Genomic DNA, 55,462 nt, shown 5'->3' with positions numbered 1-55,462 from the left:
CGCCGCCATCGGCCTGACCTTGCGGCCATGCCATGCGCTGATCGACGGGCGTGACGTTCCGCCGGGACTTCCCTGCCCCGGCTCGGCCCTTGTCAAAGGCGATCAGCGTTCCATTTCGATCGCCGCCGCCTCCATTATCGCCAAGGTAACACGCGACCGCATGATGATCCGCGCCGGTGCCGCCCACCCGCCTTACGGGCTGGAAATCCATGCGGGCTATGCAACCCGGAAACATCGCGACGCCATTGAAACCGCCGGTCCGGTTCCGGGCATCCACCGCTACACCTTCGCGCCCATCAAGGGCCGTTTCAGCGTTTAGAGCGCGTTTCACTCCGACCGGATTGAGGAACAGGACCGGCTCATTCGACGGAAAGGGTGTCACGCCATCCGTTTGGAGCAGCGGCTTCCGTTTTGCTTCCAGCACTGGAAATGCTCTGACAGACGCACGGACAGATTCCATTTTACACTGCGAGAGAGGCCACCATGCCCGACATCGTCAAGGCCATTCTCAACGGTCCCAAAGGCATTCTTCTCGGACGTCGCAGCCCGGATCGCCGCGCCTAACATTACAGTTGCAAATTCGTCAGGCCGTGGCGAAAAGAGTGATTTTCGAGTACCGGAGCGGAGCGTACTTGAAGGTACGTGAGCACCGGAACACAGACAAATCGCTCTTTGCAGCCCGGCATCACGAAGAATGCAACTGTAATGCTAGCCAAACCGCTGGAGTTTTCTGGGCGGCCATGTAGAAGCAGGAGAGAGCTTTGATTGCGCGCTTGAACGGGAAATCCACGAGGAACTCGGATTGACGCTCCGCGCGTTTTCGTTCCTCGCCACGATAGAGATCGCAAATACGGCAGCGTCATTCCACCTTTATACCGTCACCGCGTGGGACGGCCATCCGATCATTCGTGACCGGGAACACACGGAGCTGCGCTGGTTCACGCCGCAGGAGGCTTGCGCATTGGAAGACCTCGCCCTGGAGGATTATCGGCCATTTTTCCGCAAGCTCGCACAATGAAAACCCGCCTTCGCATAGGCCAGCATTGACATCAGGACGGCAACCCAAAACAAAAACGCCGCCCTTTCGAGGCGGCGTTTTTAAAAACTTATATGAGCCGAAATCAGTTCAGGTTCGACTTGACCTGCGACAGGGCGTCCTTGAACAGGTTGCCTGCAACCTTCGCGTCAACCTTGTCGGCAACGATCTTGCCGGCGGCGGCGACTGCGAGATCGACTGCCGAAGCACGAACCGCATTGATGGCATCGACTTCAGCCGTTGCGATCTTCTGTTCGGCAAGCTTGTTGCGGCGTGCAACATATTCTTCCGTCGCGCGCTTGGCATCTTCCAGAAGCGCCTTGGCCTCGCGCTCGGCGGAGGCAACGATGTCGCTTGCTTCCTTTTCGGCTTCCTTGCGCTTGCGGTGATACTCGGCCAGAAGCTGCTGGGCCTCCTCACGAAGCGTGCGGGCCTCTTCCAGTTCGTTCTTGATGCGGTCGGCGCGCTCGTCGAGCGAACGACCCACCATGCCCGGAACCTTCAGGTAAGCCAGGATTGCCAGGAAGATGATGAGGCCAATCAGTGCCCAGAATGTAGCGTCCATTGTCCTCTCCTCAGGCGTTCGAAGCCTTGACGGCTGCTGTGACCGCAGCCTTGTCGGCCTTGGTGCCCAGAAGCTGTTCGACGATCTCTGCCGTGGTTTCCTCGGCAATGTTGCCGACGTCGTTCATGGCCTTGGCCTTGATCGCGGCAATGCGCTCTTCGGCTTCCTTCAGCTTGCCTTCCAGCTTGGCTTCAGCCGCTGCGCGTTCCGCGTCGGCTTCGCCCTTGCCCTTTTCGCGCGCGGCTTCGGCGATCGAAGCGGCCTTGCTGCGGGCCTGGGCCAGTTCCTGCTCATAGGCAGCGATGGCATTGTCGGCATCCTGCTTGAGGCGGGCTGCCTGCTCGAGATCCTGAGCGATGCGGTCGCGGCGGGTTTCGATCACGCCGCCGATGCGCGGCAGGACCACGCGCGACATGAACAGATAGAAAAGCCCGAACGTGATCGCGAGCCACAGGAGCTGCGACGCATAATGGGTGGAATCGAACGGCGGGAACACGCCGCTGCCGTGTCCGGCATCGTGAGCGACCCCGGTTTCGGTGTGCACAGCATCGGCTGCGCCGTGCTCGCCAGCAGCAGGTGCCGGTTGCGATTCGGTGGCGGTTTGGGCAAACGCCGTGGACACGAACATCCAGATTTCCCCTTTAATCCAGCACGATCAGATCCCGATGGAGAAGGATCATGCCTTACTCAGACGTCATATGCAAAGGCCAGCCGCGCTGCATTTGAAGATACAGATCGCGGCCAGCCCGTTCCTTGCAACCGTGGATTAGACGGCGAAGAGGAGCAGAAGCGCGATGAGCAGCGAGAAGATGCCCAGAGCTTCCGTAACGGCGAAACCGAACACCAGACGGCCGAACTGGCTGTCGGCAGCGGACGGGTTGCGCAGAGCGCCGGAGAGGTATTGGCCGAAGATATTGCCGAGGCCGAGAGCCGTACCGGCCATACCGAAACAGGCGAGACCGGCGCCGATGTACTTTGCTGCTTCCGCTTCCATGTTAAGCTCCTTCTGGATTGAAATAAGCGCGGATTTCAGTTCTGGCGGTCGCCCGCCGGTTTGAACTCAGTGTCCCGGATGTACTGCGTCGTTGATGTACATGCAGGTGAGAACGGTAAACACGTAGGCTTGCAGGAAGGCTACGAGGAATTCGAGTGCGGTGATCGCGACCGTCATGATGAGCGGCAGAACAGCACCGCCGACGCCGATCGGCCCAAGGGCTGCCAGCGAAACGACGAAGCCCGCAAAGACTTTCAGCGTGATGTGGCCGGCCAGCATGTTGGCGAAAAGACGAACCGAAAGGCTGATCGGACGCGACAGGAACGAGATGATTTCAATGGCGACGACCAGCGGCACGATGATGCCCGGAACGCCGCTCGGCACGAAGAGCTTGAGGAAGCCCAGGCCGTGCTTGAAGAAACCGTAGATGATGACCGTGGCGATGACCAGAACGGCAAGCGCGAAGGTCACGATGATCTGGCTCGTCACCGTATAGAAATACGGGAAAAGACCGAGGAAGTTCGCAACCAGCACGAACATGAAGAGCGAGAAGACGAAGGGGAAGAACTTCATGCCCTTCGACCCTGCTGAATCTCTCAGGCTGGTGGCCACGAACTCGTAAGCCATTTCCGAAACCGACTGCAGACGGGTCGGGATGAGACCGCGGCCCGAAGAAGTCAGATAGAGGAAGCCCGAAGCAAGCACGACGGTCGCGACCATGAAGGCCGAAACATTCGTGAAAGAGAGGTCCACACCGCCTACGTCGATGGGAATCCACCGGGAAACCTGGAACTGATGGATCGGATCGTTCGCCACCTTAACCTCGTCTGTCTTCCCTGCCCGAAGGCAAATTGGCCTGCCCGAAGGCTATTTCGTCTGCCCAAAGGCAACTTCGCTTGCCCGAAGGCGTTTCAGTCTCGGGCGCAAGGCCCAGCTGTTCACTTACACTTGAACGAACTTTACCGTGAAGCCCGTCAAGCCCTATTTCTTGTCGTTCTTTTCCGCGCTAGATTTCATATCGCCATGTTCGGCAACATATCCAGCAGAACGAAGCACGTTGAGGACGCCGGCGCCGAAGCCCAAAAGGAGAAATACGATCAATCCCCAGGGCGACGTACCAGCGACACGATCGATGAACCAGCCAATCAGCGCACCGACCAGAACCCCCGCGATGAACTCGCTGGAAATCTTCATGGCCTGCGCGACCGAGCTTGCAGTCGCCGATCGCTCGTCCTCGGAAGCCGGCTGCTTGAGCACACCCTTCCTGGCCAGTTCGGCCTCCAGGCGGTTCAAACGCTGATCCAGCTCCCCGGAACCGGGTTCATTCCTCGCATCCTTGACGGCACCGGATGGCTTTTCGGGTTCGCTCCCGCGCGCCATTGGCAGCTCCTTTTTTCAAGAAATACGAGGATTTCAATCCCATTTCCAAGTTGCGCGCAACATATTGACACGCCGCCCGCTAGTCAAGGCGGTGCAGGCATTGCTCCAAAAGGTTTTTTATCGTGCAATGTCAATTACTTAGATATTGGTGCGACTCATTTTCCGACCAAAGGACCAGATTGGCCACATAATTGGCTAAAAAAACGGAATCGATTTTTGACGGTCGCGCCATATCCGGATCAAGCCGATGCCCGATCTTATGCGCCGGTTCGACTTTTTAGTCCGCTAACAATAATGTGACCTGAAAGCGGGCTTATCTTGAAAGCCCGCCGGATGGGATGTGGTCAGCTCCACCCGCCGCCATAGGTGCGGTAGAAAATGTGGAGGCCGATTTTCGTCACCTTCTTCATGGTCGGGGCCCAGAACGGGCGCACATAGGTGGCGTGATAATGGGTGGCGGAGCCGACTTCCGGCAGCCAGATCTGACCGGCGGATACGGTCTTCGCCACCTGCTGCGCCAGGCGCCATTGCGGCATTTCGGTCACGCGGTGCCTCTGGCCGTCGCAGGCAAAGGAAAACTGGCAGGCATTGAGCCAGTCGCGGTTCTGGTAGACCACGCCGCAGATCGATCCCGGATAGGCGGGGTTGCGCACGCGGTTGAGGACGACCTGGGCGACGGCAACCTGCCCCTTCACGCTTTCGCCGCGCGCTTCATAATAGACGGCCTCGGCAAGGCATTTCTGCTCGCTCTTGCTGAAGGCGGAAGGCGGCAGGGGCGTTGCGGCCCATTCATGATCCTGCTCGCTGATCGGCGGCACGAAACGGCCTTCGTCCGGCCGGGGCCGCAAGATGCTCTCGAAAGGCGAGGTCTTGCCATAGTCCGGCGTCGCAGGCGCATAACCAAGGGCCAGCGCGTCCGGCTGGTCATTGGTAATAAGCTTGGCAAGCTGGGTCGGCATTTCGGAACGCGGCTTGGGCGGCTTGACCGCATGGAACGCCATGGTGATGGCGACTTCCTTGCCTTCGAGCTTGCTGGAAAAGGCCATCTTCGCGTCCGTCTTTTCGGGCGGACGCGTAATCATGCTGATCTTGTCGAACATGCTGCCGGCAGTGAAAGCCTTGGCGGGGGCCTTGGGCTTGACCGAGACGAGACGGCCGGTCTTGTCGGCGCGATTGATGCGGTTTTCATCCGGGTTCGGATCGTCGGGACCGAGCTTGGCCGTCTTGTGCCCACCGGAAAGCGCAACCCGGCCGATGCCCGGCACTTCGATACCGTTGGTGGCGATGCTGCCCGTGACGGTGGTGGCATCCACGAACGGCATTTCCGCCTGATGGACGGAGCCGACCGGCGCCTTGGCGATAAAGGCAGTCCAGCGAGGCCCGCCCAGATCGGCGGACGGCACCAGGCTTGCCATGTCCTGAAAGGCAATCGCATTGGAATTGAAGAGATAGGTCATGGCCGCCAGAGCCAGCGGCACCATGCGGTGCGGTTTATGAACTGTCTGACGCGGCCTTGCCCGCACGCCATAGTAACGGCCATCCTCCGGGCAATAGCCCGTGGCGGGATAATGCCACACCGGCTCGGCAAGGGCCTTCCTTCGACCAAACAGCGCTCGTAAAGATACAAGACGCACCGCACACTCCACTCACACTGACTGAACCATGCCGGTGATAACGGAGTATTAACCTTGTCCTGTGGGTTGGGGACACGCTTGCAGCTCTGGCGAATACAGTCATTATCAGCAGCGCGTTAACCATGAACGAATATGGTTAATGCGGAGTTTAAGCGAAATCTGCTTCACGAATACCTGATAACCGCGAAGAAGGAGGTGCACGATGGATAAGGTCACGGGCGGATGCCTGTGCGGCAATGTACGCTTCGAAGCGGCGGGACAGCCGTACCGGGTCGGCCTCTGCCATTGCCTCGACTGTCGCAAGCATCATGGCGCGCTGTTTCATGCCTCGGCGATATTTCCAGAGACTGCGGTGACGGTCGAGGGAGAAACCGGCGTCTATGCGGGACGGCATTTTTGCCCGCGCTGCGGGTCGTCCGTTTTCGGCCACAGCGGCGATGAGATCGAAATCAATCTCGGCTCGCTCGATGCGCCGGATCAGTTCAAGCCAAGCTATGAACTCTGGACCATCCGCCGCGAAAGCTGGCTGCCGCCTTTCCCGGACATGCATGGCTATGTGCGCGACCGCGATGCATCGAGCCGCTTTGAGGATTAGGGTCAGGACCTCTTTTCTTTCATGACAGCCGTTCTATTTGCGATAATCATATTGTTCTTCAAAGCTTCGGGGAGGGAACCTATGCGGGGATTGAAGATCGGAATTATCACAATGGTTTTCAGTTCTTTTGCGGCTATTGCCGCAGCGCAGGCCGATGACTGCCAGAACGCCAGTTCGCAGGCCGCGCTCAATGAATGTTACGGCAAGGCCTACAAGAAATCGGATACCGAGCTGAACAAGGTCTTCAAGACCTTGCAGCACCGCACCGACGATGCGGAACTGAAGAAAAAACTGACCCAATCCCAGCGGGCATGGATCGCCTTCCGCGATGCCGAATGCGACATGCAGACCTTCGGCGGCGGCAGCATCTCGGGCATGGCCTATTCGATCTGCCTGTCCGAGCTCACGACACAGCGCATCGACGATCTCAAGAAATACCTCAAATGCGACGAAGGCGACAGCAACTGCCCCTTCCCCGCCGCAGGCAACTGATCAGTTCCGCCCCTCATAGGCGGCATCAAAGAATGCCTTTTCCAGCTCGACCGCGCGCTGGAAAAAGCGCTGGCATTGTTCCACAGCCAAGGGGCCGACCCGGTCAAGTTCCGAACGCAGAAAGCTGACGAATTCCACGAAATATGGATTGTCATGCAGCACGATCCATTCCGCGAAAGTGAAATCGTCAGGCAGAGGTTTTGGTGCTTTTTGCGCCCAATCAAGATAAAGCCATTCGGCCACCGTCAAGACCGACAGGCAGGCCGCATAGGAGCCGGATTGCGCGGCCTCCAGCATCAGTTGCTTGAATGCGGCGGTGGGCGCTGCATCGGGCGTGTCAAAACGCTCGGCGTCCGTAACTTGGAGTTTTGCGAAAGCCCGTTCGAAATAGGAATTCTCGTCGCTGCTGATCATGCCTATGAAACGGCCCAGTGTCAGCTTGGCTTCCATCCTGTCGCAGTTGACGAGCGTTCCACCCAGAAGCGACAGAAAGCAGTCGATAAAGCGATGGTCCTGCACCAGATAGCGCGTCATGACAGCAGGCGCGACCGAGCCTGCAAAGATTTCGCCAACAAGGCGATGGCCAACGGCTTGCGACCAGAATGGCTCGGCGCTTTGCCGCAGGCGTTCCGAAAAGGCTTCGACAGTGCTGCCTGACACGATGATCTCCATTTCCTGAGGGCGTGGTTCGACTTGGCCAATACTTACAGTTTTACTGCCCAGCGGTCGATATCGCCGCTCTGGCCGATAAGCGCCAGACCATTGGCGATGGAATCGAACTGGTTGGAGCTTGTCACCACCGCATCGGGGAAGCGGCTTTCGAACACGGTGCGGATGACCGGCACGAAAGACGTGCCGCCGGTAAGGAACACACGGTCGATCGCAGATGTTTCGAGCGCGGCCTTTTCCACCGCCTGGCGAACCGACTGTTCGATCTGGCGCACATCGCCATCGATCCAGTTTTCGAAATCATTGCGGGTGATGTCGGAGCGGATTTCAAAATCATCCGCCTTGAAATGCAGTTCGGCGATGCGCTGCGAGGAAAGCCGCACTTTCAGCTCCGATACGGCGCGATAAATCTCATAGCCGTAATCGTTCTCGATAAGGTGGATGAAGGATTCGAGCGGCTTCGGATCGACGGCCTGTCGCGCCAGCTCGTCCAATTCGCGAATGGTGGCGGGCGAGTTCATCAGGAACAGCGTGTTCCAGCGCGCGAAATTCGCATAATAATGGTTCGGTATGGTCAGCCGCTTGCCGAAGGACTGGTATTGCGTGCCCTTGCCCAGAAGCGGCGAGACGGCATTGTCGATGATGCGATAATCGAACGTGTCGCCCGCAATGCCAAGCCCGGTCTGGCTGAGCGGCGTGAAGCGCAGGCCATCCTTTCCCACCTCAAAGCGCACAATGGAAAAGTCGCTCGTGCCGCCGCCAAAATCGGCCACCAGAACGTTCGAATCCGCTGTCAATTGCTGCGCATAGAAATAAGCCGCCGCGACCGGCTCATAGACATAATGAATATCGGTGAAGCCAAAGGCGCGGAACGCCTTTTCATAGCGCTGCATGGCCAGCGCCTCATCGGGCGAGCCGCCTGCGAAGATGACCGGCCTGCCGATGACCACGCGGTTGCCCTTCGGCGGCAGGCGGTCGCCCAACCGCGCCGCGATCGTTTCGAGAAAAGTCTGGAGAATATCCTCGAACTTGAAACGCTTGCCGAAAACCGGCGTGTCCTTGAAGGATTTCGAGGCCGCAAACGTCTTGAAGGATTGCAGCATACGGGTGGAATGCGGTGCGTTGACGAAAGCATCCATGGCCCAGGGCCCGCTTTCCGCCGTGCGCTCGCCGGTCTCGCGATCCTGCCAGAAACAGAGGATCGAGCGATAACCGGTAATCTCCACGCCATCCTTCGGAACACTGAGAACAGCCGTGGTTCCATCAGGTGCCGCCACGGACAGAACGGTGTTCGTCGTGCCGAAGTCGATGCCCAATGTCGCGCCGTCAAAACGGCTTGGGTCAGCCCCCTGATCAGAAGGTGTCATGGTTCTGCCTTTCCGGGAGAAATTTGGGGAGCGGGCGGATTAGCAGACCAAGACACGAGACTCAAGGTAGCCTTTGTGCCAAAGGCTGCTCGACATTGAAAAGACCTCTTAAGAGTGCTATTTAAAGGGCCAAAACAGATCGGAGAAAATCGATATGGCACATATTGTGCTGGCCGAAATGACAGCCAGCGTTTCGGAACTGAAAAGAAACCCGATGGGAACAGTGGCAGCCGGGGAAGGTGCGCCCGTCGCGATCCTCAACCGCAATGAACCGGCCTTTTACTGTGTCCCGGCGCGCGCCTACGAAGCCATGATGGAACGTCTGGACGATGCCGAACTGAATGCCCTCGCCGATGCAAGGCGCAATGATCCCGTCGTGAAAGTCACGCTGGATGATCTATGAACTCGGTTTCGTAGAAGCAGCACTCAAGGAATGGCGCAAACTCGACAGCAATACGCGGGAACTATTCAAGAAGAAACTCGCCGAGCGCTGCGCGAACCCGCACGTCCCCTCCGCAAAACTTTCGGGTGCGAAAGGTCGTTATAAAATCAAGTTGCGGAGTGTCGGCTACAGGCTCGTTTACGAAGTCCGCGACGAACAACTTATCATCATTGTCATTGCAGTCGGGAAGCGTGATCGCGGCGCGGTTTATAAAGAAGCCACAAAACGCGATGCATGATGATGCAGATGACAAAAAGCCCGGAGCGTTCCGGGCATTTTGTCACTTCTTCTTTTTGGCGCGGCCTGCGAACGGATTGTCCGAAGTGCGCAAGGAAAGCCTGATCGGCACACCCGGCATATCGAAAGTCTCGCGCAGGCCGTTGATGAGATAGCGCACATAGGATTGCGGCATGGCGTCCGGGCGCGAGCAGGAGACGACGAAGCCCGGCGGACGGGTCTTTACCTGCGTCATATATTTCACCTTCAGGCGACGGCCAGAGACCGCCGGCGGCGGCTGGTGCGCGATCACGCCAGCCAGCCAGCGATTGAGACGCCCGGTCGAAACGCGGCGGTTCCAGATTTCGTGGGTCTTGACGACATTCTCCATGAGCTTGTCGATACCCTGCCCGCGCTCGCCGGAAATCGGCACGGCGCGAAGTCCGCGCACCTGCGGCAGCAGGCGGGCCGTCTTCTCGTAAAGATCGGCCAGAACCATCTGGCGATCCTCGATCAGATCCCATTTGTTGAAGGCGATGATCGGCGCGCGGCCTTCCCGGATGATGAGATCGGCAATCTGCAAATCCTGCTTTTCAAACGGGATCGTCGCATCGAGCACGATGATGACGACTTCCGCAAAACGGATCGCACGCAGGCCGTCGGCAACGGAAAGCTTTTCGAGCTTTTCCCGCACGCGCGCCTTGCGGCGCATGCCTGCGGTGTCGAACAGCTTGATCTTGCGGCCACGCCATTCCCAATCCACCGAAATCGAGTCCCGCGTGATGCCCGCTTCCGGCCCGGTCAGCAGACGGTCTTCACCCAGCATCGTGTTGATGAGCGTCGACTTGCCAGCATTCGGCCGCCCGACAATGGCAATCCGCAGTGGCTTGGTGGCATCATAGGCCGGGATTTCTTCTTCATCCGGGTCTTCGATGTCGTCGCCGATCAGTTCGCCCACGGCCTTCGGCGTGAAAACCTCGTCTGCGGCTTCCTCTTCCTTCTCGTCGGCGAAGACACGCTCTTCGCCCAGAAGTTCGACAATGGCGTCGCGCAGGTCGGGCATGCCCTGGCCATGTTCGGCGGAGATCGGGCACGGTTCGCCAAGACCAAGCTGGAAGGCGTCATACATGCCGGATTGCGCGCCGCGCGCTTCCGCCTTGTTGGCCACCAGCACGACCGGCTTGCCGGAACGGCGCACCACTTCGGCAAAGGTGCTGTCGGTCGGCGTCAGGCCGCTCTTGGCATCGATGACGAACAGGATGACATCGGCTTCCTGAATGGCGGCCTCGGTCTGGGCGCGCATGCGCGCTTCCAGGCTGTCATTGGCCGCTTCTTCAAGACCTGCCGTGTCGATGACCTGAAACTTCAGATCGTAGAGCTTGGCATCGTGGATGCGCCGGTCGCGCGTGACGCCCGGCAGGTCATCGACCAGCGCCAGCTTGCGGCCGACAAGGCGATTGAACAGCGTGGACTTGCCGACATTGGGACGCCCGACGATGGCGACTGTGAAACCCATGGGAGAAGATGACTCCAGAAATTATGATTACGTATTCTGCGCGTCGGGCACCTTGACGCCTGCGCTGCGCATCAGATCGAGCATCGTATTGGCGCGCTGGCGGATATTGGCCGGGGCAAGACTGTCATTGGCGATCTGCTGGAACAGCTTGACCGCATCATCGAAACGCTCTGCCTTCCAGGCCGCCAGACCCAACGCTTCCCGCGCGCTGGAACGCATCGGATTGCCGTCGGCGGACAGCGTTTCGACACGCTTGGCGACATCGTCATAGGAACCGCTGTCGACCAGCAGATAACCGGCGCGCAGGCGTGCCACATCCCGAAGCGGCGCAGGCACGGCATTATCGGCGGCAATAGCGTCGAAAGCCTTCACGGCGCCGGCGGCATCGCCCTTGTCCGCGATGACCGATGCGGCGCGCAGACGCGCCAGCACCGGATAGGAGCCGTAGCCGGTCTTTTCCAAATCGTCGAGCGCGGCCAGCGCTTCGTCGTTCTTGCCCGCGGAGGCGAGGTCCAGCGCGGCCAGAAACTTGTCGCCGAAAGCGGAAGCCTTGCTGTCGACCCAGTGCTGATAACCGACCCAGCCGGCCGTGCCCAGAACAATGGCCACAGCGCCGCCGATCAGCAGCGGACCGAAGTTCTGCCAGACCTGCTTTGCCCGTTCCGAACGGATTTCCTCGTTTACCTCGCGAATGAAACTGTCGTCTGCCATGGACCTGCCGCTAAAGCCAGATTGATGTTCGTATTTGTTCGTTCTGGCGCTTTTAGTCGCATTTCGCGCCATATGTAAGACCCGTCGGCGAAATAAGCCGAAACACGTGTTACAAAGTGCATTTCGGTCCGACAATAGCCTTATTCAAGAACTAGTGGAACCGTTCCTCCCCCGTTTCGTTTCGTGATTCATGCGCTTTCTGTCCCCCCGCCCTTTTCTTCTGTCCGCCCTGGTTCTGGCCACCTGCGCTGCACAGGCAGAACCAATGTCCGCAAAGCCGCAATATGTGCTGATTTCCTTCGATGGCGCCCATGACAATGCGCTGTGGACCCGCTCGCGCGCGCTGGCAAGCAAGAACAACGCCCATTTCACCTATTTTCTGTCCTGCGTCTTCCTGATGACGAAGCAGGACCGGCGCGATTACAAACCGCCCCACAAGCGGGCAGGATCGTCCAATGTCGGCTTTGCGCTGAGCCGCGACGAAGTCGCCGCCCGCCTTGGCAATATCTGGCAGGCGCATCTGGAAGGCAACGAGATCGCCAGCCATGGCTGCGGCCATTTTGACGGCACCGACTGGTCGACCGCCGACTGGAACCAGGAGATCGGGGAATTCCGCCGCATTACCGCTGATGCCTATAAGAACAATGGCATCGATGGAGAACCGGAAGGCTGGCGCGATCTGGCGCTGAGGGGCATTGACGGCTTCCGTGCGCCCTATCTCGCCGCATCGAAGCCGGTGCAGGACGCGCTCAAGGCCAACGGTTTCCGCTATCAGGCATCGTCCGTCACGCGCGGCCCGGAAGAGCCGGCCTTTTCCGGTCCGTTTGCCTCATTCGGCCTGCCGCTTGTTCCGGAAGGCCCGTCGCAGCGCCCCATCGTGGCGATGGACTATAATCTCTATGTCCGCCACTCGAAGGGCAAGGAAGCGCCCCAGCAAGCGGCCGCTTTCGAGGAGCGGGCCTACAAGGCTTTTCGGGCGGCGTTCGACAGGCAATATGCGGGCGAGCGCATTCCGCTTCAATTGGGGTTCCATTTCGTGCTGATGAATGACGGCGCCTATTGGCGCGCCATGGAACGGCTGGTGTCGGAAGTCTGCACCAAGCCGGACGTCAAATGCACCACCTATAGCGATTATCTGGACAGCCTCGGCAAGGAGGCCATCCATACAGGCCAGAACAGGTCCTGAACCTCTCCCTATATTGACGGCGTTGTTTCCAGATTTGCCTGCTCCAGCGAAGGCAGCGGCTCGTTGTGAATGACCGCCTCGAAAGCCCTCAGACGTTTGTAGATCGACAGCAATTCGATGATCGTCGTCCATGAATTGACGAGATACTGGAACGATCCGCGCACCTGATCGAATACGTTGGAAATCTGGCTCATGAGGCCCAGCGTCAGTTTACCCGCGACAATAGACGGGATCAGGATGACGAGCGGAAAGATATTGTCCGCCTGGAGATAGAAAATGCGGGCCACATTGAAATAGACATAATGGAAATAGAGCCGGAAATAGTTGCGCCGGACATTGCCGAACAATTCGCGCATGGTAAGAGGCGCGGCGCGGTCGGCATGGTCCTCACCATAAACCAGTTCCTTGCGATAGGCGGCCTCCACCCGCTGGTTGTTGAATTCCAGTCCCGGCAGCTTGATGCCCACCAGCGCCAGAAAGCCGGTGCCGAACAGCGCCCAGAGAACCGCCGCCCAGACGAGCGCATGCGGAACAAGGCCGATGATCGGCAATTCGTTGACCTTTTCGGAAAAAGTGAACAGCACCGGCAAAAAGGCGATCAGGGTCATCACGGATTTGACGAGGCTGACGCCGAGCTGTTCCAGCGTTGTGGAAAAGCGCATCGTGTCTTCCTGCACGCGCTGCGCGGCGCCCTCAATATGGCGCAATTTGGGCCAGTGGCTCATGTAATAGTCGTTCATCGCCGTGCGCCAGCGGAAGATGTAATGGCTGACGAAGAAAAGGCTCAGCACGCCGACGGTGATGGCAAGAAAGGCGATGCCCGCAAAATCGACCAGCCCCCAATAGAAATCAGCCGCGGAAACCGCTCCGGGCGTGGTCAGCCCTTTTTGAACCAGATCGTAGAACGGGCCATACCAGGCATTGACCGCCACGCTGACCTGCACGCCGAAATAGGTGGTGAACAGGATCAGGGCCGATCCCAGGATCGACCAGCGCTGCCAGGGGTGCGGTGAAAACAATGCCCAGCACAGGTAGAAGGCGAATGTCGCCACCACGAAATAGATATAGAACCACAGAAACGGCGTCGACCAGAACAGGCTTGCACCGATAACCGGCGCGGTACCGGGCGCCAGAGGCGGCAGGCCGAACCATGCGCCAAGCGCCTCCCCTCCATTGTACCAGCCAAGTATTGCCAGCAGGCTCCAGACCAAAGCTGACCAGAAGAATAATTTGGGGCGGGGGAAAAATGACACAAACACTGAGTTTCAATCCGGCTTGGTGGGGATTCTTGTTATAAAACGCCGGAATTTATGTTTTTGCCAGTTAAATTCCCGTAAGTTTTGGGACCTATAATCTGTCAGGGCTTTTTGCGGCGCGTCCTGCCGCGATGCCGAGCACCGCGACAACCACCAGCGAAAGCGCTGCGGCCAGGCTGGCCGAGGTGAACGAACCCGACCGTTGCGCCATGAAGCCCGCGGCCAGCGGGCCGACGATCTGGCCGATACTGAAGCAGACCGTCATCCGCGCCAGAGCGCGTTTGGGAGAAGCCGGTGCAAGCATGCGGGCGATCTGCAATCCGAATGCGGTCAACGCCATGAAGGTGAGGCCCAGAAGCGCGCCGCCCACCAGGGGGCCGAGCGGCGGCGCCAGCACGACGCTTGCCGCAACGCCGACGGCTTCGAGTATGGCCGTCAGGGCAAAGGCGTTGAAAAGACCGCATTTCTTCGCAGCCGGGGCCCAAAGCCAGATCGAGGGCGCGGCGGTCAGGCCCGTCACCACCCACACAGCCGCTTCCATCAGCGGACCGCCATCGGTCGCGCGCACGATTGCGATGAGGAACGTGGCGGTGATCACATAGCCAAAGCCGAAAATGCCATAGGCCAGCGCCAGCGCGTTGAAGGCGGCGCTTTTGGGAAGCGGCGGCTCACGCATGCCGCCATTGCCGCCGACCGGCCCCTCCCGGACAAAAGCCGCAACCAGAACAGCCATCACGATGGTCAGAACGGCAGCACCAATCCAGTCGGCCCGCCAGCCCTGCCCGGCAAAACGGATCAGCGCCACCAGGACGGCGGAAAGCGCAATGCCGCTGCCCACACCGCCGAAATGCAGCGCGCCAAGCCCTGCCTTGTCCGCCGCCGTGACATTGCTTACATGGCTCAAATGGCTGAGCACGATTGCCGTGCAGAGAATCATCGTCACCGCGCTGGTGAAACCGGCAGCAAAACGAATGATCGAGAACAGCCAGACCCCATCAAAAAGCGCCATGGCGGCGCATAGCAATGCGCTGATTATCAGGCCCGCAATGACGCCTGCCCGCTCGATACCCGCAGACCATCCATAGCCGGCGACGATCGCCCCCAGCAGATAGCCGATGTAGTTCGCCGAGGCGATGAAGCCCGCATCGGCAGCGGTGAAGCCGATATCGGCCATCATGCCCGGCAGGATCGGCGTGTAGATGAAACGCCCGATCCCCATGGCGGCAGCCATGGCGAGGAACCCGCCGAAAGCATAACGGACGGCAGTGCGATGGTGTGAACGGGGGATGCGCTCAAGGGAGGTCTCGGTCATGGGCGGGAAAATAAACCTCCGCCATCCGGGGACAATTGAATTTTTCTGATCGGACCGATCACGCGGATTGAGGCTGAACATCGTTCCCCCTCAAGACCCAAACAACAGGGTTGCATTTGAACTCCGACAAAGCAGGCCTACAATAGATTGACGACACTTTCTTGATGGAGGATCGGGATGAATAGATCGGGATTATCCGTTTGTCTGTTGACCGCCGTTACGATTACTGCCGCAGGGGCCGCTCAGGCGCAGGAGCTGAAAACGATGAACGATGTCGGCAGCGCGCTGAACGCCTGCTGGTCCCCGCCTTCGGACAGCAGGAATTCCGCCGTTACCCTCAGTTTCAGCTTCAGGCGAGACGGAAGCCTGATAGGACCGCCGCGTGCCAGCGCGATCAACGTCGAGGGTGATGACAAGGCCAAAAAGGCATTTGTGAAGGCTGCAATCGAAGCGGTCGAAAAATGCACGCCGCTGAAACTTGCCCCCTCGCTGGCGGAGGGCATCGCCGGCAATGTCTTCACCATGCAGTTTCATTCATCTGACTGATCGAAGCGGCTTCCGCCAAATATCCTCTTGCGAATCACATAAGTGCGTGCTTATGTGATTCCATGTACGAGAACGATATATTCAACGATATATTCCGGGCGCTTGCCGATCCGACGCGGCGGATGATTTTCGAAAAGCTGGCATCGGGCAGCATGAATGCAAGCGCGCTGCGGGAAGGCATGAAGATCAGCCAGCCCGCAATGTCGCAGCATCTGGCGGTGCTGCGCGGCGCGGGACTGGTGCGTGAGGAACGCGCGGGGCGCTTCGTCAATTACGAGGTCGATCCGCACGGACTGATGCTCATCGCGAACTGGCTGGCGAAATACCGCGCCTATTGGCCGGAACGTATCGACGCTCTCAAAACCTTGCTGAAGGATATGGACCAATGACCGACCGGCAGGAAGAACCGCGTGGAAAAGGCATCGAGCTGGAATATGCACTGGATGCGGCGCCGCAGAAAGTGTGGCGCGCGATCAGCATTCCGGAGTTTCGCGAAAACTGGCTTCCATCCGGGGCCTTGGCCGAACCGGAGCCTCTATCCTGCAAACCCGGTGAGGAGATCAGCTACCGGATGCGGGAAAGCGAACCACCCTTTCTGGAAAGCACTGTCACGTTTCGCATTGTCCCGGACATTTCCGGCGGCACTTGTCTGCGCGTCATCCATGTGCTGAGCGACACGCGCCTGAAACGCGTCGCGGCGGTGGCCGCCAACAGCAACCGGGTGGCGACGATGCGAGCAGCCTAGAGCGGTTCCTGTTTTAACAGAATCGTCGGAACCGCTCTAACTATTTGTTTTGTCGCATTTGCCTCACGCAAAACCGTTTCACACTTTTGCTGGAAATGCTCTAAACCATCCACCTCCCCCCGAAGTTCTGGAAGAGAGGAGTTCGCCGATGCGCGAAACGATGCAACTCGTCCCTATGGTCGTCGAACAGTCGAGCCGTGGCGAACGGTCCTTCGATATCTATTCACGCCTGCTGCGCGAAAGGATCATCTTTCTCAATGGCGAGGTGAATGACAGCCTGTCCGCCCTGATCTGCGCGCAATTGCTGTTTCTGGAAGCGGAAAACGCAAGGCAGCCGATCAATCTCTATATCAACTCGCCGGGCGGCGTTGTCACCAGCGGCTTCGCAATCTATGACACGATGCGCTATGTCCGTGCGCCCGTGCATACGCTTTGCATGGGGACGGCCCGTTCGATGGGCTCCTTCCTGCTGATGGCCGGGGAGCCCGGCCATCGTGCCGCCCTTCCCAATGCAAACCTGCTTGTTCACCAGCCCTCCGGCGGCTTTCAGGGGCAGGCATCCGACATCTTCATCCATGCCGAGGAAGCCCAACGAACCAAGCGGCTGATGACGCGTCTTTATGCCGAACATTGCGGGCGCACCTATGAAGAAGCAGAACGCGCGCTTGACCGCGATAATTTCATGACCGCCGAACAGGGGCTCGAATGGGGGCTGATCGACCGCATAGTGGAACGGCGGGAACTCCCGGCGGCGTGACGCCGCAGGGAAGCCTCACGTCTCTGCCGATGCCTTCTTTTCCCCGGCCTTTCCCCTTGGAACGGAAACGCTGTCCGGCATGTTCGAATGCAGGAAATGCAGCAATGTGTCCTGAAGGCCTTCCAGGCGGTGAATGCATTCACGCCAGCCAAAGGGCACATCCTTCGGGATCGGCGGAAGGCGATGCGGATCTTCGCTCGCCTCCACCGAGCAATTGCCGATGACGATCTGCAAGGCATTCGCCAGCCATTCCGGCGGCTCCGTCTCCTTCTTTCGCAGCGCATTGCCCAGCGCCTCGCCGAAAAGAAGCGCCGCCGCATAAAGACGGATGCCGCGCCGCTCATAGCGGCTTGCCATGTCGGTGATTTCATGCGCCGCCAGACGCCCGCGAAGCGACCAGCGCGCATCGCTGCGCGCAAGCGCAAGCCCGTCGCCCAGCGCCACCACCGCGCGATGCGCCTCGATGAACTGGGTGATGGCGGTGTTGGCTTCTTCCGGATTGTCATCCTTGAGCACGATCGCGGACCGGCGCAATCCATCGGCAACCGGGTCCAGAAGGCCGCGCACCGCGCGGTCTATTACCTGCACCGGGTCGGGCGTCATCAATATCTGGCTGAACATCAGCCCGACACCCGCCCCGACCACCACATCGGTCAACCGTGTCAGGCCCGCCTCCTGCGGGCCCATCGCCAGCACCAGAATGGCCGAAACACCGGCCTGGATGGGAATGGCGGGCGCCGTGCCGAATGAGGTGGCAAGCACCATGGCCACAAATGCCACCACGCCCGTATGCAGAACCGATATCGTCTGCGGCAAAAACAGCGAAAGCTCCGCCACCACCACGCCCGTCGTGACGCCCAGCACCACGCGAATTGCCTGCTTGCCGTGGTTGGGCAAGTTGGGCGCAAGGCAGGCAACCCCCGTCACCATGGCGAAAATCGGCTTTGGCTGACCAAGCAGAACCTGACAGATCAGCCAGGCCAGACTGCCCGCCACGCAGGCCATCAGTGAATCGCGCCAGCTTGCCGACCAGTGCTGCACCGTCTTCGCAATGATTTGCTGCATGAGCATCCTCATCTTCTTCGGCCTTTCCTGCCGGAAAAGCCGCTACAAAAACGAAACGGCCCGCCAGACATTAAAGGCGAAACCGTTCCCGAACGATGAGACGCTATCTATGGCGGCAGTTAATATGCTCAAGTGCTAAAATACGTTTCATATTGATCCGGCTTGAAACCGACCGTCAGCTTTCCGTCGTGATCGAGCACCGGACGCTTGACCATGGAAGGCTGCGCCAGCATCAGTTCCCGCGCCTTGGCGGCATCGACGGTCCGGCGCTCTTCTTCCGGCAGTTTGCGAAATGTCGTCCCAGCCCGGTTGAGCAATTGTTCCCACGGAATAGATTTCAGGAAACGGTCCAGCGTTTCGCCGTCGAGCCCTTCCTTCTTGTAATCGTGAAAGGCGTAATCGATGCCGTGGTTTTCAAGCCAGCTGCGCGCCTTCTTCATGGTGTCGCAGTTCTTGATCCCGTAGATGGTCACGCTCATATCCGACTCCTTCGATCGCTTTGTCGCGATCAAAAGCCATCGAAACCCCGGTTTCAACCTCTATCTGGAATCGTGAAAGATTATGCCCAGCGTATGCCGCTTGCCCGACCTGATGCGGCTGACACCATGCCGCATCCTGACGCGATAATCGCCGCGCGTGCCCTGCATCGGGCGGTCATTGACCGCGAAAACCACGCCATCCCCCTGCCTGAGCGGCACGACTTCCGCCCGGCTTTGCATGCGCGGGCGCTGTTCGGTCAGGACGAATTCCCCGCCCGTGAAATCCCTCCCAGGCTCGGAAAGCAGAATTGCAACCTGCAATGGAAAAGCGATGTCGCCGTAAATATCCTGATGCAGGCAATTATAGTCACCCTCGACATAGTGCAGGATGAGCGGCGTCGGGCGGGTCTGTCCTGCTGCGTGGCATCGGTCCAGAAATTCGTCATGGGTCGGGGGAAAACGGACATCCGATCCCAGCCGTTCGCTCCACCGATTGGCGATGGGCGCCAGCTGAAAATAAAGCTTCCGGCGCAGATTCCAAATTAAGGCAGGAATGGGATTTGCGTAATATTTGTATTCTCCGCGCCCAAAACCGTGTTTTCGCATCGAAATAACGGTCCGAAATGCGGCCAGATTGTAGTAGCCGGCGGCTAAATCACGGCAATCCTGCGGCGAAATCATGTTTTCAAGGATTGTGGTGCCGAACGCATCCAGTTCGGCACCCGCTTTTTGCCAGTCATAGGCGGCGATCTTGTCCACCTGCGCGGGTTCATGTCCGTTCATGCCTGGCGCTCCCGCTTCAGGAGATCGCGCTTGCGTTCGATGCCCCAGCGATAGCCGGAGATGCCGCCATCGTTGCGCACCACCCGGTGGCACGGAACCGCGACGGCGATCTTGTTGGCCGCGCAGGCCTGTGCCACCGCCCGCACCGATTTCGGTGCGCCTATCCGTTCGGCAATTTCGGTGTAACTCACTGTTTTTCCGACCGGAATTTCGCGCAAAGCCTGCCAGACGCGCTGCTGGAAGGCCGTTCCTTGCAGATCGAGCGGCAGGCTGAGCCCAATGCGCGGCGCTTCGACGAAACCGACCACCTCGGCCACCATATCCTCGAAATCGCGGTCCGCGCCGATGAGATTGGCCTGCGGAAACCGCTTTTCCAGATCGCGGATCAGTTCTTCCGGGTCGTCACCCATCAAAATAGCACAGACGCCCTTGTCGCTTGCGGCCACCAGCACGGCGCCAAGCGCCGACTGGCCGATGGCGAAACGAATATCCGCATTCTTGCCGCCCTGCCTGTAAGCCTTTGGCGTCATTCCCAAAATCCCGTTCGAAGCCTCATAGAAACGGCTGCTGGAATTGTAACCGGCATCATAGATGGCATCGGTGACGCGGATTTCCGGCGCATCGAGTGCCGCCCGCATCCTTTTCGCGCGATGCGCATCGGCATAGGCTTTCGGGGTCAGCCCCGTGAATTCCTTGAATATACGATGGAAATGGGCCGGGCTTGCCTTTACGGATGCGGCTATTTCTTCAAGCGAGGGCACTTCTTCCGCCGTCTCGATGAAGCGGCAGGCGCTTGCGACCATGTCGGCATGGCGGGTGCCGTTCTGCGTCGCCAAGGTTGCGGAAAGATGCGGCTTGCAGCGCATGCAGGGCCGGAAACCGGCGCGTTCCGCATCCTCGCATCGATCGAAAAACTGCACATTTTCGCGCCTTCCGCGCCGCGACGGGCATGATGGGCGGCAATAGACGCCGGTGGTGCGCACCGCATAGACAAATGCACCGTCCGACGCCTTGTCGCGGTCCAGCACCTTCTGCCAGCGATTTTCGTCGGGATCGTTTGTGTTCATGGTCATAAGGTTCATGTCCGTATTCCTTCAATATGAGTATGAAGGAAGGCTAATGCCACCGCGCCGAAGCGACACTCCGCTGCTTGCTTTCAAATTCGAGACAGCGCCGTTGCACAGTCTGTTCACAAATAAGGCTCATGCAAGCTTCGATCTTTTATACCATGATGCGAAAAGCAGACAGGGAGAGGACCATGACGACAATCGGCTTCATCATCGATGGCAGGGAAACCGCATCCGCATCGGGCAAGACATTCGACCGCAAGGACCCGGTGACTGGAAAAATCGCCACCACCGCGCCTGCGGCCAGTCTCGCCGATGTCGATGCGGTTGCGAAAGCCGCCGCGAAAGCCTTTGAAAGCTGGTCTGAAACCGGGCCGAACGAACGCCGTTCGCTTCTGAACAAGGCGGCTGACCTGATGGAAAGCCGGGCCGGTGAATTCACCCGCCTCATGCTGGAGGAAACCGGCGCCACCGCCCCATGGTCGGGCTTCAATGTCCATCTTGGCGCCGGTGTGCTGCGCGAGGCCGCAGCGCTCACCACACAGATCACCGGCGAGATCATCCCGTCCGACAAGCCCGGCATTGTTTCCATGGCCGTGCGCCAGCCGGTCGGCGTGGTGCTCGGCATGGCGCCATGGAACGCGCCGATCATTCTGGGCGTGCGCGCGATTGCAGCAGCCCTTGCCTGCGGCAATACGGTTATCCTGCGGTCGTCGGAATCCTGCCCCGGCGTTCATCACCTGATCGTCAGGACGCTGAACGATGCAGGCTTTCCTGCCGGTGTGGTCAATGTCATTTCCAATGCGCCAGAAGATGCGCCGGAAATCGTCGCGGCCCTTGTCGCCCATCCGGCGATCCGCCGCATCAATTTCACCGGCTCCACCCATGTCGGCAAGATCATCGCCAGACAGGCCGCGGAACATCTGAAGCCGGTGCTTTTGGAACTGGGCGGCAAGGCGCCCTTCATCGTGCTGGAGGATGCCGATCTCGACCAGGCGGTCGATGCGGCTGCCTTCGGTGCCTTCATGAATCAGGGCCAGATCTGCATGTCCACGGAACGCTTCATCGTGCATGAGACAGTGGCGGATGCCTTTGCGGAAAAGCTTGCCGCCAAGGCCAGAAGCCTGCCCGCCGGCGATCCGCGCGGCCATGTCGTTCTCGGTTCGCTGGTCGATCTCAAATCGGCCGAGCGCATGGATGCCCTCATCAAGGATGCGGTGGCGAAAGGCGGCAAGGTTCTGGCGGGCGGCAAGCGCGAAGGTTCCATCGTCGAGGCGACGATCATCGATCACGTGACGCCGGATATGGATATCTATGCGCAGGAATCCTTCGGGCCGGTGAAACCCATCATCCGCGTCAAGGATGCCGAAGAGGCGATCCGCGTGGCCAACGACACCGAATACGGCCTCTCATCAGCGATCTTCAGCCAGGATGTGAAACGGGCGCTGGCGCTTTCGAAAAAGCTGGAAACCGGCATCTGCCACATCAACGGCCCGACGGTCGCCGACGAAGCGCAAATGCCTTTCGGCGGCGTGAAATCCTCCGGCTATGGCCGTTTCGGCGGAAAGGCCGTCATCAACGAGTTTACCGACCTGCGCTGGATCACCATCGAAGGCCCGCAGCATTATCCGTTTTGAAGCAGAAAGGGCGGAGTTTTACTCTGCCCTTTCGTCCACCATTTCCGGTCAGGACTTTCGCGCGTCCTTGATCGCCTCGATCAGTTCCTGCTCCTTCAGCACGCCGCCATAGAGCTTGGTGCCAATGACGAAGGACGGGGTGCCGCCGAAATTGAAGGCTTCACCCTGATCCATATTGCGTTTGAGAATGGCGTTGATGCGCTTGGAATCGGCCTTATAGGCCGCATTGAGCTTTGCCGGATCAAGCCCGCCCTTCTTCAGTGCCGCATCCACCTGTTCCGGCGTGAGACGGCCCGGCGTTGCCATCAAGGCTTCCATCGCCTTCACATAGTCGCCGGATTTTTCCGCAGCCAGAACGAGGCGCGCGGCATAGGCAGACGTGTCGCCGAAGATGATCCAGTCCTTCATGACAAGGCGGACATTGCCGTCATTCTTGACCACACGCATCAGCTCGCCATGTCCCTTCTTGCAGTAAGGGCATTGGTAGTCGAAATATTCCACGATGGTGACATTGCCGTTCGGGTTGCCCAGAACGGGAATTTCCTTGTCGTACAGCACTTCCGCGACCGTCGGCACGCGCTGCGCAAGGCTTTCACCGCCCGAAAGCGCAATCGTTGCCGCACCGGCTGCGGTGGCGGCCAGTATCTGACGGCGGTTCATCATGAGCTTGCTCCTTTGCCCGATTGGGCCTTGTCCAACACGACGACACGCGCACCGGCGGGGGCGCGCTTGTAAAGATCGAGGATGTCCTGATTATAGAGGCGGATGCAGCCGGACGACGCAGCCTTGCCGACCGACCAGGGCTCGTTGGTGCCGTGGATGCGGTAAAGCGTGTCCTTGCCATCGCGATAAAGATAAAGCGCGCGGGCACCAAGCGGATTGCGGATGCCGCCTTCCAGCCCTTTCGCGTATTTTGCGTAATGTTCCGGATTGCGCTTGATCATGTTGGCGGTCGGCGTCCAGCGTGGCCACTGCGACTTGTAGGCGACCCTGGCATCGCCCTTGAAAGCCAGACCGGCGCGACCGACGCCCACCGAATAACGGATCGCCTTGCCGCCCGGCTGCACGAGATAGAGATAGCGCGCATGAGGATCGACCACGATGGTCCCGGCCGGTTCCGTCGTCGCATAGTCGATTTCCCGGCGCAGATTGCGTTCCGCGATCTTGTTGAGGTCAAGCGCGGGAATGAGATTGCCGCGATCGTTCACCGCGCCATACATGGTCTCATATTCGCTCTTTGCCGTCTGCACTTCTGGTGCCGGTTCAACAGCAGCAGGCTCCGGTATGAAGGCCACCGGCTGCGGCATGGTGACGGCAATCGGTCGATCCGCGGATGCCGTCGTGCAGGCTGCGGCAACAAAAGGCAGGCAGGCCACAAGCGCGATCCGCATCAGGGATGCCCGCGCATCCCGCTTTTCATCCGATATAGTCAATTCCAAAGCCCCCAGGCCGTTTTCAACATATTGATCATTGTTTCCGGCCATCGCCCACAAGGCCGACCGAACGTTCGATAGAGGCGGTCGTGATATCGCCCACCAATCTGGTTCCCTCCGGCTCCTTGCTGATGCGGTCGAAGAAGATCATCGTCGGCGGTCCCGCCACGCCAAGCCTTGCCATCAGATCGGCATTGCCGCCGGTGAGCTGCGAAACATCCGCCTTGATGAGCTGATAGCCACCCAGCGCCTTCTTCACGTCAGCATCGGGCAAAACCCGGCGCTCCACGGTGGAACAGCTCACGCACCAGTCCGCCGTGAAATAGATCAGCGTCGGCTTGTCGCCGCGCGCCTTGCCAAGTTTCTCCTGAAGGGAAGAAACCGTCTCGACCGGCGCAAATTGCAGCGCGGCCGGAGTCTGGTTGCCGCCACGGTTAGCGAATGCGGCCAGCGGTTGCAACGGGTCTTTTCCACCCGAAGCCACGCCAAGCATCAAAATGACACCGTAGACGAAGGCCGCCGTGCCGATTGTGCGCGCCACAACGGAGCGTCCCGGAATTTTGAGAAAGGCAAAGCTTGCAGTCCCGAAAAGCAGGAGCGCCCACAGCACCATGTCCACGCCGGGCGGCAGAAGCGGCGCGGCCATGAAGATTGCGGTTGCCAGAAAACCGAAGCCGAAAATCTGCTTCACCGTTTCCATCCATGCGCCTGCGCGCGGAAGCGTGCCCGCACCCAGCGTGGCAAAAGCAATGAGCGGCAACCCCTTGCCGATGCCGAGCGCAAAAAGGGCGGCAGCGCCGAGCGCGACATTGGCCGTCTGCGCGATATAGAGCAGCGCGCCCGCAAGCGGCGCCGTCACGCAAGGGCCGACAATCAGCACCGACGAGAAGCCGAGAATGGCTGCCGAGCGTTTTGAACCCGTGCGCTGGCCGGTACGCGAAGAAATCGCGCTGACCCAGGAATTTGGAAGCTGGATCTGGAACAGGCCGAACATGGAGAGCGCCAGAAGCGTGAAGATTCCGGCCAGTGCAAGGGCAGTCCATTTCGATTGCAGCACCATCTGGAGGTTTTGCCCCGACCAGCCCGCAATTGCGCCCACCATGGCAAAGCCCAGGGCAAGGCTGACGACATAGACGGAAGACAGCACAAAGCCGCGTTTTGCCGTCAGCTTCTCCCCTTCCCGCGCCAGTGTTCCGGCGAGGATGGGATAGATGGGAAAAACGCACGGCGTGAAAGCAAGCAGAACGCCGAAAGCCAGAAATGCCGCGATCACCAGCCCGGTGCCGCCCCGATCGAGCAGCCCTTCGACCAGACCCTTTTCGGGCGCAAGGGTGAAGGCCGTATTCTGCGGCGTGGGTTGCGATGCAGCTGGCGCAAATGCCGATGCCTGCGCCAGCGCCTTTGCCTTTTGCCCTTTCTCGCTCGATATTGCGAGCGTGACAGGATCGATGGTTCTGGTTTCCGGGCGGTAGCAGATGCCGTCTTCCTGACAGCCCTGATAGGTCAGTTCCAGCGGCTTGCCATCCGTTTCGATGCTGGCTGCGGCATGGGTGTAATAGACTTCAAGCCGCCCGAAATTCGGATCGTCCTTGGGCTGGCCGGGTTGCGTGTCGACGGCAAGCGCATTTCCCTGCCCGTCCTTCGCTTCTATGTGGTCGCGATAAAGATAATAACCGTCCGCGATCTGCCAGTTGAATACCAGACGGCCATCCGCGTCCTTCGCGACATTGAGGCGGAAAGCCTGACCGACCGGCAGCGGGTTCGCGGCCAATGCCGGGCCAAGCGCGAGAAACAAACTGATGAACAAGCCGGCGAGGCTCGCAAGGAAACGCATTACGATTGTCCGCATAAATTCGATTCGGTCAAATTGATCCATATTGCAAAAGGCGAATGCTCCGGCCACCTTAAGGCAGCCTTAAGGTAGCGCAGGGAAAAGCCCCCATGCTTCTAGTTGTCAATCAAGGCGGAAACAGGAACTCATGCGCATACTCGTGGTGGAAGACGACACGATCCTTCTCGACGGACTGACCGTGGGGTTGGGGCTTGCCGGTTTCACCGTGGATGCCGTGTCGAATTGCGGCGATGCGCAAGCAGCCCTTGCCGCCCAGAATTACAACGCCGTGGTGCTCGACCTCATGCTGCCGGACGGCTCCGGCCTCGATATCCTCAAGACGATGCGGCGGGCGCGCGACGAGACGCCGGTTCTCCTGCTGACCGCCCGCGATCAGGTGCCAGAGCGCATTGCAGGGCTCGATGCGGGGGCTGATGATTATGTCGGCAAGCCCTTCGATCTGCATGAGCTTGCAGCCCGCGTGCGCGCCGTCGCCCGGCGCGGCGCCGGGCGCGCCAATGCCCTGCTTGAATGGCGCGGCGTCGAACTCGATCCGGCGGAAATGTCGGTGCGTTTCCACGGCGAACCCGTCCGGCTGACACGGCGCGAATTCTCGATCCTGCGCGCCTTGATGGAACGGCCGACCGCCACCTTCTCCAAATCCTCGCTGGAGGAAGCGCTTTACGGCTGGCAGGAAGAAGTGGAAAGCAATGCGGTGGAAGTCCATATCCACCATCTGCGCTCCAAGCTCGGTTCCGACTATATCGAAACCGTGCGCGGGGTCGGCTATCGTCTGGCGGGGGCAAGCATATGAATTCCATTCGCAGCCGCCTGACCGGCATCCTCATCGGCGTCACCTGTCTTGTCTGGCTTTTTGCCGTGGTGTGGATCAACAGCAGCACCCAGTCGCAGCTTGAAAAAGTGCTCGATGCGCGCCTCATGGAAGCCGCGCGCATGGTCAATTCGCTTTTGACCGAGCATCGCGTGGAGGTGGGACCGGAAGGGGACGGCGGGCAATTATCGCTGAAGCCGATGCCGGATTTTCCGCTCTATGACCGGCAGCTGTTCTGCCAGATATGGGCGCTCGACGGCAGTTTGGTGGGCCGCTCCGAAAGCGCGCCCGGCGTGCGGCTCACCAATGTCGCCAACGGCTTTTCCAATACGGAAGTCGCGGGCGAGCGCTGGCGCGTGTTCGCCGTTGAAAATACCCAGCTTGGCCTGCGCGTCATGGTGGGCGACAGCCTGAGCATTCGCGAAAGGCTGGTGCAGAATGTCGTGACCGGCCTTGTCCTGCCAGCGCTCCTGATGCTGCCCGTTCTGGCGCTCATGATCTGGCTGTGCGTGCGGCGCGGCCTCAGCCCGCTGAGCCGTCTTGCCTCCGTGCTGTCCAAACGGCGGGCCGAGGATTTGCGCCCGCTGCCCGAACAGAACCTGCCCAAGGAAATCGCACCTGCCGTCACGGCGCTGAACGGGCTTTTCCATCGTGTCGAAGAAGCGCGCGAGCGCGAGCGCAACTTTGCGATCTTTGCCGCGCATGAGTTGAAGACGCCGCTGGCCGGGCTGAAGACGCAGGCGCAGATTGCCGAGGGCGCGAAGGACGAGACAATGCGCGCCAATGCGGTGCGTCAGATCGCGGCGGGCGTCGACCGCACCAGCCGCCTCACCAACCAGCTTCTCGATCTCGCCGCGCTTGAGACCAGCGACGAACCGGAAACGCCGACATGCGAGGCCGCATGCCAGCTTCTGGCTGCGGTTTCCACCGACATGCGGATGCTTGCGGCCCAGCGCGGCGTTTCCATCGAACTGCCGCAAACCATGCCGCCGGTGCAGCTGCCCTTTCCGCATCTCTTCACGCTTGCAGCGCGCAATCTGATCGAAAATGCCGTCAACCATTCGCCGAAGGATGGCGTCGTGCGCTGCCGGGTCGAGGCGGAGGCGGGCAAGGTCAGGCTCATCGTGGAAGATGACGGGCCGGGCATTCCCGAAAGCGAAATGCCGCATGTGACGGAGCGTTTCTTCCGCGGCGCGCACCGCAATGAAACCGGCAGCGGTCTCGGCCTCGCCATCGTGAAAATGGCGGTTGAGCGGATGGGCGGCGCATTGCAGTTGCAAAACCGCCCGGAAGGCGGGCTGAGCGCATCGATCCTCGTGCCGGGCACGATTGCCGGATGACATAACACCCCATCCCGCATCATCGCCGTCGACGCATCCGCTGATTTCCATATCTTGCAATTGCGAACTATTTGCAATATGAAAGAAAGGTGACTTTTCTTTCGCGATGCAGGCAGGTCGAACGCCCTCTTCCCCGTGGCGGTCTTTCCTCTGCCGGAGAATGCAGCGGTTGCCGGTGGCAAGGCGCGGCTTAGAGCATTTCCAGCAAAAGCGCGAAGCGGTTTTGCGTGAGGAAAATGCGATAAAACAAAGAGTTAGAGCGGTTCTGGTGATTCTGTTAAAATAGGAACCGCTCCAGGAACGGGGTGTTTCGCCCGACAGGAACGGTGAGGCCGAACATGCTTTTCAAACCGAAATCCGAACGAAAAGACAAAAGCTCCGCGATGCGGACCGCCTCAAAAGTCAGGTCAATCCTGCGGCAGGCGGGCATTCGCCCGACGCGCCAGCGCGTGGCTCTCGGGCGATTGCTGTTTCTTGAGCAACACCGGCATGTAACGCCGGATGCGCTTTACGACGAATCGCGGGCGGCGGGCGAAAGGCTTTCGGTGGCGACCGTCTACAACACGCTGAACCAGTTTGCCGAGGCCGGCCTCATCCGCAAGATATCCCTCAATGGCGAACGCACCTGTTTCGACACCGATACCGGCGACCACACGCATTTCTACATTGCCGCGGAAGACCGTCTCATCGACATTCCTTCGGAATCGATAAGCGTCGGCCCGCTCCCCGCCCCGCCTGCCGGCTATACGATCGGGAATGTCGATATCATGATCCGGCTGGAGCGGAATCACGACGAGCCCTGAAGACGGCTCTTCTCCCTATTTTTCGGGCCTTCCGGCAGGTGTCTTTGATTTAGATCAATGACAGCCGCCCCTTGAGCGCCGATAGGAAACCTATCGCTATGGCTGTCTCATCCGAGACGGCTTTTGTCATGCGCTGCGAGGGGATTTCATGAACTACGCCGCTGGAACAGTCCTTTCCGGTCTGGGAGCGCTTTTTGCCGTGCTTCTGGCCGGATTTTCCCATGATGAGCTGTTCAGAACCCATATGTGGATTCTGTTCGCTACACTGGCCATCTTCACCATTCTTCTGATGCGAAATGCCGATTACGGCCTGACGCCAAAAAAGGTCGACCAGTCCACCTATATGGACGGCCCGATCCGTTATGGCGTCATCGCAACGGTTTTCTGGGGTGTCGCCGGTTTTCTGGTCGGCGTGCTCATCGCCGCACAGCTTGCTTTTCCCGATCTCAACCTGCAGCCCTATTTCAATTTCGGCCGCCTGCGTCCGCTGCACACCTCGGCGGTGATCTTCGCATTCGGCGGCAATGCGCTGATCTGCTCGTCATTCTATGTCGTGCAGCGCACCTGCCGCGCCCGCCTTTTCGGCGGCGACCTCGCATGGTTCGTGTTCTGGGGCTACCAGCTTTTCATCGTGATGGCCGCGACCGGCTATCTGCTCGGCATCACGCAGAGCCGCGAATATGCCGAACCCGAATGGTATGTCGACATCTGGCTCACCATCGTCTGGGTCGCTTATCTGGTCGTGTTCATGGGCACGATCCTGAAGCGCAAGGAGCCGCATATCTATGTGGCCAACTGGTTCTACCTGTCCTTCATCATCACCATCGCCATGCTGCACATCGTCAACAATCTGGCGATCCCGGTTTCCTTCCTCGGCGTGAAAAGCTATTCGGCCTTTGCCGGCGTGCAGGATGCGGTGACGCAATGGTGGTACGGGCATAATGCCGTTGCCTTCTTCCTCACCGTGCCGTTCCTGGCCATGATGTATTATTTCGTCCCGAAGCAGGCAGAGCGTCCGATCTATTCCTATCGCCTGTCGATCGTGCACTTCTGGTCGATCATCTTCCTCTATATCTGGGCCGGCCCGCACCATCTGCACTATACCGCCGTTCCCGACTGGGCGCAGACGCTGGGCATGGTCTTTTCCATCATGCTGTGGATGCCGTCCTGGGGCGGCATGATCAACGGCCTGATGACGCTTTCGGGCGCATGGGACAAGGTCCGCACCGATCCGATCATCCGCCTCATGGTTGCGGCCATCGCCTTCTACGGCATGGCGACCTTTGAAGGCCCGATGCTGTCGATCAAGGCCGTCAATTCGCTGTCGCACTATACCGACTGGACCATCGGTCACGTTCATGCGGGCGCGCTCGGCTGGAACGGCATGATCTCGTTTGCCGCCGTCTATTATCTGGCGCCGAAACTGTGGAACCGTCAGCGGCTCTATTCGATCCGCATGGTCAACTGGCACTTCTGGCTCGCCACGCTCGGCATCGTTCTCTATGCCGCCGCCATGTGGGTGGCCGGCATCCAGCAGGGCCTGATGTGGCGCGAATACGACGACCAGGGCTTCCTCGTCTATTCCTTCGCGGAAACCGTGCTCGCCATGTTCCCCTATTACGTCATCCGTACGCTTGGCGGCGTGTTCTACCTCGCCGGCGGACTGCTGATGGCCTGGAACGTCTATCAGACCATTCGCGGCAATCTGCGCAACGAAGCCCCGATGGGCGGCACCCGTCCTGTGGCCGGTGCGGCCATGCAGCCTGCCGAATAAGGAGCGTGTGATTTATGTCTATATTAAAGAACCACTCCAAGCTGGAGAAAAACGCAACGCTGCTGCTGATCGCATCGCTCGCCGTGGTCACGGTCGGCGGCATCGTTGAAATCGCACCGCTCTTCTATCTCGAAAACACCATCGAGAAGGTGGAGGGCATGCGCCCCTATTCCCCGCTGGAACTCGCGGGCCGCGACATCTATGTGCGTGAAGGCTGCTACCTTTGCCACAGCCAGATGATCCGCCCGTTCCGCGACGAGGTGGAGCGCTACGGCCATTACAGCCTTGCGGCGGAATCCATGTATGACCACTCCTTCCAGTGGGGCTCCAAGCGCACGGGGCCGGATCTTGCGCGCGTGGGCGGCCGTTATTCGAACGAGTGGCACGTGCAGCACCTCATCCGCCCGCGCGACGTGGTGCCGGAATCGGTCATGCCGAGCTATGCCTTCCTGAAGGACCGCCCGCTGGAAGCCGCCAACATTGCCGCCAATCTGAAGGCCAATGTGGCAGTCGGCGTGCCCTACAGTCAGGACATGATCGACAATGCGCTTGAGGACCTGAAGGCGCAGGCCTCGCCGGATGCCGATACATCCGGCGTGGAGGAGCGCTATCCCAAGGCCAGGGTTGGTGATTTCGACGGCAATCCGCAGATGATCTCGGAGATGGACGCGCTCATCGCCTATCTCCAGATGCTGGGCACGCTTGTCGATTTCTCGACCTACGACCAGTCCCCCAAGGCGCGATAAGGCGGAGATCTAGCGATGGATTACAACACCTTGCGTACTTTCGCCGACAGCTGGGGCCTGCTTGCCATGGCGCTCTTCTTTGTCTTTGTCGTTCTTTTTGCCTTCCGTCCGGGAAGCAAGAAGAAGGCCGACGAAGCAAAGGAAATTCCATTCAAGGACGACAAAAATGACTGACAAACAGATCGATGAAGTCAGCGGCGTATCGACGACCGGCCACGAATGGGATGGCATCAAGGAACTCGACAATCCCATGCCCCGCTGGTGGCTGTGGACCTGGTATGCGACGATTTTCTGGGCCATTGCCTATGTGATCGCCTATCCGGCCTGGCCGCTCATCTCCAGTTCCACCGGCGGCCTGCTTGGCTGGTCGAGCCGCGGCGCGCTGCAACAGGAAATGCAGCAGGTGGCCGCGGAAAAACAGGGCATCATCGACCAGATCAAGGCCAAGGACGTGCACGAGATCATGGCGAATGAGAACCTTCGCCAATATGCGATCGCCGGCGGCGCCGCTGCCTTCCGCGTCAACTGCGTGCAGTGCCACGGCTCCGGCGCGCAAGGGGCGCCCGGCTATCCGAACCTCAATGACGACGACTGGCTGTGGGGCGGTTCCATCGACGACATCCTGACGACCATCCGCCATGGCGTGCGCTCGAAGGACGATGACGATACCCGCCTTTCCGAAATGACGGCCTTTGCCGACGTTCTGGAACCGCAGCAGATCCGCGATGTCGCAGCCTATGTGGTGAGCCTTTCCGGCACGCCGCACAATCCCGACATGGTGCCGGAAGGGCAGAAGGTCTTTGCGGAAAACTGCGCCGTCTGCCACGGCGCGGACGCCAAGGGCCTGCGCGAGTTCGGCGCACCGAACCTCACGGATGCCATCTGGTTCTATGGTTCGGGCGAGGACGCCGTCATACGTCAGGTCTCGCATCCAAAGCACGGCGTCATGCCCGCATGGGAAGCACGCCTTGGCGATGCAACCGTCAAACAGCTTGCCATCTTCGTCCATTCGCTGGGCGGTGGTGAATAAAGTGAAGGGAGTAAGGCAGTAGGGGAATAGGGGAGTATGTTCTGGTTGTGAATATCAGAAACGACGCACCCATTTCTCATACTCCCTTACTCCCCTATTCCCCTACTCCCCTTGAGCCCCTGAGCTTGCCGAAGGCCCAGTGCGGCAGGAGCCAGAAAAATGTCAGACGATGTCGAACGCATTGACGTTCAGGCAGTCAACTCCCCCAAGACCCGCCAATCGCTCTATGCGGCGCGGGTGAAAGTGTTTCCGAAGCGCGTGCAGGGCACGTTCCGGCGCTTCAAGTGGCTCGTCATGCTCGTGACGCTGGGCATCTATTACCTGACGCCGTGGCTGCGCTGGGATCGCGGCCCCTATGCGCCCGATCAGGCCGTGCTGATCGACCTTGCCAATCGCCGCTTCTATTTCTTCTTCATCGAAATCTGGCCGCAGGAATTCTACTACGTCGCGGGTCTCCTCATCATGGCGGGCCTCGGCCTGTTTCTCGTCACTTCCGTCGCGGGCCGCGCCTGGTGCGGCTATACATGTCCGCAGACCGTCTGGGTCGATCTCTTCCTCGTTGTCGAGCGCGCCATAGAAGGCGACCGCAATGCCCGCATGAAGCTCGACAAGGCGCCATGGACCTTCGACAAGGCCTGGAAGCGCGTGACGAAACATTCCATCTGGATCGTCATCGGCGTGCTGACAGGCGGCGCATGGATTTTCTATTTTGCCGATGCGCCGCAGCTGCTGATCGATTTTGTGACCGGAAAGGCGGCGCCCGTCGCCTATTTTACCGTCGCGATCCTCACCGCCACCACCTATATTTTCGGCGGGCTGATGCGCGAGCAGGTCTGCACCTATATGTGCCCGTGGCCGCGCATCCAGGCCGCGATGCTGGACGAGAATTCGCTCACCGTCACCTATAATGACTGGCGCGGCGAACCGCGCTCGCGCCATTCCAAAAAGGCGATTGCCGCTGGCGAAACCGTGGGCGATTGCGTGGATTGCAATGCCTGTGTCGCCGCCTGCCCGATGGGTATCGATATTCGCGACGGCCAGCAGCTCGAATGCATTACCTGCGCGCTGTGCATCGATGCCTGCGATTCCGTCATGGACAAGGTGGGCAAGCCGCGCGGCCTCATTTCCTATGCGACGCTTGCCGATTACGATTTCAATATGGCGCTTGCGACCAATAATGGCACGGCTTCCGTCGATCCGGCCCGCGTCTATGAAGCGCCGCACAGGTTCTCGGACAAGGTGCAGAACCTGTCGTGGAAGAAGGTGCTGCGCCCGCGCAGCATGTTCTATTTCGCGGTCTGGGCGCTGATCGGCCTCACCCTCGTCATCTCGCTTTCGATGCGCCAGCGCATCGGCATCAATGTGCTCCACGACCGCACGCCGCAATATGTGCTTCTGTCGGACGGTTCGATCCGCAATGGCTATACGGTCAAGCTGCTCAACATGATCCCGACGCCGCGCACCTTCCGGCTTTCCATCGAGGGACTGCCGGGCGCAACGCTGACCGTTCAGGATGAAACCGCGGATGCGGACGGCAATTACGATGTGCCGGTGGAGCCGGACCGGCTGAAGACGTTGCGCGTCTTCGTCACCATGCCGCATGATGCGATTACCGATCCGCGCCACGACTATGAAATCGAAGTGCGCGACGCGGACGGCGCGGAACATGCGCGCTACAAGGCAGTTTTCATGGCACCGGAGGGCAGATAATGTCGACGCAGTCGAAAACATCAGGCGCATTTACCGGCTGGCACATGCTGGGCATCATGCTCGCCTTCTTCGGCGTCATCATCGCCGTCAATCTGATCATGGCCTATAACGCCATCCATAGCTGGAGCGGGCTTGTCGTCCAGAACACCTATGTCGCCAGCCAGGAGTTCAACGAAAAGGCCGAGACCGGCAAGGAACAGGCCGCGCTGAACTGGCAGTCGAAGCCAGCCTTTGCAAACGGCGTCTTTACCTGGCAGCTGGCCGACCGCGACGGCAAGGCTGTCGCCATGACCGGCGGCACGGTGGAGTTCAAGCGCCCGGTCGGCGACGTGAACGACACCAAGGTCACGCTCACGGTTCGCGAACCCGGCGTGCTGACCGCGCCGCTGCAACTTGGTGAAGGCGCATGGATCATGGAAGTCAATGCCGATGCGGGTCTTGAAGACCCCTATCGGCACATCATCCGCGTTCTGGTGAAGAACGGGAGAATCCTATGAGCTGCTGCGTCGAGAATGCGCGAGCTACGACCCTCGTTCAGGCCGTTTCGGCCGATGAAATGCAGATTGCAAGCCGCGCGCTCGGCGACGGCCTGCGCCAGCTCGACCTGTCGGTGCCCGGCGTTCATTGCGGGTTGTGCATCAAGACCATCGAGGAGGCGCTCGGCAAGATTTCGGGCGTTGCCTATGTTCGCGTCAACCTGACGGCGCGCCGCGTCACCCTGCGCTGGAAGGACGGCGAGACGCCGCCCGATGTAGTCGACCCGTTGCGCAGGCTGGGCTATGAAGCCCATATTTTCGACATGGCGCAGGACAAGGACCCGACCTTCACCCGGCTTCTGATCGCGCTTGGCGTCGCCGCCTTTGCTTCCAGCAATGTGATGCTGCTATCCGTTGCGGTCTGGTCGGGCGCGGATGCCGCGACACGCGACATGTTCCACTGGATTTCCGGGCTGATCGCCCTGCCGACGCTGATCTATTCGGGCCGCATCTTCTATGTTTCCGCGTGGAATGCGCTGCGCACGCGGCGCGTGAATATGGATGTGCCGATTGCGCTCGCCATCACGCTTGCCTTCGGCATGAGCGTCTATGAAACCCTGCATCATGGCCAGCACGCCTATTTCGATGCATCGGTGACGCTGCTGTTCTTCCTGCTGATCGGCCGCACGCTCGACTATATGATGCGCGCCCGCGCCCGGTCCGCCGTGCGCGGTCTGGCGCAGCTCGGCTCACGCGGCGCGGTGGTGATCGGCGAAAATGACGAACGCAATTACCTGCCGGTCAACGAAATCCGCCCCGGAATGCGCATCATCCTTGCGGCTGGCGAGCGCGTGCCCGTGGATGCCAAGGTGGAGGAAGGCCGTTCGGAACTCGATTGCGCCATTGCATCGGGTGAAAGCGATGCGGTGCCTGTCGGCCCCGGCTCGGATATCCGCGCCGGCACGCTCAATCTTTCCACACCGCTTGTCATTCGCGCGACGGCGGAAGCAAAGGACTCCTTCCTTGCCGAAATGGTGCGGCTGATGGATGTGGCCGAAGGCGGACGCGCCTATTATCGCCGTCTTGCTGACCGTGCTTCTGAGCTTTACGTGCCGATGGTGCACACGATTGCCTTCGCGGCCTTTGTCGGCTGGATGATCTATACCGGCGGCGACTGGTATCGCTCAATCTATATCGCGATCTGCACCCTCATCATCACCTGCCCCTGCGCGCTTGCCCTTGCAGTGCCGATCGTGCAGGTGGTCGCGGCGCGCCGCCTGTTCGAAAACGGCATCATGATCAAGGACGGCTCCGCCATGGAGCGGATGGCCGAGGTGGACACCGCCATTTTCGACAAGACCGGCACATTGACCCTCGGTCAGCCGCGGCTGATCAATGCCGATGCGATTGATCCCCATAATCTGGAGATCGCCGCGGAACTGTCGCTTTATTCTCGCCATCCATTGTCGCGGGCGCTGGCGTTGTTCTCGGGCGCAAAACCGATGATGGCCTTTACCCGTATCGAGGAAGTGCCGGGTGCCGGCATCGAAGCCGAACTGAACGGCGCCGTCTATCGGCTTGGCAAGCGCGACTGGGCGGACAAGAGCGCCGCCCTGCCCCATGCCGACGGCCCCGAGACTTGCCTTTCCATCGACGGCAAGCTGGTCCAGACCTTCCGCTTTGAGGATAGCCCGCGTGAGGACGCTGCCGGAGCCATTGCCACACTGAAGCGCAACGGGCTGAAGCTGCGCATCATTTCCGGCGACAAGCAGCCTGCCGTCGAGAGGCTTGCCGGTTATCTCGGCGTCGACAATTTCAAGGCCGAGGTCCTGCCTGCCGATAAGTCGGAACTGGTGCAGAAACTGTCAGCGGAAGGAAGCAAGGTGCTGATGGTGGGCGACGGCCTCAACGATGCGCCCGCGCTTGTCGCGGCCCACGTGTCCATGGCCCCTGCAACCGCAGCCGACATTGGCCGCAATGCCGCCGATTTCGTCTTCCTGCGCGAAAGCCTGTCTGCCGTGCCGCTCGCCTTTGCCGTATCGAAGGAAGCGGGCAAGCTCATCAGCCAGAATTTTGCACTTTCCATCGGCTATAATATCATTGCCGTGCCGATTGCCGTTTTCGGCTATGTCACCCCGCTGGTGGCCGCACTGTCCATGTCGCTGTCGTCCATCGTGGTCGTCAGCAACGCATTGCGGTTGCGGGCCGGAAAACAAAAGCAACAGACGCAGAAAGCCATCGCGCCTGCTGCCATCATCAAGGAAGCGCACAAATGAGCGGGCTTATCTTTCTCATTCCCATCGCGCTGTTTCTGGGCCTGCTCGGCCTCGTCGCCTTTCTCTGGTCGTTGAAAAACGGCCAGTATGACGATCTGGATGGAGCCGCGAACCGGATCCTGCTCGATGACGAAACTACTCCACTATCAAAATCGCGCGTAGATCATTGACATTGGTGCCGGTCGGACCCGGCACGAACAGATCGCCGATGGCGTCGAATGCCGTCCATGCATCATTGGCATTGAGCCGCGCCGCGCCGTCCTCGCCCGCTTTCTGCAAGCGCGAAACCGTGGAACCATCGGCGAAAGCGCCTGCATTATCTTCCGAACCGTCAATGCCGTCCGTATCGGCGGCGAGCGCATGGATATTGTCATAACCATCGATATCGAGGGCGAAAGACAGCAGGAACTCGCTGTTGCGTCCGCCCTTGCCGCCCTTGCCGCGAATGGTGACGGTGGTTTCGCCGCCTGACAGAATGACCACCGGCTTTTTGAACGGGCGGTCGCGGTCGGCCACCTCGCGGGCAATCGCCGCGTGGACATGCGCCACTTCCCGCGCCTCGCCTTCGATCGCGTCGGACAGGATCACCGCTTCCACACCATGGCGCGCGGCCTCCTTCACCGCCGCCTCCAGCGAAACGGCGGCGGAAGCAATGACGCGCACCTCGTTCCGGGCGAAAATCTCATCCCCCGGCTTCGGCGCATGGGCGGCTTCGCTCCTGATATGGGCAAGGACGGCTTCGGGCAAATCCAGCCGATAGCGCTCGATGATCTTCAAAGCTTCATCGCGATTTGTCTCATCCGGCACGGTCGGGCCGGAAGCCACGAAGGCCGGATTGTCGCCGGGAATATCCGAGACAACGAGCGAGAACACCTTTGCCGGATGAGCGGCGGCGGCAAGCCTGCCGCCCTTGATGGTGGACAGGTGCTTGCGAACAGCATTCATGGCCGAAATCGGCGCGCCGGAGGCAAGCAATGCCTTGTTGACGGTGATTTCGTCCTCCAGCGTCAGGCCTTCCGGCGGTGACGGCAACAGGGCAGACCCGCCACCGGAGATGAGCGCCACCACGAGGTCATCTTCCGTCAGGTTCGACACGGCATCGAACAGCCGCCCGGCGGCGGCAAGCCCCGCCTCATCGGGAACCGGATGCGCCGCCTCGATGATCTCGATGCGCTCGCAAGGCGCGCCATAGCCATAGCGCGTGACCACCACGCCTTCCAATGGAGCGTCATGCTTTTCGGCCCACGCCCGCTCGAAAGCCGCCGCCATCTGCGCCGAGCCCTTGCCCGCACCGATGACAATCGTGCGTCCCTTCGGCTTTGCCGGAAGATTGGCGCGGATCACCAGTTCGGGATCGGCCGCCGCAACGGCTGCATCGAACAGGCTGGTCAGAAATTTCTTCGGATCGGTGATGGCAGTCATGAGTTTCCCGATGCTGGCATGTTACGGCGGCACTATTCCCCGCCCGAGATCTAAAATCAATGGAGCCGGCCACCTCCTCCAGCAGCCAGCTCCACCCTCTCCCTCCAGAGAGTTCGCCTGGGACGTCAAGCTACGTTGTGGTTTGCCATTCTCTCCAGCGCGCGCACCAGACCCGAATGGTCGAGACCGTCATCCCCATGCGCCGCGCAGGAATTGAACAGTTCCTGTGCCGTGGCCGTGTTCGGCAGCGAAACACCGAGCGCCTTTGCGCCTTGCAGCGCAAGGTTCAAATCCTTCTGGTGCAGCGAAATGCGGAAACCGGGATCGAAAGTGCGCTTGATCATGCGTTCGCCGTGGACTTCCAAAATGCGCGACGATGCAAAGCCGCCCATCAGCGCCTCGCGCACCTTTGCCGGGTCCGCGCCTGCCTTGGAAGCGAAAACCAGCGCTTCGGCAACCGCCTCGATGTTGAGCGCGACGATGATCTGGTTTGCAACCTTGGTCGTCTGGCCATCGCCGCAATCGCCGACGAGCGTGATGTTCTTGCCCATCAGCTTCAGGAGCGGCAGGGCGCGGTCAAACGATTCCTGCGAGCCACCCGCCATGATGGAAAGGCTGGCGTTCTTCGCGCCGACCTCGCCGCCGGAAACCGGCGCATCGATATATTCCGCACCCGTTGCGCGGACTTTCTTTGCAAATTCCTTCGTCTCGATAGGCGAAATCGAGCTCATGTCGATGAGCAGCTTGCCCTGGCCGAGACCGCCAATCGCGCCGCCCTCGCCGAAGATGACCTCGGCCACCTGCGGGGTGTCGGGAAGCATGAGAATAATGGTGTCGCATTCTTCAGCAACGGCCTTCGGCGTTTCCACAATTTGCAGGCCGTTATCGATCAGCTCCTGGCGCGGCGGCACACTATGCTTCGACGTGAAAAGCGCGTGGCCCGCATCCTGCAAATGACGCGCCATCGGCGTGCCCATGATCCCCAGTCCGATGAAGCCTATCTTGGCCATGTCGTTTACTCCCTCGTCAAAATTATGCAGTCAGCCGTTCGGCTTCATACTGTTTGAACCAGACCAGACCTTCCTCGGTGGTGGTCTTCGGCTTGTATTCACAGCCGATCCAGCCCTTGTATCCGGCGTTTTTCAGCGCTTCGAACACGTTCGGATAATTGATCTCGCCGGTGCCCGGCTCGTTGCGGCCCGGATTGTCGGCAAGCTGGATATGGGCGATCAGCGGCTTGTAGCGTTCATACGTGGCGATGAGTTCGCCGCGCGTGCGCTGCTGATGATAGAGGTCGTACTGGATGAACAGGTTATTGCTGCCCACTTCATCGATGATCGAAACCGCCTGCTCCACCGTGTTGAGATAGAAGCCTGGAATGTCATAGTGGTTGATCGGCTCGATCAGCAGGCGAATGCCGTGCTTGCCCAGTTCCTTGGCCGCCAGACGCAGATTGCTGACGAAAGTGGCGCGCAGCACATCCGGGTCCACGCCCTGCGGCGCAATGCCGGAAAGGCAGTTGACCTGCGAACAATTGAGCGTGGTGGCGTAATCGATGGCATCGGCCACGCCGCGCCGGAAATCATCGACGCGATCCGGCAGAACCGCAATGCCGCGCTCGCCGCCCGCCCAATTGCCCGCAGGCAGATTGTGCAGGACCTGCGCCAGATTGTGTTTCGCAAGTGCTGCCTTCAGCTCATGCCGGTTGAACTCATAGGGGAACAGATATTCCACCCCGGTGAACCCGGCCTTTGCGGCCAGCGCAAAGCGGTCCATGAAAGGCACTTCGTTGAAAAGCATGGTGAGATTGGCTGCAAATCTCGGCATTTCTCGTCTCCTCTGAATTAGTCCAATAATGCCGCAATCGCAGTCGGCGCATCTTCGCCACGTTCGGCCAGTTCCTCGAATTCGACAACCTGATCGATGTCGACACCCATGGAAATATTGGTAACGCGTTCCAGAATGAATTCCAGAACAACCGGCACCTGATGCTCGGCCATCAGCGCTTTTGCCTGTTCAAAACTCTCGGCAAACTGGTTGGGGCTGCGCACCCGGATCGCCTTGCAGCCGAGCCCTTCGGCGACAGCCACATGATCGACGCCATAGCCCTTTTCCGCATCGCCATCGGCATTGATGTTGTCGAAGGCAAGGCTCACCTCGAAATCCATGTTGAAGCCGCGTTGCGCCTGCCGGATGAGGCCGAGATAGGAATTGTTCACGACCACATGGATGTAGGGCAGCTTGTGCTGTGCGCCGACCGCCAGTTCCTCGATCAGGAACTGGAAATCATAGTCGCCGGACAGTGCAACGATCGGGCGATCGGGATCGGCGGCACGCACTCCGAGCGCCGCAGGCAGCGTCCAGCCAAGCGGACCGGCCTGACCGCAATTGATCCAGTTGCGCGGGCGATAGACATGCAGGAATTGCGCGCCCGCGATCTGGCTGAGGCCGATGGTCGTCACATAGCAGGTATCGCGGCCGAAGGCCTTGTTCATCTCCTCATAGACACGCTGCGGTTTCAGCGGCGTCTGGTCGAAATGCGTCTTGCGCAGCATGGTGCGTTTGCGTGTCCCGCATTCCTTGGCCCAGCCCGACCAGTCGCGCAGCCTGCCCGCCGACTTCCATTCGGTGGCAACATCGAGCAGCAGCTTCAGCGCCTTGCCCGCATCCGACACGATACCGAAATCCGGCGCGAAGACACGGCCGATCTGCGTCGGCTCTATGTCGATATGAATGAACTTGCGGTCCTTCCGATAGGTGTCGACATTGCCGGTATGGCGGTTCGCCCAGCGGTTGCCGATGCCGATCACGACATCGGATGCCAGCAGATTGGCGTTGCCGTAGCGGTGCGAGGTCTGGAGCCCGCACATGCCCGCCATCAGGCGATGATCGTCAGGAATGACGCCCCAGCCCATCAGGGTCGGGATGACAGGAATGCCGGTGATTTCGGCGAATTCGACCAGAAGGTCGGACGCATCGGCATTGATGATGCCGCCGCCAGCCACGATCAGCGGGCGTTCCGCCTCGTTCAGCATGGCGAGCGCCTTTTCGGCCTGCGCCCGCGTGGCGGCAGGCTTGTAGGCTTCCATCGGCTGGTAGGTGTCAATGTCGAATTCGATTTCGGCAAGCTGGACATCAATCGGCAGGTCGATCAGGACCGGACCGGGACGGCCCGACTTCATGACGTGGAACGCCTTCTGGAAGACATAAGGCACCAATGCCGGCTCCATGACCGTGACCGCCCATTTGGTGACGGGTGCTGCGATCCTGGCGATATCCACCGCCTGAAAGTCTTCCTTGTCGAGACGTGCGCGCGGGGCCTGCCCGGTGATGCAGAGGATCGGGATCGAGTCGGCGGAAGCCGAATAAAGACCCGTAATCATATCCGTCCCGGCGGGGCCGGACGTGCCGATGCACAGGCCGATATTGCCGTGCCTTGCACGGGTATAACCCTCGGCCATATGCGAAGCACCCTCGACATGACGCGCCAGAATGTGGCGGATCGAGCCGCGCGCCTTCATCGCCGAATAAAACGGGTTGATCGCTGCGCCCGGCACGCCGAAAGCGCAATTGATCCCTTCTCTTTCCAGCACAAACACGGCTGCATCGACTGCACGCATTCTGGCCATGGCCATTCCTCCTATGGAATCTATCTCCATTTACAAACATTATTACTCTAAAATGGAAATGCATACCATTATATGGAAATAAAGATTTTCAACGGAACGGAGATAATCCGCCGCTCCCTTTCCGACCGGCAATGGATGCGATAGTGGTATTTTCTGCGTTCAGGCGGGATTCGGAGACAGTCGATGGAACAGGCAAAGCCAAAGCGGGGCCGCAAGGCGGCGGAAAACGCAGCGCCCTCGTCTGTGCAGGTGCTGGACCGAAGCCTGAAGCTTTTGGCGCTGATTGCCGAAAATGACGGCTCGACATTGACCGACCTTGCCGATGAAAGCGGCATGGCGCCTTCCACCGTGCATCGGCTTCTGTCGTCGCTGGCCAATCATGGTATGGTTTCCCACGATCTGGAAAGCGGAGACTGGACCATCGGCGTCAAGGCTTTCGAGATCGGCAATGCTTTTCGCCGCTTTCGCAAGCTCGGCATTCTGGCGCGGCCCTATCTCAAGACATTGATGGAAACGACAGGCGAAACCGCCAATATCGGCATCGAGGATGGCGGCGATGTGGTGTTTATCTCGCAGATTGAAAGCCATGCGCCGATGCGCGCCTTTTTCCGGCCCGGACGGCGCGGACCGATCCATGCATCCGGCATCGGCAAGGCCATAGTGTCCACCTGGTCGGACACGGAAATCGCGCATGCGCTTTCGGGGCGCGCGCTGGAACGTTTCACGCAGCGCACGCTCGACAGCCTGCCCGCGCTCCTGAAAGACATTCAGGCAACCCGCACCCGCGGCTGGTCTATCGATGATGAGGAACACACGCTCGGCATGTGCTGCATCGCCGCGCCAATCTTCAACGAATATGGCGAGGCGATTGCCGGCATTTCCGTTTCCGGCCCCGCCGTGCGCCTGCCGAAGAAGAAGCTGGAGGAATTCGGGCCGCTGATCCGCGCAACCGCCGACGAGCTGACAAGAGCTATCGGCGGCAAGCGACCGGAAGAGTTTTAAAGCGCAGCGATGAAGCTTTACAGTTCGGCCTTGAGCGGCTTTCCCGCCACATAGGTTTCAACGATGGCACGGTCATCGCCCAGCGTCTGCAACAGAAACAGTTCCTGCTCCAGCGTGGCACCCGCCGCCATGCGCAGCCGCATCGGCGATGTGGCGGACGAATCCAGCACCACAATGTCGGCCTCCGTACCTTCATCCAGCGTGCCGATCCTGTCTTCCATCGAAAGCGCGCGCGCATTGCCGAGCGTCATCATGTAGAAGGACTGGAACGGGTTCAGGCGCTGTTCGCGCAGTTGCAGGACCTTGTAACCCTCATCCATGGTGCGCAGCATCGAGAAGCTGGTGCCCCCGCCGACATCGGTCGCCACCGCCATGCGCACACCTGCGGCTTTCAGGCGATCACGGTCGAAGAGACCCGAACCAAGGAACAGGTTTGAGGTCGGGCAGAAGACGGCAATCGAGCCGGTTTCCGCCATGACGCGCACTTCGCGCTCTTCCAGATGGATGGAATGGCCAAGCAGGGTCTTGCTGCCCAGAAGCCCATAATGCTCATAGATGCCGAGATAGTCCGGCGCTTGCGGGTAGAGCGACTTTGTGAAGGCGATCTCGTCGTGGTTTTCCGACAGATGGGTCTGGATGAAGAGATCAGGGTGTTCACGGGCGAGCGCCTGGCTTGCTTCAAGCTGCTCCGGCGTGGAGGTGATCGCAAAGCGCGGCGTGATGACGTAATCGAGGCGGCCCTTGCCCTGCCAGCGCGCGATCAGCGCCTTGGTATCGTCATAGCCGGACTGGGCCGTGTCGCAGAGTGCGGGCGGCGCATTGCGGTCCATCATCACCTTGCCGCCGAGCATACGCATGTTGCGATGCTGCGCGGCGCGGAAATAGGCATCGACGCTTTGCGGATGCACGGAGCAATAGGCCACCGCCGTGGTGGTGCCATGGCGGATCAGTTCGTCAAGAAAGCGTTCCGCGATAAATTCGGCATGCTGTTCGTCGGCGAATTTCTGCTCGGCCACGAATGTATAGGTGTTGAGCCACTCCAGGAGATTGGCCGCATAGGAAGCGACCACCTGCGTCTGCGGATAGTGGATATGCGTGTCGATGAAGCCGGGCAGGATCAGGTGCGGGCGGTGATCGGCGACCTTGACGTCGCTGCCTGCCTCGCGACTGACCTCGGCATAATCCCCAAGACGCAGGATGCGGCCATCTTCGACCAGAACGGCGCCGTCTTCGATATAGCGATAGGCGGCATTGTCATCGAGGCTTTGCGGCTCGTCACGAAAGGTCAGCACGCGGCCGCGGATCAGAAGCTTGGTCATTTCGGTCTTGGTCCTTATTTCTGGCCTTGCGTGGCGGACTGGTACCAGGAGGCAAGAAGCTGGCGCTCCTCCGCGCTTACGCCGGTGACATTGGCGGGCGGCATGGCATGGGAGCGGCCCGCCTGCAAATAGATTTCACGCGCATGGGCGGCGATATCCCGGTCGGTGTCCAGCACGACGCCCTTGGGCGGTGCGATAATGCCTTCCCAGCCCGGCTCCCTGGCGTGGCACATGGCGCAGCGCCCCAGAACCGTATCCCGCACTTTTTCAAAATGTGGGTCGGCGATGAAAGATTGCTGCAAGGCGGAGATTTTCTGCTCTTCCGGCTCGCCGGTGAGGATTTTCGGCACTGTCGACAGCCAGATGATGACGATGAACAGGATGACCGTGACGAGCCAGGTCCAGGTTGGATTGCCCTTGCGGGCATGACGGGTATTGAACCAGTGGCGGATCGTGACGCCCATCAGGAACACCAGCGAGGCGATGATCCAGTTATACTCGGTGCCGAACGCCAGCGGATAGTGGTTCGACAGCATCAGAAACAGGACGGGGAGCGTCAGATAGTTGTTATGCGTCGAGCGCTGCTTGGCAATCTTGCCGTATTTCGGGTCGGGCTTGCGGCCCGCGATCAGATCCGCCACCACGATCTTCTGGTTCGGGATGATGATCATGAAGACGTTGGCCGACATGATCGTCGCGGTGAAGGCGCCCAGATGCAGGAAGGCGGCGCGTCCGGTGAACAGATGCGTATAGCCCCAGGCCATCACGACCAGAATGCAGTAGAGGATGACCATCAGGAGCGTGTCGCTCTTGCCCAGCATCATCTTGCAGATGGTGTTATAGGCGATCCAGCCGAAGGCGAGCGAGGCAAGCGAAATGGCGATGGCGACCGGCACCGAGACATCCAGCACATTCGGGTCGACCAGATAGAGATCGGCACCGGCATAGTAGACGATGCAGAGCAGCGTGAAGCCCGAAAGCCATGTGGCGTAGGATTCCCACTTGAACCAGGTCAGGTGTTCCGGCATCTGCGCCGGGGCCACGAGATATTTCTGGATCTGGTAGAAACCGCCGCCGTGGACCTGCCACTCCTCGCCATAGGCGCCTTCCGGCAGGCCGGGACGCTGGCGCAAGCCCAGATCGAGCGCGATGAAGTAAAAGGACGAGCCGATCCACGCAATCGCTGTCGTCACATGCAGCCAGCGGACTGCGAAGCCCAGCCAGTCCCAGGCTACGGCAAAATCATACATCAGGGACTCCCATTTCTTATCCCGTTTCTTGAGCCAATTCTTAGCCCATTGTTCGTTGTTGCATTATGTGCCAAAGGAATCAGGTTCAGGGAACGTCACATCACGACCAGCACTTTCAAAAAAATCTAGACAATCGTGGAGGGGACGTATGTCATATCTTGATAATCTGCGCGTTTTTGTGCGCGTTGTCGAATTGGGAAATCTGTCCGCGGCGGGTCGCGACCAGCGCGCATCGCCTGCGGTTGCCAGCAATCGAATCAAGGAGTTGGAGAAGCACCTGGGAGTGAGGCTCTTCAACCGGACGACGCGCAAGCTCACGCCGACCGAACATGGCCGCGTATTCTATGACGGGGCATTGAAAATCCTCGAAGCCGTGGATGAGGCGGAAGCCGCCGTGGCGGAACTGGCAAAAAATCCGAAGGGATCGATTCGCATCACCGCCCCGCTTGGCTTCGGAAGACGGCTGATTGCATCGGGAATTCCCGAATTTCATGACAGATATCCCGACATCGAAGTGCGGCTTCGCCTGTCCGACCATGAAGTCGACATCATGAGCGAGGGTGTGGATGTGGCGTTCAAGCTCGGTGTTCTGGAGAACTCAAACCTGCGCATGCGCGGCATCATGAATTGCGAGCGCGTGATCTGCGCGGCGCCGGAATACCTTAAAAAACATGGGGTTCCGCAATCTCCCGACGCGCTGATCGGCGACAGGCACGACTGCCTGCTGCTGCGTTTTCCAGGCTCGAAGGAATATTACTGGTCGCTGCAAACGGCGGAAGGCCTGCGCAAGTTCGAAGTCACCGGCCCTTACGATTCGGATGACGGCGACGTGCTGACGCAATGGGCGCTCGGCGGGCGCGGCATCATCAACAAGCCGCTGTTCGAAGTGAAGGAATATCTGCGCGACGGCCGGCTGGTTCCCATCCTCGAAAGCACGCCGCCGGCGCCGATCCAGCTTGCCGCGATCTATCCGCACAAGCGGTTCCAGGACCCGAAGGTGCGTCTCATCATCGATTTCATGACGGAACGCTGCCAGAGGCTCATCAGGGAAATATTGGCCTGAAGCGGAAAAGCCCGCCGGATCAGGCGGGCTGCGACACGCGCGTGGATGTCAGAACTGCCGTCAGAACCTCGGCTGCGGCAAGCGCCGCGATGACTTCCGGCCTCTTGTCCTTCACAACGGCTCCGCCGACCGGACAGACAAGATGCTCAAACAAATCTTCACGTCCAATCTCGCGTTTCAACCAATTCTTGAAAGTCGCCTTCTTGGTTTTCGAGCCGATCATGCCGACATAGACGGCATCGCGGCGCTGCAAGGCCTCGGCGGCGATCAGAAAATCCAGCGCATGGTCGTGGGTGAGGACGATGAAAGCGCTGCCCGGCGGCGCGGAACGCACCACCTGTTCGGGCATGGCCGAAAGACAGGTTTCCACCCCCGGCACATCGCATATATAATTTCCATGAAATCCCGGACGGAAAACCGGTTCCCATTTTTCCTGGAATTTCATCAGCTCCGCTTCGCGCGTATCCACCAGAATGACACGCACCGGCGTCAGCGAAAGCGCATGCGCCAGCGCGTCACCCACATGCCCCGCACCGAAGACATAGACATGCGGGCGCGTGGCTATTTCCGCATCGACCTTGCCGACAAGTTCGTCGGCAAGCGCGCGATCCACACGCCGGAAGCTCAAGCCCACCCGTCCGCCGCAGCACTGACCGATTTCCGGGCCCAATGCCACATTCATCGGTGGCACATCCATGGGGGCATCCCTGCCGCCGGCCAGGATTTTCCGGGCATGATCGATCGCCATATATTCAAGCTGGCCGCCGCCGATAGTCCGGAAGATCATGTCGCGGGCGACAAGCATCCACGCCCCGGCATCGCGGGGTGCGGAACCTTTCACATCCGAGACTTCAACCAGCACACTGTCTGGACGCCGGTTGAGAAAAGCCCGGATATCGTCGCGTGCGCCCGGCATTTTTCTAGCCCTTGTGCTTGCGGAGCCGTTCGATGGCCATCAGCACACGTTCCGGCGTTGCGGGCGCATCGAGACGCGGGCAGACCTTGTAATCCGCCACGCTGGCAACGGCATCGGCCAGAGCATGCAGCACCGACAGGCCGAGCGGCAGCGGCGGCTCGCCGACCGCCTTGGAGCGGTGGATCGTCGGCTGGTAAGCTTCCGACCAGTCCGTCAGCGCGACGTTGAAGATTTTGGGCCGGTCGGACGCCAGCGGAATCTTGTAGGTGGAAGGCGCATGGGTGCGAAGCCGCCCCTTGTCGTCCCACACAAGCTCCTCTGTGGTCAGCCAGCCCATGCCCTGCACGAAGCCGCCTTCAACCTGACCGATATCGATGGCGCGGTTCAGGGAACGCCCGGTATCATGCAGAATATCGGTGCGCTCCACCACATATTCGCCAGTCAGAGTGTCGACGGAAACTTCGGAACAGGCCGCCCCGTAAGCATAGTAATAGAAGGCGTGGCCCCGGCCCTTGGCGCGGTCCCAATGGATTTTGGGCGTCTTGTAGTGGCCTGCCGCCGAAAGCTGCACGCGGCCGATAAAGGCCTGCTTCACAAGGTCGTTGAAGCTGATTTCCTGATTACCGACGCGCACCCGGTTGGGAAGGAAGACGACCTGATCCTCCGGCACCTGATATTGCTGTGCCGCAAAATGGATGAGGCGCTTCTTGATCTGGCGGGCGGCATCCTGTGCGGCCATGCCGTTGAGATCGGCACCGGAAGAAGCCGCCGTTGGCGCCGTGTTCGGCACCTTGGCGGTCGTCGTCGCGGTGATCTTCACCCGGTCGATGTCGATCTGGAATTCCTCGGCCACGACCTGCGCCACCTTCATATGGAGCCCCTGCCCCATTTCCGTGCCGCCATGGTTCATATGCACCGAACCGTCATTATAGACATGCACCAGAGCGCCAGCCTGATTGGACTCCGTCTTGGTGAAGGAAATGCCGAATTTTACCGGCGTCAGTGCGATGCCGCGTTTCACATAGCGGCTTTTCGCGTTGAATTCGCGGATCGCCGCGCGGCGCTTTGCGTAATCCGCGCTTTCCTCCAGTTCCGCAACGATGCGCTGGATGATGCAATCCTCGACCTTCTGGTGATAGGGCGTGACATTGCGCGTGCCTTCCTTACCCATCTCGTCGTAGAAATTGCGCTTGCGGATTTCGAGCGGGTCCTTGCCGGTTGCGAACGCCACTTCATCGATCACACGTTCCGCGCCGACCATGCCCTGCGGGCCGCCAAAGCCGCGAAATGCCGTGTTGGAAACCGTGTTCGTATAGAGCGGCGCCGATTGTGCGTGAACCGCCGGGAAAAAATAGGCATTGTCGCAGTGGAACAGCGCGCGGTCGCCGACCGGCCCGGAAAGGTCCGCCGAGAAACCGGCATTGAGCGCAAACAGATAGTCAACGCCCAGAATATTGCCGTCATCGTCGAAGCCGACTTCATAATCGATGACAAAACCGTGGCGCTTGCCGGTCGAGGTCATATCCTCGTCGCGGTCGAGCCTGATCTTCATGGCGCGCTTGTGCTTCTTGGCGGCAATCGCCGCAATCGCCGCCCATTGGTTGGCCTGCGTTTCCTTGCCGCCGAACCCGCCGCCCATGCGGCGCACTTCCACCGTCACGGAATGGCTCGGCACGCCCAGCGCGTGCGCCACCAGATGCTGGGTTTCGCTCGGTCCCTGCGTGGAGCAATAGACGGTGACGTCCTCATCCTCGCCGGGGATGGCCAGCGAAACCTGACCTTCCAGATAGAAATGGTCCTGCCCGCCAAGATACATGCGGTTCTTGATGCGATGCGGCGCGGCATCGATGGCCGCGCGTGCATCGCCGCGCTTCAGCGTCAGCGGCGTGGTGACGAGCCGGTCCTTCAGGCCGTCCAGCGCATCGATGGAATAGATGCCCGGCATTTCCTCATAGTCGATCTTCGCCAGACGCGCGGCGCGGCGCGCCTGATCGCGGGTCTTGGCGATCACCGCAAAGATCGGCTGGCCGTGAAACTCTATTCTGTCGACGGCAAAGATCGGATCGTCGTGCATGCCCGATGGCGAAACATCGTTTTCGCCGGGCACGTCCTTATAGGTCAGCACGTCGATCACGCCGGGAGCCGCACGCACGGCCGACAAATCAATCGACTTGAACGCGCCATGCGCGACGGAGGAATAGCCGATCCCGATATGCAGCGTGCCTTCGGGCTCCGGTATATCGTCGATATAGACCGCCGTTCCCGTCACATGCTTGTGGGCGGAATCGTGCTTCTGGTCGGTGGCGACACCGCCCACAATACGGGCGGCTTTCAACGCATTTGCAGGATGCCTGTTCATGATTGCCTCCTCACGCCGCCGCGATTTCAGCCGCGCGCAGCGGCGTGTAACTGCCTTCCGTTTCGGCGAAGAAACGCCGCAACAGATTGCGCGCCGCAAGCAGCCGGTAATCCGCTGTCGCGCGCATGTCGCTCAAGGGCGTATAATCCTGCGCATAGGCTTCCAGCGCCGCTTCTACCGTGGCCTCTGTCCAGGGCTTGCCCATCAGTGCCGCTTCCACCGCGCGGGCGCGCTTCGGCGTTGCCGCCATGCCGCCATAGGCGATGCGAATTGTTTCCACATTGCCGGCAGCGTCGAGCGTCAGATGGAAGCTGCCCAACGTCGCGGTGATGTCTTCCTCGAAGCGCTTCGACACCTTGTAAATGGCAAAATGGCTACCTTCCGCTGGCACCGGCACATGCACGGCCTCGACGAATTCGCCGGGTTGACGGTCCTGCCTGCCATAAGCGATGAAGAAGTCTTCCAGCGGTATGGTGCGGCGCGCCGCCCCCTTGCGCAGGGTCAGCCTGGCATTGAGCGCGATCAGCGGCGGCGGTGTGTCGCCGATCGGCGAACCATTGGCGATATTGCCGCCGATGGTGCCCATATTGCGCACCTGCTCGCCGCCGATGCGGTTGATGAGGCTGCCAAGCGGCGGAATGCGCGTTGCGAGAAAACCGAACGCTTCCGTGTAGGTCACGCCTGCGCCGATGGTAACGACACCATTGTCCTCGCCGATGGAGCGCAGCTCCTCCAGATGGCCGATGAAGACCACCGGGGAAATGTCGCGCATCATCTTCGTGACCCACAGGCCCACATCGGTCGAACCGGCAACGATGGTGGCTTTCGGCTCTGCGGCCAGAATGGTCGCGAAATCATCGAGATCGGCGGGCACGATCAACCGATCCTTGCCTTCCCCTACTTCCACCCGCAGACCGTCACGCATCGCCGTCAATTGCTCCAGCACATGGGCGCGCTCGGCTGCGAGCGGGTCTTCCATGGTCGTGCCATAGTCGGAAATGGCGCGGGCAGCGCGCATGATCGCCTCATAGCCCGTGCAACGGCAAAGATTGCCCTGCAAGGCCTTTTCAATCTGCGCATCGGCAGGCTTCGGTTCGCGCATCCACAAAGCATAGAGCGACATGACGAAGCCCGGCGTGCAGAAGCCGCATTGCGAGCCATGAAACTCGATCATCGCCTTTTGCACCGGATGCAGGTCGCCGTCGGCCCCGCGCAGATGCTCGATGGTCACAACATGGCAGCCGTCCAGCGAACCCATGAAGCGGATGCAGGCATTGACGCTTTCATAAACCAGCCTGCCATCGCAAATCTTGCCGACCAGCACCGTGCACGCGCCGCAATCGCCCTCGCCGCAGCCTTCCTTGGTGCCGCGCAGCTTGGCGGAAAGCCGCAGATAGTCGAGCAGCGTTTCGGTCGGGGAAACACGGTCGAGTTCAATCTTTTCACCGTTCAGGAGAAAGCGGATCGTGTGTCGCACAGGCTGGCTCATGGCGCTTAGCTCCCGCGATAGGTGGAATAGGAAAAGGGCGAAACGAGAAGCGGCACATGATAATGCGCCTTTTCATCGGAAATGCCAAAACGCAGGGGAACGACATCGAGGAACGGCACCGCATCCTCGGCCTTGCCGAAATATTCGCCGACATGGAACAGAAGCTCGTAGGAGCCTGCCCGCAATTGCTCGCCCGACAAAAGCGGCTCATTGCAGCGGCCATCGTTGTTGGTGCGGATTTCCCGAATGGTTTTGGCCTGCTGATTCTCGACGCGGCGCAATTCGATGCGCAGATTTGCAGCCGGTTTGCCGCTGACCGTGTCGAGGACATGCGTTGTCAACCGGCCGCTGCCGCTCTTTTCCTGACCCATTTGCACTCCTGCAGCTTGCTGATTCTCTAATCAAGGAGACTGGAAAACGTTACAAGCTTTTGATTTCCGGTGGTTTATTTCGGCCCAGCGCCGCCATTCAGTCGCGGGGGGCCGCAAACCACACCATGTTCCCAGCTTTCAGTATTTCGCGATCCTCCCGATTGCGAAAGAGGGTTATCATTGGATGTCTTTCAAATTTTTGGAGGGGAATAATAGCGATAAATCTTTATTATCATGCGCAAAATGAATGACAATGAGGGAAGACCCGCATGAAATATCCGCGCAATCTCGTCGGCTATGGACGCAACACGCCAGATCCGCGCTGGCCGGGAGGGGCCAATATCGCAGTCCAGTTCGTCGTCAATTATGAGGAAGGCGGCGAATGCTGCATTCTCGACGGCGACCCGGCCTCCGAATGCCTCCTGTCCGAGATTGTCGGCGCCCAGGCCTGGAAGGGCCAGCGCAACCTCAACATGGAATCCATCTATGAATATGGCGCACGTTCCGGCTTCTGGCGCCTGTGGCGCGCCTTTACCCGCCGCAACATGCCCGTCACCGTCTATGGCGTGACGCTTGCCATGGCGCGCAACCCGGAAGCCGTTGCCGCCATGCAGGAAGCCGACTGGGAAATCGCCAGCCACGGCTTGCGGTGGTGGGAATATAAGGACGTTCCCGAAGAGATCGAGCGCGAACATATCCGCGAAGCCGTTCGTCTTCATACGGAACTGACCGGCTCCCGCCCGCTCGGCATCTATCAGGGCAAGCCTTCCGACAACACGCTGAAGCTGGTGATGGAGGAAGGCGGCTTCCTCTATTCCGCCGATTCCTATGCCGACGAACTGCCTTACTGGGTTCAGGGGCCGAAAGGCCCGCATCTGATCGTGCCCTATACGCTGGACGCCAATGACATGCGCTTTGCCACGCCGCAGGGCTTCAATTCCGGCGACCAGTTCTACACCTATCTGAAAGACACGTTCGACGTGCTCTACCGCGAAGGTGCGGAAGGCGCGCCGAAGATGATGTCCATCGGCCTGCATTGCCGCCTTGTCGGCCGTCCCGGCCGCGTGGCCGCGCTCGAACGGTTCCTCGACTATGTGCAAAGCCATGACAAGGTGTGGGTGGCGAAGCGCGTCGATATTGCCCGCCACTGGCACGAAAACCATAAGCCGCTCACAGCCGATATCGTGCCGTCGAAAGCCGATAAAGATGCATTCGTCGCGCGCTATGGCAGCATTTTCGAGCACTCGCCCTGGATCGCCGAGCGGGCTTATGATGCCGGTTTCAGCCGGGAGGAAGACACTGCTTCCGGCCTTGCCGCCGCGATGACAAAGGCATTTCGCGCCGCCTCGGCAGAAGAGCGGCTCGCCGTATTGAAAGCCCATCCGGACCTTGCGGGCAAGCTTGCACAGGCCAGGCGGCTGACGGCGGAATCGACCGCCGAACAGGCCGGCGCCGGTCTCGATGCGCTGACGGATGCCGAAAAGCAGGCCTTCACCGAACTGAATGACGCCTATACGGCCAAGTTCGGCTTTCCTTTCATCATTGCGGTCAAGGGCCGCAACAAGCAGGAGATTCTCGACGCCTTCCGGCGCCGTGTTTCCAATGACCGCGACACCGAATTTGGAACGGCCTGTGCGCAGGTCGAACGGATCGCTCTTCTGCGCCTGAAGGACATTCTTCCCGAAACGCTCTACTGATCGGACCCAATAATGAGCCGCAATTATTATGCACCGACGGGCGGCCTGCCGCCACAGACCCAGCTTCTCACCGACCGCGCCATGTTCACCGAGGCCTATGCGGTCATCCCCAAAGGAACGTTCAGCGATATCGTGACGAGCTTCCTGCCCTTCTGGGACAAGACGCGTCTGTGGGTGATCGCGCGTCCCCTCTCCGGCTTTGCCGAGACCTTCTCGCAATATATCATGGAAGTGCAGCCCGGCGGCGGCAGCGACCGCGCGGAGCTGGACGAAGGCGCGGAAGGCGTGCTGTTCGTGGTGGAAGGCGAGATCGCCGTCACGGTGGCGGGCAAGACCCACACGCTGACGGAAGGCGGCTATGCCTATCTGCCGCCGAAAAGCGGCTGGCGGCTGCGCAATGATAGTGCGTCGACGGCGCGTTTCCATTGGGTGCGCAAGGCCTATGAATATGTCGACGGGCTTGACGTTCCGGAGCCGCTTTTCCTCAACGAAAAGGACATCGCGCCCTCCCCTATGCCGGACACCAACGGCGCATGGGCGACGACCCGCTTCGTGGACCCGAACGACCTGCGCCACGACATGCATGTGACGGTGGTGACATTCGAGCCGGGCGGCGTCATTCCCTTTGCCGAAACCCATGTGATGGAACACGGGCTTTATGTGCTGGAAGGCAAGGCCGTCTACCGGCTCAATCAGGACTGGGTGGAAGTGGAAGCAGGCGACTTCATGTGGCTGCGCGCCTTCTGCCCGCAGGCCTGTTATGCAGGCGGCCCCGGCAGGTTCCGCTATCTGCTCTACAAGGACGTGAACCGCCACATGAAGCTGTCGCGATAGGCATTCCTGTGAAACAAGGCGAAAGGCCGGGATGTCCCGGCCTTTCTCATTTCAAGCAGTAACGGCAGGCACGAAGCCCGGCGGTCAGATATCCGGAAGGTCCAGCAAAACCGGTTCCCACTTTTGGGAATCATGCTCTAGAATGACCGCTGGAAGCGGACCATTCCCTGCCAGGCATCCTGACCATCCATGATGGAATGCTCGTCACTCCACTTGGTATAGGAGACTTCCGGCGTGATGGTGAAACCGGGTACGGCTTCATAAGCGACATTGGCGGTGGCGGCGAGGGTCGAACTGCCATCATATGCCGCCTGGACGTTGAAAGTGGTCTTTTCATTTGCCCGGAACGCCGCGCCGCCCCAGACAGCCCAATCACCGCCCCATGTGCCATAGAAGCTGTTGATCGCGCGGACCTGACCGGCAACAGTACCATCGTCATTGAAGACATCCATATAATCGTCATCAATATTCTTGTAGCCGCCCATGACCCAAAGCGAGAAGCGGTCCGTGATATTGACGTCGGCGCGGAGTTTTCCGGCCCAGCCTTCATTGACCGAGTCGTAGGCCGCAACAGCCGTCAGGGCGCCCCAGCCCTGCGCAAAGCGAAGACCACCGACGACATGAGGCATGTAATCGTTAATGACGCCGGAATAGCCCGGGTCGGTATCGATGTCGTTGCCTTGTTCAAAGGAGAGGATGGCCGAGAACCCGTTGCCGCCTGTGAACGTATAGCTGATGAGCCCGGTCCGGTAGCCACCTGCGAGGATCACGTCGTCGTTGATGACATTGCCGAGATAGCCCGGAAAGGTGACAAAGGCCGATTCATCCAGACCGATGCGTAGCCCGCCCAGCTGGATGAAGCCAAATCGCAGCGAGCCCGACGATCCTTCATGGCCGTCCACCCAGTCATAACGGGTTTCGGCAAAGGTTTTCAATGTGCCAAATTCGGTTTCGGAAGCCGTGCTCACACGCAGCGTGAAGCGGGCCAGCTTGCGCCACGTCTCGTTGTTGTCGCCATAATCGGCAAAAGCGTCGCCGTCGCGATCACGATAGAAGCCGCGACCGTAAACATTGTCGCCGCCAGCGGCATCATAACGGACATAGCCCGAAACGCGCAGGCACGTCTCCGTACCGGGAATATAGAAGAAGCCAGCCCCGTAAGCGTCGCAGACGCGCACATATTCGACAGCCTCTGGCTCGGGCGCCATCACCGCATCCGCTGCATAAGCGGTTGATGCCCCCATCAACGTTGCTGCACATCCGTATAATGCACTCTTCAATTTCATACCCACCTCCTGTTGATCTGGTGTGAGCCTATTTAACGAAGCAAAAATCCAATCATCAATACCTCAAATCAAAACAGCACAAGTATTTATATCCCTGTTGCATCTTTAATACTAATTATTATAC

General features: G+C 59.8%; 57 protein-coding genes (1 of these 57 cut by a window edge). 27 read left to right on the top strand and 30 right to left on the bottom strand.

Annotated features, from left to right (window positions below):
* Positions 1-319, top strand: the final stretch of a protein-coding gene (locus AVM02_RS08305; protein WP_411506496.1) for a ribonuclease HII. The gene continues 344 nt to the left of window position 1, outside the view; 319 of the gene's 663 nt are visible here — the last part of the coding sequence; the start codon falls outside the window, past its left edge; it ends in the stop codon at positions 317-319.
* A 411-nt stretch (positions 320-730) separates the two neighbouring features.
* The gene (locus AVM02_RS08300; RefSeq protein ID WP_411506538.1) at positions 731-1,018 is read left to right on the top strand and encodes an NUDIX domain-containing protein; all 288 of its coding nucleotides are present in this window, start codon (positions 731-733) and stop codon (positions 1,016-1,018) included.
* A 103-nt stretch (positions 1,019-1,121) separates the two neighbouring features.
* Here AVM02_RS08300 and AVM02_RS08295 read toward each other — a convergent pair whose 3' ends face one another.
* From AVM02_RS08295 to AVM02_RS08270, 6 genes are all read right to left on the bottom strand, one after another.
* Entirely contained in the window at positions 1,122-1,601 is a 480-nt protein-coding gene (locus AVM02_RS08295; RefSeq protein WP_411506495.1) for a F0F1 ATP synthase subunit B, read from the bottom strand.
* 10 nt (positions 1,602-1,611) lie between these two features.
* A complete protein-coding gene (locus tag AVM02_RS08290; RefSeq protein ID WP_411506494.1) occupies positions 1,612-2,229 on the bottom strand; it encodes a F0F1 ATP synthase subunit B in 618 nt (205 codons plus the stop codon).
* 138 nt (positions 2,230-2,367) lie between these two features.
* Complete coding sequence (locus AVM02_RS08285; RefSeq protein ID WP_002963544.1) at positions 2,368-2,595, bottom strand: F0F1 ATP synthase subunit C; 228 nt, start codon at positions 2,593-2,595, stop codon at positions 2,368-2,370.
* Between the two features lie 66 nt (positions 2,596-2,661).
* Positions 2,662-3,411 (bottom strand): F0F1 ATP synthase subunit A, encoded by a 750-nt coding sequence (locus AVM02_RS08280; RefSeq protein ID WP_411506493.1) that lies wholly within the window; start codon positions 3,409-3,411, stop codon positions 2,662-2,664.
* A 165-nt stretch (positions 3,412-3,576) separates the two neighbouring features.
* Entirely contained in the window at positions 3,577-3,975 is a 399-nt protein-coding gene (locus tag AVM02_RS08275) for an AtpZ/AtpI family protein (RefSeq protein ID WP_411506492.1), read from the bottom strand.
* A 344-nt stretch (positions 3,976-4,319) separates the two neighbouring features.
* The gene (locus AVM02_RS08270) at positions 4,320-5,609 is read right to left on the bottom strand and encodes a cell wall hydrolase (protein WP_411506491.1); all 1,290 of its coding nucleotides are present in this window, start codon (positions 5,607-5,609) and stop codon (positions 4,320-4,322) included.
* Positions 5,610-5,811: 202 nt separating this feature from the next.
* Here AVM02_RS08270 and AVM02_RS08265 point away from each other — a divergent pair, with 202 nt between their 5' ends.
* Entirely contained in the window at positions 5,812-6,204 is a 393-nt protein-coding gene (locus AVM02_RS08265) for a GFA family protein (protein WP_411506490.1), read from the top strand.
* Between the two features lie 111 nt (positions 6,205-6,315).
* Complete coding sequence (locus AVM02_RS08260; RefSeq protein WP_411506489.1) at positions 6,316-6,696, top strand: lysozyme inhibitor LprI family protein; 381 nt, start codon at positions 6,316-6,318, stop codon at positions 6,694-6,696.
* On the opposite strand, the gene AVM02_RS08255 is transcribed toward AVM02_RS08260, so the two are convergent.
* Complete coding sequence (locus AVM02_RS08255) at positions 6,697-7,368, bottom strand: TenA family protein (RefSeq protein ID WP_411506488.1); 672 nt, start codon at positions 7,366-7,368, stop codon at positions 6,697-6,699.
* Between the two features lie 32 nt (positions 7,369-7,400).
* Positions 7,401-8,732, bottom strand: a complete 1,332-nt coding sequence (locus AVM02_RS08250; RefSeq protein ID WP_411506487.1) for an Hsp70 family protein — start codon at positions 8,730-8,732, stop codon at positions 7,401-7,403.
* Between the two features lie 154 nt (positions 8,733-8,886).
* Here AVM02_RS08250 and AVM02_RS08245 point away from each other — a divergent pair, with 154 nt between their 5' ends.
* Both AVM02_RS08245 and AVM02_RS08240 read left to right on the top strand, forming a co-directional pair.
* Positions 8,887-9,135, top strand: a complete 249-nt coding sequence (locus AVM02_RS08245; protein ID WP_411506486.1) for a type II toxin-antitoxin system Phd/YefM family antitoxin — start codon at positions 8,887-8,889, stop codon at positions 9,133-9,135.
* A complete protein-coding gene (locus tag AVM02_RS08240; protein ID WP_411506485.1) occupies positions 9,125-9,412 on the top strand; it encodes a type II toxin-antitoxin system RelE family toxin in 288 nt (95 codons plus the stop codon). The genes AVM02_RS08245 and AVM02_RS08240 overlap by 11 nt, the downstream gene beginning before the upstream one ends.
* Positions 9,413-9,454: 42 nt before the next feature.
* Here the strand turns inward: AVM02_RS08240 and der are convergent, their stop codons facing one another.
* The gene (gene der / locus AVM02_RS08235; RefSeq protein ID WP_411506484.1) at positions 9,455-10,906 is read right to left on the bottom strand and encodes a ribosome biogenesis GTPase Der; all 1,452 of its coding nucleotides are present in this window, start codon (positions 10,904-10,906) and stop codon (positions 9,455-9,457) included.
* 27 nt (positions 10,907-10,933) lie between these two features.
* Positions 10,934-11,617, bottom strand: a complete 684-nt coding sequence (locus AVM02_RS08230; RefSeq protein ID WP_411506483.1) for a tetratricopeptide repeat protein — start codon at positions 11,615-11,617, stop codon at positions 10,934-10,936.
* Between the two features lie 190 nt (positions 11,618-11,807).
* Between AVM02_RS08230 and AVM02_RS08225 the strand changes: the two genes are divergently transcribed.
* Positions 11,808-12,803: a polysaccharide deacetylase family protein gene (locus AVM02_RS08225; RefSeq protein WP_411506482.1), complete on the top strand. Its 996-nt coding sequence runs from the start codon at positions 11,808-11,810 to the stop codon at positions 12,801-12,803.
* A gap of 8 nt (positions 12,804-12,811) precedes the next feature.
* Here the strand turns inward: AVM02_RS08225 and sbmA are convergent, their stop codons facing one another.
* On the bottom strand, positions 12,812-14,062 hold the full coding sequence (gene sbmA / locus AVM02_RS08220; RefSeq protein ID WP_411506481.1) for a peptide antibiotic transporter SbmA: 1,251 nt from the start codon (positions 14,060-14,062) through the stop codon (positions 12,812-12,814).
* Positions 14,063-14,150: 88 nt separating this feature from the next.
* Positions 14,151-15,371 (bottom strand): YbfB/YjiJ family MFS transporter, encoded by a 1,221-nt coding sequence (locus AVM02_RS08215; RefSeq protein ID WP_411506480.1) that lies wholly within the window; start codon positions 15,369-15,371, stop codon positions 14,151-14,153.
* Between the two features lie 177 nt (positions 15,372-15,548).
* Here AVM02_RS08215 and AVM02_RS08210 point away from each other — a divergent pair, with 177 nt between their 5' ends.
* The 4 genes from AVM02_RS08210 to AVM02_RS08195 all read left to right on the top strand — a co-directional run bounded on the left by AVM02_RS08210 (position 15,549) and on the right by AVM02_RS08195 (position 17,419).
* On the top strand, positions 15,549-15,917 hold the full coding sequence (locus AVM02_RS08210; RefSeq protein WP_411506479.1) for a hypothetical protein: 369 nt from the start codon (positions 15,549-15,551) through the stop codon (positions 15,915-15,917).
* A gap of 62 nt (positions 15,918-15,979) precedes the next feature.
* Positions 15,980-16,306 carry an ArsR/SmtB family transcription factor gene (locus tag AVM02_RS08205; RefSeq protein WP_411506478.1) on the top strand — a complete coding sequence of 109 codons (327 nt, stop codon included), beginning with the start codon at positions 15,980-15,982 and terminating at the stop codon, positions 16,304-16,306.
* Positions 16,303-16,662: an SRPBCC family protein gene (locus AVM02_RS08200; RefSeq protein WP_411506477.1), complete on the top strand. Its 360-nt coding sequence runs from the start codon at positions 16,303-16,305 to the stop codon at positions 16,660-16,662. Before AVM02_RS08205 ends, AVM02_RS08200 begins: the two co-directional genes overlap by 4 nt.
* Positions 16,663-16,810: 148 nt before the next feature.
* On the top strand, positions 16,811-17,419 hold the full coding sequence (locus AVM02_RS08195; protein ID WP_411506476.1) for an ATP-dependent Clp protease proteolytic subunit: 609 nt from the start codon (positions 16,811-16,813) through the stop codon (positions 17,417-17,419).
* Between the two features lie 15 nt (positions 17,420-17,434).
* Here AVM02_RS08195 and AVM02_RS08190 read toward each other — a convergent pair whose 3' ends face one another.
* From AVM02_RS08190 to ada, 4 genes are all read right to left on the bottom strand, one after another.
* Positions 17,435-18,484 carry an FUSC family protein gene (locus tag AVM02_RS08190; protein ID WP_411506475.1) on the bottom strand — a complete coding sequence of 350 codons (1,050 nt, stop codon included), beginning with the start codon at positions 18,482-18,484 and terminating at the stop codon, positions 17,435-17,437.
* A 128-nt stretch (positions 18,485-18,612) separates the two neighbouring features.
* On the bottom strand, positions 18,613-18,963 hold the full coding sequence (locus AVM02_RS08185) for an ArsC family reductase (protein ID WP_411506474.1): 351 nt from the start codon (positions 18,961-18,963) through the stop codon (positions 18,613-18,615).
* 60 nt (positions 18,964-19,023) lie between these two features.
* Entirely contained in the window at positions 19,024-19,746 is a 723-nt protein-coding gene (locus tag AVM02_RS08180; RefSeq protein WP_411506473.1) for a 2OG-Fe(II) oxygenase, read from the bottom strand.
* A complete protein-coding gene (gene ada, locus AVM02_RS08175) occupies positions 19,743-20,828 on the bottom strand; it encodes a bifunctional DNA-binding transcriptional regulator/O6-methylguanine-DNA methyltransferase Ada (protein ID WP_411506472.1) in 1,086 nt (361 codons plus the stop codon). The genes AVM02_RS08180 and ada overlap by 4 nt, the downstream gene beginning before the upstream one ends.
* A gap of 176 nt (positions 20,829-21,004) precedes the next feature.
* Here ada and AVM02_RS08170 point away from each other — a divergent pair, with 176 nt between their 5' ends.
* Positions 21,005-22,450, top strand: a complete 1,446-nt coding sequence (locus tag AVM02_RS08170) for an aldehyde dehydrogenase (protein WP_411506471.1) — start codon at positions 21,005-21,007, stop codon at positions 22,448-22,450.
* 48 nt (positions 22,451-22,498) lie between these two features.
* On the opposite strand, the gene AVM02_RS08165 is transcribed toward AVM02_RS08170, so the two are convergent.
* The 3 genes from AVM02_RS08165 to dsbD all read right to left on the bottom strand — a co-directional run bounded on the left by AVM02_RS08165 (position 22,499) and on the right by dsbD (position 25,717).
* Positions 22,499-23,113 carry a DsbA family protein gene (locus AVM02_RS08165; protein WP_411506470.1) on the bottom strand — a complete coding sequence of 205 codons (615 nt, stop codon included), beginning with the start codon at positions 23,111-23,113 and terminating at the stop codon, positions 22,499-22,501.
* The gene (locus tag AVM02_RS08160; RefSeq protein WP_411506537.1) at positions 23,110-23,841 is read right to left on the bottom strand and encodes a L,D-transpeptidase; all 732 of its coding nucleotides are present in this window, start codon (positions 23,839-23,841) and stop codon (positions 23,110-23,112) included. The genes AVM02_RS08165 and AVM02_RS08160 overlap by 4 nt, the downstream gene beginning before the upstream one ends.
* 76 nt (positions 23,842-23,917) lie before the next feature.
* The gene (dsbD, locus tag AVM02_RS08155) at positions 23,918-25,717 is read right to left on the bottom strand and encodes a protein-disulfide reductase DsbD (protein WP_411506469.1); all 1,800 of its coding nucleotides are present in this window, start codon (positions 25,715-25,717) and stop codon (positions 23,918-23,920) included.
* 145 nt (positions 25,718-25,862) lie between these two features.
* Between dsbD and AVM02_RS08150 the strand changes: the two genes are divergently transcribed.
* The 11 genes from AVM02_RS08150 to ccoS all read left to right on the top strand — a co-directional run bounded on the left by AVM02_RS08150 (position 25,863) and on the right by ccoS (position 36,871).
* Entirely contained in the window at positions 25,863-26,528 is a 666-nt protein-coding gene (locus tag AVM02_RS08150) for a response regulator (protein WP_411506468.1), read from the top strand.
* Entirely contained in the window at positions 26,525-27,886 is a 1,362-nt protein-coding gene (locus AVM02_RS08145) for an ATP-binding protein (RefSeq protein WP_411506467.1), read from the top strand. Before AVM02_RS08150 ends, AVM02_RS08145 begins: the two co-directional genes overlap by 4 nt.
* 338 nt (positions 27,887-28,224) lie before the next feature.
* The gene (gene irrA, locus AVM02_RS08140) at positions 28,225-28,689 is read left to right on the top strand and encodes an iron response transcriptional regulator IrrA (RefSeq protein WP_411506466.1); all 465 of its coding nucleotides are present in this window, start codon (positions 28,225-28,227) and stop codon (positions 28,687-28,689) included.
* Positions 28,690-28,837: 148 nt separating this feature from the next.
* Complete coding sequence (ccoN, locus tag AVM02_RS08135) at positions 28,838-30,463, top strand: cytochrome-c oxidase, cbb3-type subunit I (protein ID WP_411506465.1); 1,626 nt, start codon at positions 28,838-28,840, stop codon at positions 30,461-30,463.
* Between the two features lie 14 nt (positions 30,464-30,477).
* Entirely contained in the window at positions 30,478-31,209 is a 732-nt protein-coding gene (gene ccoO / locus AVM02_RS08130; protein ID WP_411506464.1) for a cytochrome-c oxidase, cbb3-type subunit II, read from the top strand.
* Positions 31,210-31,224: 15 nt separating this feature from the next.
* Positions 31,225-31,383: a cbb3-type cytochrome c oxidase subunit 3 gene (locus tag AVM02_RS08125; protein ID WP_139973434.1), complete on the top strand. Its 159-nt coding sequence runs from the start codon at positions 31,225-31,227 to the stop codon at positions 31,381-31,383.
* Entirely contained in the window at positions 31,376-32,239 is an 864-nt protein-coding gene (ccoP, locus tag AVM02_RS08120; protein WP_411506463.1) for a cytochrome-c oxidase, cbb3-type subunit III, read from the top strand. Before AVM02_RS08125 ends, ccoP begins: the two co-directional genes overlap by 8 nt.
* A gap of 159 nt (positions 32,240-32,398) precedes the next feature.
* Positions 32,399-33,949: a cytochrome c oxidase accessory protein CcoG gene (ccoG, locus tag AVM02_RS08115; protein WP_411506462.1), complete on the top strand. Its 1,551-nt coding sequence runs from the start codon at positions 32,399-32,401 to the stop codon at positions 33,947-33,949.
* Entirely contained in the window at positions 33,949-34,446 is a 498-nt protein-coding gene (locus AVM02_RS08110) for a FixH family protein (protein WP_411506461.1), read from the top strand. The genes ccoG and AVM02_RS08110 overlap by 1 nt, the downstream gene beginning before the upstream one ends.
* Positions 34,443-36,701: a cation-translocating P-type ATPase gene (locus AVM02_RS08105; RefSeq protein ID WP_411506460.1), complete on the top strand. Its 2,259-nt coding sequence runs from the start codon at positions 34,443-34,445 to the stop codon at positions 36,699-36,701. Before AVM02_RS08110 ends, AVM02_RS08105 begins: the two co-directional genes overlap by 4 nt.
* Entirely contained in the window at positions 36,698-36,871 is a 174-nt protein-coding gene (gene ccoS / locus AVM02_RS08100; protein WP_411506459.1) for a cbb3-type cytochrome oxidase assembly protein CcoS, read from the top strand. Before AVM02_RS08105 ends, ccoS begins: the two co-directional genes overlap by 4 nt.
* Here the strand turns inward: ccoS and AVM02_RS08095 are convergent.
* From AVM02_RS08095 to gcl, 4 genes are all read right to left on the bottom strand, one after another.
* Complete coding sequence (locus AVM02_RS08095; RefSeq protein ID WP_411506458.1) at positions 36,837-38,123, bottom strand: glycerate kinase; 1,287 nt, start codon at positions 38,121-38,123, stop codon at positions 36,837-36,839. The two genes, ccoS and AVM02_RS08095, sit on opposite strands and share 35 nt — an antisense overlap.
* A gap of 125 nt (positions 38,124-38,248) precedes the next feature.
* A complete protein-coding gene (locus AVM02_RS08090) occupies positions 38,249-39,133 on the bottom strand; it encodes a 2-hydroxy-3-oxopropionate reductase (protein ID WP_411506457.1) in 885 nt (294 codons plus the stop codon).
* 22 nt (positions 39,134-39,155) lie between these two features.
* Positions 39,156-39,950 carry a hydroxypyruvate isomerase gene (gene hyi / locus AVM02_RS08085; protein WP_411506456.1) on the bottom strand — a complete coding sequence of 265 codons (795 nt, stop codon included), beginning with the start codon at positions 39,948-39,950 and terminating at the stop codon, positions 39,156-39,158.
* A 17-nt stretch (positions 39,951-39,967) separates the two neighbouring features.
* Positions 39,968-41,752, bottom strand: coding sequence for a glyoxylate carboligase (gene gcl, locus AVM02_RS08080; protein ID WP_411506455.1), 1,785 nt, complete (start codon positions 41,750-41,752; stop codon positions 39,968-39,970).
* A gap of 183 nt (positions 41,753-41,935) precedes the next feature.
* Here gcl and AVM02_RS08075 point away from each other — a divergent pair, with 183 nt between their 5' ends.
* Entirely contained in the window at positions 41,936-42,754 is an 819-nt protein-coding gene (locus AVM02_RS08075) for an IclR family transcriptional regulator (RefSeq protein ID WP_411506454.1), read from the top strand.
* A gap of 17 nt (positions 42,755-42,771) precedes the next feature.
* On the opposite strand, the gene guaD is transcribed toward AVM02_RS08075, so the two are convergent.
* Together guaD and AVM02_RS08065 are read right to left on the bottom strand one after the other, a co-directional pair.
* Positions 42,772-44,073, bottom strand: a complete 1,302-nt coding sequence (guaD, locus tag AVM02_RS08070; RefSeq protein ID WP_411506453.1) for a guanine deaminase — start codon at positions 44,071-44,073, stop codon at positions 42,772-42,774.
* 14 nt (positions 44,074-44,087) lie between these two features.
* The gene (locus AVM02_RS08065; protein ID WP_411506452.1) at positions 44,088-45,323 is read right to left on the bottom strand and encodes a urate hydroxylase PuuD; all 1,236 of its coding nucleotides are present in this window, start codon (positions 45,321-45,323) and stop codon (positions 44,088-44,090) included.
* 148 nt (positions 45,324-45,471) lie between these two features.
* Here AVM02_RS08065 and AVM02_RS08060 point away from each other — a divergent pair, with 148 nt between their 5' ends.
* Positions 45,472-46,386 carry a LysR substrate-binding domain-containing protein gene (locus AVM02_RS08060; protein ID WP_411506451.1) on the top strand — a complete coding sequence of 305 codons (915 nt, stop codon included), beginning with the start codon at positions 45,472-45,474 and terminating at the stop codon, positions 46,384-46,386.
* A gap of 19 nt (positions 46,387-46,405) precedes the next feature.
* On the opposite strand, the gene xdhC is transcribed toward AVM02_RS08060, so the two are convergent.
* The 4 genes from xdhC to uraH are packed head-to-tail and all read right to left on the bottom strand — an operon-like array spanning position 46,406 to position 51,521.
* The gene (gene xdhC, locus AVM02_RS08055; RefSeq protein ID WP_411506450.1) at positions 46,406-47,302 is read right to left on the bottom strand and encodes a xanthine dehydrogenase accessory protein XdhC; all 897 of its coding nucleotides are present in this window, start codon (positions 47,300-47,302) and stop codon (positions 46,406-46,408) included.
* A gap of 4 nt (positions 47,303-47,306) precedes the next feature.
* Positions 47,307-49,661: a xanthine dehydrogenase molybdopterin binding subunit gene (gene xdhB, locus AVM02_RS08050; protein WP_411506449.1), complete on the bottom strand. Its 2,355-nt coding sequence runs from the start codon at positions 49,659-49,661 to the stop codon at positions 47,307-47,309.
* 10 nt (positions 49,662-49,671) lie between these two features.
* Complete coding sequence (xdhA, locus tag AVM02_RS08045; RefSeq protein ID WP_411506448.1) at positions 49,672-51,150, bottom strand: xanthine dehydrogenase small subunit; 1,479 nt, start codon at positions 51,148-51,150, stop codon at positions 49,672-49,674.
* 5 nt (positions 51,151-51,155) lie between these two features.
* Positions 51,156-51,521: a hydroxyisourate hydrolase gene (gene uraH / locus AVM02_RS08040; RefSeq protein ID WP_411506447.1), complete on the bottom strand. Its 366-nt coding sequence runs from the start codon at positions 51,519-51,521 to the stop codon at positions 51,156-51,158.
* Between the two features lie 269 nt (positions 51,522-51,790).
* On the opposite strand from uraH, the gene puuE reads away from it, so the two are divergent.
* Together puuE and AVM02_RS08030 are read left to right on the top strand one after the other, a co-directional pair.
* Positions 51,791-53,218 (top strand): allantoinase PuuE, encoded by a 1,428-nt coding sequence (gene puuE / locus AVM02_RS08035; protein ID WP_411506446.1) that lies wholly within the window; start codon positions 51,791-51,793, stop codon positions 53,216-53,218.
* Positions 53,219-53,230: 12 nt separating this feature from the next.
* Entirely contained in the window at positions 53,231-54,052 is an 822-nt protein-coding gene (locus AVM02_RS08030) for a bifunctional allantoicase/(S)-ureidoglycine aminohydrolase (protein WP_411506445.1), read from the top strand.
* Between the two features lie 137 nt (positions 54,053-54,189).
* On the opposite strand, the gene AVM02_RS08025 is transcribed toward AVM02_RS08030, so the two are convergent.
* Positions 54,190-55,338 (bottom strand): porin, encoded by a 1,149-nt coding sequence (locus AVM02_RS08025; RefSeq protein ID WP_411506444.1) that lies wholly within the window; start codon positions 55,336-55,338, stop codon positions 54,190-54,192.
* Positions 55,339-55,462 lie beyond the last annotated feature (124 nt).

The sequence above is a fragment of the Brucella anthropi genome (assembly GCF_046630315.1).
GTDB lineage: Bacteria > Pseudomonadota > Alphaproteobacteria > Rhizobiales > Rhizobiaceae > Brucella > Brucella anthropi_A.
This window is presented reverse-complemented; position numbering and strand designations above follow the sequence as displayed.

Excerpts from the sequence above, each read along its gene's own strand:
- AVM02_RS08295 (WP_411506495.1), bottom strand. The coding sequence starts at position 1,601 with ATGGACGCTACATTCTGGGCACTGATTGGCCTCATCATCTTCCTGGCA.
- AVM02_RS08290 (WP_411506494.1), bottom strand. The coding sequence starts at position 2,229 with ATGTTCGTGTCCACGGCGTTTGCCCAAACCGCCACCGAATCGCAACCG.
- AVM02_RS08285 (WP_002963544.1), bottom strand. The coding sequence starts at position 2,595 with ATGGAAGCGGAAGCAGCAAAGTACATCGGCGCCGGTCTCGCCTGTTTC.
- AVM02_RS08275 (WP_411506492.1), bottom strand. The coding sequence starts at position 3,975 with ATGGCGCGCGGGAGCGAACCCGAAAAGCCATCCGGTGCCGTCAAGGAT.
- AVM02_RS08265 (WP_411506490.1), top strand. The coding sequence starts at position 5,812 with ATGGATAAGGTCACGGGCGGATGCCTGTGCGGCAATGTACGCTTCGAA.
- AVM02_RS08260 (WP_411506489.1), top strand. The coding sequence starts at position 6,316 with ATGGTTTTCAGTTCTTTTGCGGCTATTGCCGCAGCGCAGGCCGATGAC.
- AVM02_RS08255 (WP_411506488.1), bottom strand. The coding sequence starts at position 7,368 with ATGGAGATCATCGTGTCAGGCAGCACTGTCGAAGCCTTTTCGGAACGC.
- AVM02_RS08250 (WP_411506487.1), bottom strand. The coding sequence starts at position 8,732 with ATGACACCTTCTGATCAGGGGGCTGACCCAAGCCGTTTTGACGGCGCG.
- AVM02_RS08245 (WP_411506486.1), top strand. The coding sequence starts at position 8,887 with ATGGCACATATTGTGCTGGCCGAAATGACAGCCAGCGTTTCGGAACTG.
- AVM02_RS08240 (WP_411506485.1), top strand. The coding sequence starts at position 9,125 with ATGATCTATGAACTCGGTTTCGTAGAAGCAGCACTCAAGGAATGGCGC.
- der (WP_411506484.1), bottom strand. The coding sequence starts at position 10,906 with ATGGGTTTCACAGTCGCCATCGTCGGGCGTCCCAATGTCGGCAAGTCC.
- AVM02_RS08230 (WP_411506483.1), bottom strand. The coding sequence starts at position 11,617 with ATGGCAGACGACAGTTTCATTCGCGAGGTAAACGAGGAAATCCGTTCG.
- AVM02_RS08225 (WP_411506482.1), top strand. The coding sequence starts at position 11,808 with ATGCGCTTTCTGTCCCCCCGCCCTTTTCTTCTGTCCGCCCTGGTTCTG.
- AVM02_RS08215 (WP_411506480.1), bottom strand. The coding sequence starts at position 15,371 with ATGACCGAGACCTCCCTTGAGCGCATCCCCCGTTCACACCATCGCACT.
- AVM02_RS08210 (WP_411506479.1), top strand. The coding sequence starts at position 15,549 with ATGAATAGATCGGGATTATCCGTTTGTCTGTTGACCGCCGTTACGATT.
- AVM02_RS08205 (WP_411506478.1), top strand. The coding sequence starts at position 15,980 with ATGTACGAGAACGATATATTCAACGATATATTCCGGGCGCTTGCCGAT.
- AVM02_RS08200 (WP_411506477.1), top strand. The coding sequence starts at position 16,303 with ATGACCGACCGGCAGGAAGAACCGCGTGGAAAAGGCATCGAGCTGGAA.
- AVM02_RS08195 (WP_411506476.1), top strand. The coding sequence starts at position 16,811 with ATGCGCGAAACGATGCAACTCGTCCCTATGGTCGTCGAACAGTCGAGC.
- AVM02_RS08190 (WP_411506475.1), bottom strand. The coding sequence starts at position 18,484 with ATGCAGCAAATCATTGCGAAGACGGTGCAGCACTGGTCGGCAAGCTGG.
- AVM02_RS08185 (WP_411506474.1), bottom strand. The coding sequence starts at position 18,963 with ATGAGCGTGACCATCTACGGGATCAAGAACTGCGACACCATGAAGAAG.
- AVM02_RS08180 (WP_411506473.1), bottom strand. The coding sequence starts at position 19,746 with ATGAACGGACATGAACCCGCGCAGGTGGACAAGATCGCCGCCTATGAC.
- ada (WP_411506472.1), bottom strand. The coding sequence starts at position 20,828 with ATGAACCTTATGACCATGAACACAAACGATCCCGACGAAAATCGCTGG.
- AVM02_RS08170 (WP_411506471.1), top strand. The coding sequence starts at position 21,005 with ATGACGACAATCGGCTTCATCATCGATGGCAGGGAAACCGCATCCGCA.
- AVM02_RS08165 (WP_411506470.1), bottom strand. The coding sequence starts at position 23,113 with ATGATGAACCGCCGTCAGATACTGGCCGCCACCGCAGCCGGTGCGGCA.
- AVM02_RS08160 (WP_411506537.1), bottom strand. The coding sequence starts at position 23,841 with ATGCGGATCGCGCTTGTGGCCTGCCTGCCTTTTGTTGCCGCAGCCTGC.
- dsbD (WP_411506469.1), bottom strand. The coding sequence starts at position 25,717 with ATGCGTTTCCTTGCGAGCCTCGCCGGCTTGTTCATCAGTTTGTTTCTC.
- AVM02_RS08150 (WP_411506468.1), top strand. The coding sequence starts at position 25,863 with ATGCGCATACTCGTGGTGGAAGACGACACGATCCTTCTCGACGGACTG.
- AVM02_RS08145 (WP_411506467.1), top strand. The coding sequence starts at position 26,525 with ATGAATTCCATTCGCAGCCGCCTGACCGGCATCCTCATCGGCGTCACC.
- irrA (WP_411506466.1), top strand. The coding sequence starts at position 28,225 with ATGCTTTTCAAACCGAAATCCGAACGAAAAGACAAAAGCTCCGCGATG.
- ccoN (WP_411506465.1), top strand. The coding sequence starts at position 28,838 with ATGAACTACGCCGCTGGAACAGTCCTTTCCGGTCTGGGAGCGCTTTTT.
- ccoO (WP_411506464.1), top strand. The coding sequence starts at position 30,478 with ATGTCTATATTAAAGAACCACTCCAAGCTGGAGAAAAACGCAACGCTG.
- AVM02_RS08125 (WP_139973434.1), top strand. The coding sequence starts at position 31,225 with ATGGATTACAACACCTTGCGTACTTTCGCCGACAGCTGGGGCCTGCTT.
- ccoP (WP_411506463.1), top strand. The coding sequence starts at position 31,376 with ATGACTGACAAACAGATCGATGAAGTCAGCGGCGTATCGACGACCGGC.
- ccoG (WP_411506462.1), top strand. The coding sequence starts at position 32,399 with ATGTCAGACGATGTCGAACGCATTGACGTTCAGGCAGTCAACTCCCCC.
- AVM02_RS08110 (WP_411506461.1), top strand. The coding sequence starts at position 33,949 with ATGTCGACGCAGTCGAAAACATCAGGCGCATTTACCGGCTGGCACATG.
- AVM02_RS08105 (WP_411506460.1), top strand. The coding sequence starts at position 34,443 with ATGAGCTGCTGCGTCGAGAATGCGCGAGCTACGACCCTCGTTCAGGCC.
- ccoS (WP_411506459.1), top strand. The coding sequence starts at position 36,698 with ATGAGCGGGCTTATCTTTCTCATTCCCATCGCGCTGTTTCTGGGCCTG.
- AVM02_RS08095 (WP_411506458.1), bottom strand. The coding sequence starts at position 38,123 with ATGACTGCCATCACCGATCCGAAGAAATTTCTGACCAGCCTGTTCGAT.
- AVM02_RS08090 (WP_411506457.1), bottom strand. The coding sequence starts at position 39,133 with ATGGCCAAGATAGGCTTCATCGGACTGGGGATCATGGGCACGCCGATG.
- hyi (WP_411506456.1), bottom strand. The coding sequence starts at position 39,950 with ATGCCGAGATTTGCAGCCAATCTCACCATGCTTTTCAACGAAGTGCCT.
- gcl (WP_411506455.1), bottom strand. The coding sequence starts at position 41,752 with ATGGCCAGAATGCGTGCAGTCGATGCAGCCGTGTTTGTGCTGGAAAGA.
- AVM02_RS08075 (WP_411506454.1), top strand. The coding sequence starts at position 41,936 with ATGGAACAGGCAAAGCCAAAGCGGGGCCGCAAGGCGGCGGAAAACGCA.
- guaD (WP_411506453.1), bottom strand. The coding sequence starts at position 44,073 with ATGACCAAGCTTCTGATCCGCGGCCGCGTGCTGACCTTTCGTGACGAG.
- AVM02_RS08065 (WP_411506452.1), bottom strand. The coding sequence starts at position 45,323 with ATGTATGATTTTGCCGTAGCCTGGGACTGGCTGGGCTTCGCAGTCCGC.
- AVM02_RS08060 (WP_411506451.1), top strand. The coding sequence starts at position 45,472 with ATGTCATATCTTGATAATCTGCGCGTTTTTGTGCGCGTTGTCGAATTG.
- xdhC (WP_411506450.1), bottom strand. The coding sequence starts at position 47,302 with ATGCCGGGCGCACGCGACGATATCCGGGCTTTTCTCAACCGGCGTCCA.
- xdhB (WP_411506449.1), bottom strand. The coding sequence starts at position 49,661 with ATGAACAGGCATCCTGCAAATGCGTTGAAAGCCGCCCGTATTGTGGGC.
- xdhA (WP_411506448.1), bottom strand. The coding sequence starts at position 51,150 with ATGAGCCAGCCTGTGCGACACACGATCCGCTTTCTCCTGAACGGTGAA.
- uraH (WP_411506447.1), bottom strand. The coding sequence starts at position 51,521 with ATGGGTCAGGAAAAGAGCGGCAGCGGCCGGTTGACAACGCATGTCCTC.
- puuE (WP_411506446.1), top strand. The coding sequence starts at position 51,791 with ATGAAATATCCGCGCAATCTCGTCGGCTATGGACGCAACACGCCAGAT.
- AVM02_RS08030 (WP_411506445.1), top strand. The coding sequence starts at position 53,231 with ATGAGCCGCAATTATTATGCACCGACGGGCGGCCTGCCGCCACAGACC.
- AVM02_RS08025 (WP_411506444.1), bottom strand. The coding sequence starts at position 55,338 with ATGAAATTGAAGAGTGCATTATACGGATGTGCAGCAACGTTGATGGGG.